We start from the raw sequence: 57,671 nt of genomic DNA, 5'->3' as shown, positions 1-57,671 counted from the left end.
ATTCCAAGAACCCGGAAGGACCCAGGCTCCTGTGCACCCCCGATGCCTGGAGATCCCTGGTGACCGAGGCGCGGAACGGCTCCTACGACCTGCCCTCTCACCTTCCAGAAACACCATCTCACCTGCCCAAACCGGCAGCAGCAGCCCTCGGGTTGGCCGCTGCCGAATGGCTGTCCACTCCCAACCCCGGCGATACCCACCTGTCGATCGCGTTCGTCAACGCCCACATAGCGATGCGTCTCACCTCCACGGAGGAGACGCTCGTGTTCACTCCAGGGGAGTGGAACGCGTGGTTGTCCGGAGCCAGAGACGGCGAATTCGACCATCTCTCCTGAGCTGCTCAAACTCCGTAGGCAAAGGCGAGTTCTCAGCTGAGATCCGCCGGTTATGTCCAGTGGCCGCTTGAAGTGAGGGGCCCCGTCGCGGTGGGACCCTCACCCGTCTGCGAGTGCTCACCACGAGCATCGCCGCGTGGTCCCTCCTACGCCTCCTTATTTTCATGGAGACCGGCGGGGTTTCCACCCAGATGTATAACCTCGAAAACCTCCGCGGCCCCTCTTCCCTGAGCGGATGCGCCGCGATATCGGGCAAGACCCTCGATCGCGGCGTCCCACGGTACGTGTCGCAGCTGCGACCGGTATGCGCGCATCGCATGCACCTTCGCGTCAAGTACGTCGGTGATGTCCTCCACATAGGAGTGACGTGCCATGGGGGTCCACACCTCATACCCAAGCACGAGGTCGGGTGGAGCGCATGGCGTCCCGGCCTCGGGAAAGAACCCGGAGCTCGCCATCCAGAGGGCGTCCATGGCCAGCTCGTGTACGAGCCGGTGTTCCCGGTCGGCCTCGCCGGCGTGCGGAAGGTAGACGATGTTGGGAGTGACCCGGCGGATCGCGGATGTCAGCGCCATCCGCCATCGCCGGGAGGGTGACAGGTCGCGTGAGGGTGCCCCCAGGTTGACGCACTCAAAGGCGCCCAGGCGTTCCCGCGCCACTTCGATCTCGGCCGCGTATTCCTCAGGCCCGATATCCGCGCCCAAGGTCGGCTCGCGTCCAACCACCTGAAGGAGCGAGACCTGACCTCCCGCTCCCGAGTGTTTGATGAGTGAGCCGCCGGCGCCTATCAACTCATCGTCGGGGTGTGGTGCGATGGCCAGGACCGTGGTCATCGGAGCAGCCCCGCCCAATGTGCCCACTCGGCTGTATGGGTCATGCCCTCGGCGAAACCGATGCGCGGGCGGAAGCCGAGGGAGGCGAGCCGGTCACAGTGAACCACCGCTTCGTCGGAATAAAGTCTCCTCTCCCAATCCGGCAATTCTCTGCCGTGATACCCCGTCGGCGGCGCCAAGTTCAGCATCTGCCGGTAGGCGTCGTAAAACTCACCCCACTTGACCGGCTCCGGCCCTGAAACGAGGAACCGCCGGCCGTCGACGTGCGGTGCCCGCGCGAGCGTCGTGACAGCCGCCGCCACGTCGTGAACGTGCACAGCGTTACAGAGTCCTGGCGTATCGCCGGTCGGCAGGTTCACCCGCCCCTCTACCAGCCGACGAATCGGACCGAGCGTCCAAGCCGGCGACCACGGCCCGTACACCACCGTCGGCTGGATCGAGACGACCTCCGGCTTCTTGGCGGCCGCCAGCACAAGCCGCTCGGCGGCGAGTTTCTGCTGGGCGTACTCGAGATCGTTGGCACGGGTGGGCAGCATCGGGGTGTCTTCGTTCAGGTCACGCACATCAGCTGTGTCGTAGGTCGCAACCGTACCGACATATACCAGTCGGCGGACTTTCGCGGCGGCCGCGGCGTCGAGCACGGCCTGGGTTCCCTCCACTGTCACGGACCATTGTTCCGTGGTGTCGCCGCTGCTGCCGTGCACCGTGTGGATCACTACGTCGCACCCCGTGAAAGCCTCGGTCAAGGCGGAGACATCCCGGATGTCCGTGCGTACGTGGGTCAGCTTGCGCGGATCAAGGTGGGAGAGCCGGGCCAGGCGAGCCAGATCACGGACGACGGCGACGCAGGACACGCCCTCGGCGACCAGCCGGTCCACCACATGCGCGCCGATGAAGCCGGTCGCACCCGTCACCGCTACGCGACCGGCGGGATCGGGATCGGGATCGGGTCTTTGGCCGGGGCGGGCCTCCCATGGCCGGGACAGTTTTTCCGGGGAGGTGGTGCGGCACTCGTGAAGGAGGTTCACGGTGGTGACGGCGTCCTCGAAGGTGGCGTACTCGGTCGCGTCACCCTTCACGGCCCGGTGAAACTCCTCGAACTGACCGTGAAACAGGCCCTCCCATGAGTCTTTCGTGCGCGGCGACGTTGGGACCGGTCCCTGGCCGACCGCATGACCGGCCGCGTCGAGGTGGACGAAGGACGCGGAAAGGCCGGTTCCCACGGTTAATGAGCCCGCCGTGCCATGAATGACACATTCGTTGGGCAGCTCTCGCAGCCGGCTGATCTCGATTTCGGCCGTCACGGAGCCGAACCTCACGGTGGCGCGTGCCTCGCTGTCCGCCCCGCCGGCGCTGTTGTCCTCGAAACGGATGAGTTGTACGGGGCCCCCGAACCAGTGATAGAGCATGTCGAAGACATGCGGCCCGGTATCCGCCAGTACCCCTCCACCCGCCGACGGCGCGTCGAACATGAATCCGGTCAGTAATGGCCAGTCGTACGGCCGTCCCTCCCGCCAGGTCACGCGAACGACGTCACCCAGCTTGCCGGTGTCGAGCAGGTCCAGGACCCATTGGGCGGCGGGGAACAGACGACGGACATATGCCGGCACCACGGTCGCCGAACCCTGCTGCGCGGCGTAACGGATTCGCGTGCACTCGTCCGGGGTCAGCGCGAGCGGTTTCTCCACCAGTACGTGTTTTCCGGCTCGCAGCAGTTGCTCGGCCACGTCGGCATGAGTGGCGTGGGGAGTGGCGACCACGGCGGCGTCGATATACGGCAGGGCCGCCTCGACGGAGGTGAGGACCGCAACGGGGTGATCGGCGTCTCTCAACTCGCGATGGTGTTCAGCCGCCGTGACAGCGTGCGAGAGGACACGATCCACCAGCGCGGTCAGCAGAAACGGGCCGTCGTGGGTCAACCCCTGCAGATGGCAGAGCCGGGCTGCCGCGCCACAGCCCACGATGCCTATTTTCATGGGTTCTGACGGTGAAGTCACTGCCCCTCCTGTAGCTCGTATTCGGGTCTGTTCTCGTCCCGCTGTGGCTCGATGCGCCGCCCTTGCCGAAGATGGGCGGCGCGAAGCGCCTGACGATGCACGGAGTTGAGTTTCGTCGTGTGTCCGGGGACGCCGTGGTGTACTTTGACGCGGGCCGCGGTCGCGGGATAGCGAGTCCGGACCCGGTACGGGTCGGCCAGGGTGTGATAAAGGGTGCCGAGGTGATACGCGGTCAGCCACGCCACTCGATAAACGGCGGGTCCGATGCCTCGCCTGCGCGCTTTCTCCAGCACGGACCCGGCATCGTTGGCCAGTCGCCACCGCAGGGCCGGGGTTATGAACAGGCCCAGTTCCTGACCAATGCCCTCGCCGAGGCCGTAGCGGAAGCCACTGCGCAGGTCGCTGAAGCCCTGCTGCGGTGCGTGCCGGACGATCGCGTCGGGCAGGTAGGCCACCTGGATGCCCGCGAGCTGAAGCCGGAAGTCGAACTCGCGGTCTTCTTCCCAGTGGATGAGATCGGAGTAGTGATATCCGCCGATCCGGTGCACGATCTCACGGTCGTATATCAGCGGCGGCGAATAGGCATTCACATGGTCGGCGATTTGGAAGGATCGAGATTTCTCGATCCAGCGGCTGAGCCGACTTCCGGTGGAGGTGAACTGCACGCGCCCTTTGACCACGGGGTCTGTGAGCGCGCGGGTGGCGAGGGCCCGAATGGTGCCCGGCGCGAACACACAGTCGGAGTCCATGAAGAGGAGATATCGGCCGGTGGCCGCGTCGATCGCCGCGTTGTAGGCCGCGCCGAGATTTGCGTCCGGGATCTCGGTCACGACCGCTTTTCCCGGGAGCGCGCTTACGCTGTGGCGCACCTCCGGACTGGCGTCGTTGAGACAGATGACGATCTCCACGTCCTCGTCGACGCTCTCCACGCATGCGACGATGCGCGGGTCGTCGCGAACGGGGATGATCACGCTGGTGGCCGTGAGAGCATTCCGGACGGAACGGGAGTCGGCCTGCGCGCTCATGTCGTCTCCTTCAGGAGTGCGTCGGAGATCCAGGCGGCGACCCCGAGAGCGGCCGCGTCGTCGCCGTGCCCGCCGATTGTCTGGAGCCCCACCGGCATCGGCGGTTCGTCGCCGCAGTCGATCAGGCCGGCGGGCACGGTCACACAGGGCAATCCGGCCCACGACCAGAAGATGGTCATCTCCACGTCGCCCGTGTGCGACAGTCCGCGTGGCGCCGGCCCCAGCGCGGACGGACATATCCAGGCGTCCACATCGGCCGCAGCCGAGGCGATCAGAGAACGAAGATCTTCGATACGGCGGCGGGCCGCTGCCACGCGAGCCGCCGGTATGGACTGCCCGGCCCGGATCGCCGATGCCGTACGAGGGCGATATCGGTCGGCGTGCGTGCTGAACCACCGCTCGTGCACCGAGGCGAGTTCGGAGAGCAGCACCGCGTCGAAGTCTTCCAGCCACGGTCGGGGATCACCCCACGGGACGTCCCGCTCCTGGATGACGGCTCCGGCCGATCGCAGGGCCGCCACCTGGACGGCGAAGGCCCGGCGAGCGGGTTCAAGGAGCGTTCCGAGGAAGGCGCCTGCCGGGATGGCCAGTCGTGGTGGGCCGACGGGACGAGAGGCGGTGACGTCGAACAAGGCCGCCGCGGCCCACACCATGTCAGGCATGTTCGCGGTGAACAGTCCGGCCGTATCGATGCTGGGTGCCATCGGGACTCCGTCGAAGGGGACCAGGCCAGGTGTCGGCTTGTACCCGGCCACACCGCAGTAGGCGGCCGGAACGATCACGGACCGCTGCGTTTGCGATCCCAGCGCGACCGGGCACACACCGGCGGCCACGGCGGCGGCGGACCCGGCGCTGGACCCGCCCGGTGTACGGGCTCGGTCGTGGGGATTTCGCGTCGGACCGGGCTCACAGCAGGCGAACTCGTCCATGTGCGTCTTACCGAGCACCACGCCCCCGGCCATCCGGATCCGGCGCACCAGAGCCGACTCCGCGCCTGTGAGCAACGCGGGATCGACGGAGCTGCCCGCGCGCGTCGGCAGGCCCGTCACGTGGAACACGTCCTTGACCGCCACGGGCACGCCCTGAAGCGGGGGCGGAGCACTCGCGCTTCGGCGGGCGACCGACGAACTCCGGCTCTCCGCGAGCACGCGGCTGCGGCGCCCAGGCTCCGGAACGAACGCGTGCAACTCGCCGTCCACCGCGTCCAGGCGGTCCAGGGCGGCGAGAACGGCGTCATGCTCGGCCCTCATAACCGAGGGCGTATCGTGACGCCGAAGCGCTGGGTGAGCGAGATCTTGCGGACGTCACCCTCGTTCAGTTCACGCGGACCACCCGCCCGTTGCAGTGCGTCCACCACTTCCTCGGAGTTGCCGATCAGCAGGGTGACCGGCTCTGACACCGCGATCGGGAAATCGTGCCAGGTCCCCAGATGGAGAAGCAGTGCGCTGGCGGCGGGGAAGCGCAGCGCGACGGTCTCGTTCAGGTCGGGCACCCCGTCGGGGTCCGCATCGTCGTTGGGCGGGGCGAGCACCATCACGTAAGGACCGCTTAGGCCGACGAAAAGCTGCGTCAGGTGCAGATGGCGCTCCAGCCAGTGCACCTCGGACGTCTGACCCGGGAGAACCTGGGCGGTGCGTAGCGCCGCTCGTCCGCGGTATCTGAACCCGATGTCACCGCCTTCGATGACACGGCCTCGGTAATACGGTATGTCGATGGCCTGCGTGACCGTGTCCGCCACCAGCTCGCCGAAGGGCGCCACGGTTCGCGCCGTGGCTTCGGTGACAGGCAGGTCGAGCAGAGTCTCGGGTGATGAGCCGGTCATACGACGTCCTCCTTCTTTATGAGCTCGCATATCTCCTCGCCCGTGACGAACCAGACCTCGTCAAGGGCGGCCAGGCGTTCCAGACAGGCACGCAGGAACCCGATGCGACTCGGCTGTCCGACCAGAAAGGGGTGCAGGCCGAGCGCCACCACGCGACCGCGGCTGGGTTCGCGGCACAATTGCCGAACGTGCTCCACCACCACATCGGCGTATTGCGCCGGTGTGTAATGCATGTTGAGGAACAGCGAGATGTCATTCGTCTCCAGGCTGTAGGGGATGGCCAGTAGCCGGTCTCCCGGTGTGTCCAGCCAGTAGGGCACGTCGTCGTCACAGAAATCCGCGGTGTATCCGAGGCCCAGTTCGGCGAGAATGCGATGGGTGTCGGCACTGACCGCGAAGCCGGGAGTGAGCCATCCGAGCACCTGTCGTCCCGTTTCCCGCCTCAGCGTGCTCAGCGCGTCGGCGATGTGCTCTTTCTCGGCCTCGGGCGTCAGGTCGTAATACCGGGTGCTGTTCTCCATGCCATGGCCGAGCACCTCCGCGCCGCGCACGACCACGGCTTCCACGACATCCGGATGGTGGCGGGACATCTCGGCGTTGAGCGCGGCGCTGAAGGGGATGCCCAGGTCGTCGAGGAGACCGAGGACCCGCCATATTCCCACTCGGTTGCCGTACTCCCGCCACCCGGAGTTCGCGATGTCGTGTCCATGCGCGAGGTGTGGCTGAATAGCCGGCCCGGGGCGGCCGGGGAGATAGTGTTCGATATTGACGACCGGCCATACCGCTACTTTCCCACGCCTATTCCAAGAGGCCGGCGGCTTCGACGCCGGAGAACCTGAGTATCCGTTCATATGGATTTCCGATCACATCGACAAGTGTTCTCAAAGGAAAGTCCATGCGCTCTTGTTCTGGAATAACCGATCGGTGGCAGCGGATCCGGTGCTTTCGGGAAAAGTTCTCGCCGGTTCGCCCGGAGATGCTCTCTTCAGACACGCGTCTGACTGTTGGAGAACCAGTCGATGGTCTTCCTTATGCCATCTTCGAGGCGTACCCGGGGTGCCCAACCCAATATTGAGCCGGCCAGGGTGAGATCCGGACATCGCACTTGCGGGTCATCTTGCATGCGCGGTATGAATTTGATGGGAGAGGAAGAGTTCGCGAATCTCTTGATGGTCTCCGCAGTCTCCAGGACATTCATTTCGCGCCGTCCGCCGATGTTGACGGGAGAAAGGACTCGCTCTGGATGATCCAGAAGTCTCATGATGCCCTCGACGGTGTCGCTCACGTAACAGAGCGTCCGGGTCTGTTTACCGTCGCCGGCCACAGTCATGGGTTGCTGCGTGATGGCTTGATTGATAAAAGTGGGAATCATCCGACCGTCGTCCCGGCGCATTCTCGGGCCGAAGGTGTTGAATATCCTCGCGATCCGGCAGTCTATTCCACGAGAATCCCGGTATGCGACTGTCAGTGCTTCGCTGAAGCGTTTCGACTCGTCATAGGACGATCGCGGTCCTATTGGGTTGACGTTGCCCCAGTACGTCTCCGGTTGTGGATGGACCAGTGGGTCTCCATAGACCTCGCTCGATGAGGTGAACAAAAATCTGGCCCCTTTCTCGTACGCGAGGTCAAGAGCCATCTGTGTGCCGACGGAACCCACGCGCAGGGTTTCCAGTGGCCATTTCATGTAGTCCATCGGGGACGCGGGGCACGCTAGGTGAAGAACGGCGTCCACTGGTTCTTCGACCCGCAACGGGGCTGTGATGTCCTTTTCTAACAGTGTGAATCCCTCGAAAGAGCGGGAGGGCTCGAGGTTGGCCGGGCTGCCGGTCAGCATGTTGTCCACGCAGATCACCTCGTCGCCTCTGCGGAGAAAGCTTTCACACAGATGCGACCCAAGAAACCCGCTGCCACCTGTGATCACGACACGACTACGTCCAGGCATTCCTCGATCCACCTCTCGATACAGGCGATTCGTGCCTCATTGCAGAATATGTGCGGTAGAAAACCGGCTGCGGGCTGTAAAACCTGCCGTTTCCGCCCAGAGGTTCGCGAGGCTTTATCGCGCGGGCTCTTCGAGGCCCTCTTCTTTCTGCCGTTCTTTCTGTCGTGTCGACCGTTTGTGCTTGGCCTCCTCCATCACGCCGTAAGCCGTGATCGCCAGAAGAAGGACTATCGTCACGTGCGTGACCACGCTCGTTGTGATCAATGGCAGGGTCTCAAGGGTGAGTGGGTCGTACCCCGGTTGATCGGGAAGGACCCATTCGTTGACCCGCAGGGCGATGACTGTTATCGGGATGACGGCGCAGGCCCAGAGCAGCGTGCTCTTTCTGCGCCGGGCGGCATCGACCAGCAGAATCGTCGCCGGAATGCTCCACACCCAGTAGTGATGCCACGCGACAACGGACAACAGCAGGGCCGTCATCGACACGACCACTATTCCGAGATTTTCCTCACCGATTTTGTAGGCCGCGCGAATCGCGGCCGAGGCGACGATCAGGGTGAGCAGGCAGCCGACGAGCCATACCGGTCTGGACGCCGCATCGGAATGTAAGGTCCTGGCCAGCATCCCGCGAAGCGACTCGTTGGGAACCCAGCCCGCGGGCATATATCTGGCGGTGTTGAACATCTGGTGCAACCAGTAATCCGCGGAATAGCCGGGGAAGACGACCCAGGTGAACGCGACCGTTCCCACTGCGGTGCCTATCGTTGTTCCCGTGGCCCGAATCCTGCCCGTCAGCAGGTAGAAGAGGGCGAACACGCCAGGGAAGATCTTGAAGCCGGCCGCCAGGCCGATCAGAACCCCTTTGAATCTGGACGAGTCCGGCAGACAGAGGTCCACCAGCACAAGTGCCATGAGGACCAGGCTCACCTGTCCCCACTGCAGGTTCTGGTCGACGGGATTCAGCAGGAGACAGGCGACCGTGATGGGGATCGCCAGCCGCCAGACGTTGGCGACCCCTACGCGCTTGAGGCAGAGATATACGCTGAGCTGCAGCGCGGCAATGCTGATGGCGGTCCATATCAGCCCGGCGACGTCCAGGCTCAGAATTCCGAACGGGAAGAGGAAGAAGAGCGCGAACGGTGGATAGTTGAAAAGCAGCAGATCGGCGCCTTCAACGATGTCCTTCGAACCGACGACGTACGGGCTGACACCATCGAGAACCGCGTTGACAGCGGAACGGTACACCTTCATGTCGAGCATCCACGACCCGGGATGGTGATAGTACTGCTGCGTCGCCCACATTACGACCGCCAGTGCCGCGGGGACGAGAATCCACACGGTCGCCATCGCGATCAGCCGCTTGCTCGTCGTTCTCTCTGTCGAGGTTTCCTGAAATGCAGCGTTCATCGTGTTCCTTTTCGGACGCGATCGGTTCCCGCCGCTCTTCATCTGCCAGGCGAAACCGGTTGTGTGTATAAGGTAGCAAACTTAATTGAAGGCGTCACTACCATGACGTGTTCAATTGTATTTGCGATAGCGCCGACCATGCTTGACTCTATTATTCGCTTTCTCCTGTTGAGTCGAGTGTTCAATCGATCAGCGATAATTGACCTCCTGTAGTTGGTACAGCTCCGCGTAGAGGCCTCTGGCGGCGATCAGTTCCTCATGGCTCCCCGCCTCGGTGATACGTCCTCGCTCCAGGACGATGATCAGGTCGGCCATGCGAACCGTGGAGAAGCGATGGGAAACCAGTACGGTGATCGTCCCGGCGTCCGCCGCCGAGCGCCGGGCGGCGCGTGTCCACTGTTCGAAGAGCGTGTGCTCGGTTTCGGCATCCAGGGCGGCGGTGGGTTCGTCCAATATCAACAGCAGTGGTCGGCGACGCATCATCGCCCGGCCGATGGCCAGCTTCTGCCATTCACCGCCGGACAGATCCACTCCGTTGGGCCAGTTGGTGCCGAGCTGTGTGTTCAACTTCGAGGGCAGCCTGGCCGGAAGGTCCGAGGCACCCGCCCGCTCAAGCGCGGCCCGTACCGCTTCCCGATCTCCCTTCAGACTCAGGTCGCCGATGCCCACGGCCTCGTGGAGCAGGAGTTCGAATCGCGCGTGATCCTGGAAGGCGGCCGCGATCTGGAGCCGCCAGTGCTCAAGTTCGAGCTGTGACAGTTCGGCGCCGTCGATGAGGATGCGACCGCCCGTCGGTCGGCACATTCCGGTGAGAAGTTTGACGAACGTGCTCTTCCCGGCGCCGTTGTCCCCGACGATCGCGACGGTCTTTCCCGCGGGAAGGAGAATGTCGAGATTGTGCAGGACATCACGATCGCCCTGCTCCGTATAGCGGTAGGAGACACCGTCGAGCCGGATCCCCGCGCGCAGCCGGTCCGGCACGGAGAGCGGGGCGGCCGGGGTTCGCCGGTCGTCCCGCGCCACGTCCAGGAGATAGACGTAACGACTCGCGGAAGTAAGCGTGCGAAGGGCCCATTGCACCACTTCGGTGGTGCCGACGACCAGGCCGAGGATCTGGCCGGCCAGAATCGCGGTCACCAGCACGTCGCCGACACTCGCCGTGCCGCTGACCGCACGTGTCGCCATCATCGCGATGGCGCCCGCGTAGCCGAGCACGAAGACCAAGCGCGCGGCAAGGCTGATCGCCTGGCCGTACATGAGATGCCTGAGTTCGATGACTCGCCTCTCGCGGTACGCGGAGCGGAAGCGTCCGACGAACTCGTCCTGTAGGCGGGATACCCGGATCTCCTTGGCGGGGCCCGGCTTCATCACCATTTCGTACAGGTCTCTCGACTGCCGGTTCAGATCGGCGGCGGCCTCCACGCCCCGTTCGTAGAGACGGTTGACGCGGCCGCCAAGCGCCAGACTCGGCACGCCGAACAGCGGCACGAGGAGCAGGATCGGGTCGACCGACGCCAGTAGCGCGGCCGTCATCGCGATGCGCATGCCGATGTTGACGATGTTGAGTATCGCCGGGATCGTCTCCCCGAACTCCCAGGACTCTGAATCCAGGAGCTCCAGCTGAGTGAGATGCTGCGGGTTCTCGTGGATCTCGAGCGTGGGTGATCTTCCAACGACATCGAGAAGGCGACACTCCATGACGTGGTGCGCCTTCTCGTTCAGAGTCTGCCGCGTCCGCGCACCGGAGTAGTCGAGGGCCGCACTGCCCACGATCGCCAACGCCAAGCCCAGGGCGGGCCATGTGGCGGCCCACCTTTCCCCTTCGCCGACACCGTCGATGACCAGCTTCAGCCACAGGGCGAACGATGACACCAGGAGTGCCTGCGTCACGCTCACGCCCAGGGCGGCGATGGTCCGTACACGGTCGGTTTCCCAGGCGACCCTGAGGATGACCTTCGTCGCACGCACCCGGTCGGGGCGGAACGGGCGGAAGTGCACCTTGTCAGCCACCGAAGGAACCTCCCGCGGGGGTGCCCTTGGACGTGTAGCGAGCGGCCTGCCGGGCGAAGAGGCGCGCGTAGGTGCCGTCGAGTCTCATGAGTTCGTCGTGGGTGCCGTCCTCGACGAGCCGTCCCGCCTGCAGCACGACGATGCGATCGGCACGGCGTACCGCCGAGAAACGGTGGCTGATGATAACCGTGGTCAGCCCGCGGGTGAGGTCGAGGAACCGGTTGTACAGATCCGCCTCGGCGCGGACGTCGAGGTGCGCCGTGGGCTCGTCCATGACGATCAACTGGGCGCCGTTGTCCACCGCCAGCATGGCGCGGGCGAGAGCCAGCCGTTGCCACTGTCCGCCGGAGATGTCGACGCCGTCGGTGTAGCGACGAGAAAGCAGGGTGTCGAGGCCGAAGGGCATGTCGTCGATGATCTCGTCTGCGCCGGCCAGGCGAGCGGCGGCGCGGACGCGAGAATCGAAATCGTCCGCTCCGAGGCTCCGTAGCCGCTCGATCGCGCCGAAACCGATGTTCTCGCGAACGGGCATCGGATAGTGAACGAAGTCCTGGAAGACCACCGCGATACGTTTACGCCACTCGGTCGGATCGACGTCGTTCAGGTCGGTATCGCTTACCCTGATGACGCCCTTCTGAGGCCGGGCGAGCCTGGTGAGCAGTTTTATCAGGGTGGTCTTCCCCGCACCGTTGAGTCCTACGATGGCCAATGACTGGCCGGCTGGGATAGTGAGGTCGAAACCTTCGAGAACAGAGTGCTGTTGTCCTGGGTACGCGAAGTGCACGTTCTCAAAGCGAATGTCTCCCGTCGCGGAGGGAAGAATCGCGCGACGGCTTTCCAACGCGTCTCTCTCGCGACCTGCTACTTCCCGCTCCAGGGTGAGGACGTCGGGGATGGGGACGGCGCCGTTCTCGATCCAGATGTCGCCGTGCTGGCTGGCGAGCGCGGCCATCCCGATCAATCCCTGCAGCACCACGACCATGGAGTCCGCGCCGATGCCGGGTACGCCCTCCGCTGCGGGGACCAGAGAGAACAGGATGACCACGTGGCTCGCCAGCAACACGAGCGCGAGGAGGGCCAGCCGAGGTTGCCCGATACGGCGTGCCTTCAGGAGCTCGGCCATGACGGAGGCCCACTCCTTGCCGAACCGATCCGCCAGCCAGCCGGACAGGCCGTAGATTCGCAGCTCTTTCGCCCACTCCGGCATGAGGGAGATGTTCTTGAAGTAGGCGGAGCGCCGCAGCGGATCGGTCCAGAAGGGATTGGCCCGGTAGTAGCTGGCCCTGATGCCCCATCCGGCGATGATCCACAGTACGGCGAGAAGCACGCCGGCGAGCGGCCAATACCAGGCGACCAGCAGCGCGGAGGTCAGACCGCCCGCCTGTTTCGTCCACTTCGCGCTGATGCCGCTGACCAGCTCTCCCGGTCCGAAGCGTGCCGCCCGTGCGGCACGGTCCCGTTGGGCGGCCATGAGCGGGTCGTCGAACAGGTCCAGCTGGGACAGTGAGGTCGAGGCGCGTATCACCCGGGCGAGGAGGTGCTCGTCGAAGCGGCGATAGAGATCGGCGACCAGGAGCTCCTGCGCGCCGGCACACACTTCCTGGAGCAGCAGGCAAACGCCCATCCAGATGACGACGACCGTCACACGGCCGGGATCTGCCGCGGCGCCGTCCGACAGCGTGCTCACGAGCCGCCCCACCAGAACCGCGAAGACGCCGGGCAGCGCGCCGGCGATCACCACCAGGCCGACCAGGGCGCCGAATCGCCCGGGGAAAGCCCTGGCGAGCACCACGAGGGAGGTGCGGCGTGCCGCCCCGTGCCGCGCCGCGCGGCGTACGAGGGACACGCACCGTCGAATCACCCCCCCTCCGAGATGAATTCGACGAGTGTTCTCGTCGTCGGCTCTCATGTCTTCCTTCCCCGTGGCGATCGTGGCCTCGCTGTTTTCGTCGGGGCGTGCGATCTCCATTGCGTGCGGTCCGGTGGTACCGGGATCGGATGCCGTCCGCCTGATGTCTCTTTCATCCAACGCCGTAGTGGCTTTCCCGGGTCCAATGAAATACGGTGCTCACTCCATTCGCTCGGTTATGGGGCCTCCGGGAGCGGACGAACGTATGCGGCTTCCTCTCACCCGCACAATCCGAATAGGGGCGATCCGGGCGATGACTCGCGCGCTGCGCATCATCGCCGGGTCATAGTCGTGCCCTCTGTACTTCCGGCTCAATCGGTCGATGTGGTTTCGTGCGGCCGGCTCATGGTCGAAACCGACGACCCGGCCGCGAATCTCCGCGAAGTGGTGGGGGTCGTCTCGGTCGATCAGGGTGACGGTCACTTTGGGATTTATCCTCATGTTGAGGTACTTCTGGCGATGTATCTCGCTGTTCACGAGCAAATGCCGGCCGTCGTAATCGATCCAGACCACGTGCGTCTGTGGCTGATCGTCGGGCATCAAGGTGGTGAGGACGGCGAGGTTCTCATCCGACAGCAGGGCTGTGATCTCCTCGTCGCCAAGGTCGTGAGACATCGGCTCGTCGCCCCCGCGGTCTGCCGCGGAAGTGAAGAGCCGGGCATAGCGATCGAATCGGTGCTCGCCGAGAAGGGCGATCGTGGTGTCCGCGTCGACGCCCACCGGCAGCCGGAACGGGGGGCGTGGTGCCGTGATCAACCGATGCACGGCATCGGCGGTCATCCGCGGAGAAGGGACGTAGTCCGGGGGTTCGAGGGCCGCGAGGGCATCACGCATGGTCAGGGCATGCGAGTCGTAGGGATCACCGCAGCGGTCCCAGTCGGCGGCGTCCCGCCCGTTGAGAGAGAGCCGGCTGGGGAAGCGGCCTGGCTCGACCAGGCTGACGGTCACCCTGAAGGGTGACATCTCCAGGTAAAGCGCTTCGGCAAGTCCCTCCAGCGCGAACTTGCTCGCGCAGTAGGCACCGAGCAGAGGTCGAGCGGCCCTGCCCACGATGGAGGAGACGATGATGACATGCCCTCGTCGACGCGTCCGCATCGCGGGCAGGGCGGCCCTGACGACGCGGTGGGTTCCCACCACGTTGGTCTCCAGCTGCCAGGCGAGCTCATCCGCGCTCACGGCCTCCAGCGGACCACGAAGCTCCACCCCGGCGTTGGCCACGACGACGTCCACACCGCCGGCGAGATCGTCGATGGCCGCGTAGGCGGCCGCCACGGAGGAGTCGCTGCCCATGTCGAGCGACAGCACATGAACGAGTTCGTCGTCGCAGAAGAGATCTCCGGCCGCGGACACGTCCCGCATCGCGGCGAAGACCGTCATCCCCTGGGCGGCGAGATACTCCGCCGTCGCCCGCCCGAGTCCACTTGAGCAGCCGGTCACCAGCACGCGCACGGGGGGTTGTCCCGCCTCGTGGTCGCGGGGCATCAGAAAACCTCGCCGTGGGGTGGGAGTCCCATGAGGACCCGGCCCGACAGCGCGTAGTTCGGCTCTTGCAGCAATGTGTGCTGAGCGATGGCCGTCAGGTCGCGAAGCCGCCGCTGCAGGGGGTGGTGATCGAAGATCACGCTTCCGCCGCACGCGTCGAAGAGGGCCTGTATGGCCGAGCGGCAGGTCACCCCCGTGTGTACGATCATCAATCGGAATCGCGCCCGGAGGTCCAGGTCTGGTGGTTCACCCCGGAGCAGCCCCTCCCACAGCTCGCCGATCACGGCCTCCGCGTAGGACCGGGCAGCGGCCACCGCGGCTTCCGCCTTACCCAGTGCCAGCTGCACGTGCGTCGACTCCTTGCGCGCCGCGCCGGTGAGCGGGTCCCGGCGGTCGGCGATCCACTCCATGAATTCCCCCAGGGCCCCACGTGCCGCGCCCAGCGCGGCACCTGGCACGTTCGCCCGGTACATCAACGGGAACCGGTACAGCGGCTCGTCGCGTCGCGCCCCGGCGAGAAAACTGAAGGTGGTCTCGCTGGTCACGTAGTGGTCCCGGGTGCTGTAGTCGAAGCTTCCACTGGCGCGGAGGCCGATCGTGTGCCACGTGTCGTGAAGTTCGCAGGCGATCCGGGGGAGCATCGCCACGATCCACCGGCCGTCGGCCGGGTCGTCGCCGTTGTCGCTCTGCACACGGCAACCGCTGGCGATCCAGGTACTGTGATATGACGCGCTGCCGAAAGGCCAGCGGCCGGAGACAAGGTAACCGCCCTCGACAGGCCGGGCGACACCTGCGGGCTCGACGAAACCGGCGGTCACGACATTCGGATCCGCTCCGTACAGTCGTTTCGCCACCGAGGGATCCAGAAAAGAACAGTAGAAGCCGCCGTCGGAGCCGACCATGGCGTACCACCCCACGGACGCGTCCACTTCGGCGAGCCTTTCCACGGCACGTAACTGCAGCAGCGGGTCGGCTTCCCAGCCGCCCAGGTCCGCGGGTACGGCCATGCGAAAGACACCACTGCGCCGCAGACATTCCACGGCCGCGTCGGAAAGACAGCGCTGATCCCCCTCCTCTGCCATCAGGCGCTTCAAGGCGGGAATCTCACGATCGATGGCCGCGAGCAGGGGGTGAGACATCTCTCGCATCAGGTCGGCTCCTCGGGACAGGCCTTCAGGAATACCTGCCGGCATCGCGTCCTCGCCGGGGACGAACGGAAGTACTCCGCAGGACGATCTTTCCGTCCTGTCGCGATGATCCGGCGATGGCGAAGTGCCGGACGCGGGGTACGTATCGACATGCATGGCACGGGCACTACTCCGACCACATCGGTCGCAGCGTCACCGAAAGACGCCTTAGGTGATCGTCCGCCCATTTTTGAATGGTGTGGCGGTGATGGAGCGCTCGTGAATACGTCCACTCCATGACGAGACGGCGATTCACCAGCCGCGCCTGCACCTCGATGAGGTGGGGACGTTGCCAGGTGTCGTGGACATACGGGCCGAGGGGGGCGTCCAGCTCGCCGACCATCAGTTCTCCCGGGTAGAACAGGCCGGCGTCACCGCCGTAGTCGAAGGACACGTCGGCAGGCGGCAGGTCCAGCGGTGACGAGTGGGCGGGTGCTCCCAGGTAACGCAGCGCTCCGTAGGAGATCGCCCTGGCCTGCGTCCATCGGTTCGCGCGGACCGTGGCGGCCAACCGCTCCCGTGCCGTCCCGTTCGGGGGGAGGGGGACCGCGAGCGGTGTGACCGTGGTGAACCATCCTGTCGTACGCGACAGATCCACCTGGGAGGAGACGGACTCCGCACGTCCGTGTCCCAGTACGTCCAGCCGTACCGGGGCGGTCTCGGAGACGTCCGCCAGCACCTCCACCAGGGCGTGGAGAACCAGCTCGTCAGGTCGGTACGTGAGCTCGCGCGGCGCGCGGCGCAGCAGGACATCGGTCGCCTCCCGCCCGAGCTCCGCGTGTACGGTCGCCGCGGTCGCCGCAGTATTGGCGGCGGGGGGGTCGGCTACGGGGTGGTCGAGGGGAATCCGGGTGATCGCGTTCGCGTGTTCGCGCCAGCGGGACAGATCACCGATGGTGGCCGGATCGGCCGCATGACGGCGCAGTGCCTCCGTCCAAGAGAGATACGACGTCGTTTCTCCCAGCCGCGGAGCCCGGCCGGTCTCCCGCAGGCTCCGGTAGCAGTATTGAAGATCGTCCGTCAGAACGGGCCAGGACATCATGTCGATGGCCATCTGATGAGCCATCAGCAGCAAATGGCCGGCCGCGCCATCGGCACCGGGTACGTGAACGGCGCTCACCAGACGACCGGCCTCAAGATCGAGCGCGGCGTGCGCCGTCCGAAGCGCCCACGGCAACCATGCCAGAGGCGCACCGTCCGCCGTCCGTTCGGGGGCGGCCGACCACAACGGGGCAGGTGGGTCCGCCAGGACTTTCTGGCGCGGCCCCGACGGCGTCGGGACGACGGCGGTCCGAAGCGATGGATGCGCGTGGATGACAGCGGTCAAGGCGGCGCGCAAGGCTCCCACATCCACATCACCGGTGGTCTGGAAGCATCCGGCCTGGTACCAGTGGTTCCGGTCGTCGGTGGCCAGCCGCCACGCATACGCCTGACTCGGGGACAGCGGCCCGTCGTCGGGCTCACCTGAAGCGATCACGGTTCGGCCGGAGCCGTCCTCCGCGAGCCCGGCCATCCGCGCGGGGGTACGGAGGGTGAGCACATCGCCTGCTCGCAGAAAGATGCCATGCCGTCTGCAGAGGAGTGCCAGCGACATCGCCCGCAGGGAGTCGCCGCCCGCATCGTGGAAGTCGTCGTCCACCGACGGGAAGGTGCTGAGCACCGCGGCCCAGGCCCGTCGTATGACCTCCAGCGGAGAGCCGCCCGCGTCGTCGGGCGGAGCGGAGTGCTTCGCGGGACGCGGTGCCTCCCCTGCGGCGCTCGCCGACAACCGGGCGAAGTCGACCTTGCCGTTGGAGGTGAGGGGGAGCTTCTCCACCATGAAGATCCGAGCCGGGATCATGAAGGGTGGAAGGCGATGGGCCAACTCCCGCCGAAGGCTCGCCGCGGTTGTTTCCGGTGCGACGACGAACGCCGACAGCGCCTTGCCGTTCTCGGCGTCCACCGCGGCGACGGCGGCTTCTCGAACGTGCGTCAGAAGGGTGAGCTCGTGCTCCACCTCCGCCGGCTCGACGCGCTGGCCCCGGATCTTGACCTGGCCGTCCATCCGCCCGAGAAACTGAAGGTTCGCGTCAGCGTTCCATCGCACCAGGTCACCGGTCCGATAGAAACGGTTCTCAGGCCCCGGTAACGGGCCCTGGACGAATCTCCGCTCCGTGGTGTCCGGATCGCCCAGATAGCCGTGAGCCAGGCCGGCCCCCCCGATGTAGAGCTCTCCCGTTTCCCCGACGGCCACCGGCCGCCGCGTGTCGTCAAGCACAAGTAGCCTGGTGGCGCCACAGGGCCTTCCGACAGGCGGAAGGTCGTCCGCCTGGGACGGCCTGGCGGCGTACGCCGTCACCAGCTGTGTTTCGGTGGGGCCATAGTGGTTCTGCAGGATCGCGCCGGGAATTCTCCCGAACCAGTCACGGAGGGCGGGCGTGAGAACGAGCTGCTCGCCTCCGCTGGTCACATCGAGTAACCCGGATGGGACGAGCCCTCTGCGCAGGCTTCGCTCGGCGATCCGGGTGAGGGTATGCGGTGGGAGGATCACCCGCTGGACGTCCTGGTCACACAACGCCTTCAAGAGGACGTCCGGATCGTGGCGCGCCGCCGTGGAGGCGACGACCACCGTCCCGCCCGAGCACAGCACGGGGAATATCTCGGCCGTCGAAGTGTCCCATGCCAGGTCGGAGAAGTGCAGGCAGCGTCCTCGCAGAAACGCCTCCGAGTCGTTGAGATACCACCACACATGGTGGTTCAGCGAACGGCGGGGCATCGCGACGGCTTTCGCGGGCCCGGTGGAGCCCGAGGTGAACAGCACATAGGCCAGGGCTTCAGGAGGGACGACGTCCGGCAGGGTCCCGGTAGCGGTTTCGTCGATGTCGCGCCCGATCGTCGCCACGGAAATGCCGTCCGCCGAGAAGACGTCACGATTCGCCTCACCTGTGATCGCCATTCTGGCGCCCGAGACGGCGAGGTACCGACGGCGTCGCTCAGCCGGCACGTCCGGGCCGACGGGCAGATAGGCGGCACCTGCCCGCAGCACGGCGAGCAGCGCCACGATCGAGGTGAGTCCCCGGTCGGGCAGGCCGAGGGCGACCACGTCGCCAGGGCCCACTCCCGACGCGATCAGCCGAAGCGCCAAATGGCGCGTCCGCGTCTCAAGGGTCGCGTAGTCCAGTTCGCCGTCATCGGCCCGCACCGCGATCGAGTCGGGTACGGCGTCGACCTGGCCGAGAAAGAGGTCGCAGATGTCCGGCCAGTCTCGCGATGAGCCGGACCCCGTCCAGGGGGATGAAAGGAGGAGACGTGTTTCCCGGGCTCCGGGCGGCGGCCGGCCGTCACCGCCTTCGACCATGTCGAGAAGCCTCGCCGTGGCGAGTGCGGTATCAGGCACGATCCCGCCATCGGATCGCGCGATCAACGCACTCCGCCCGCACGTGCTGTCGGTCTCAAGCCGGCAGCGGGAAAGCACTGTGCGCGGTACCGGTCGCGAGCCGGTCCGGCCGGGGGAGTCCAGCTCGGCGGTCCAGCGGCCGTCGATCGCGGGGGTTCCTCCGGCCCATTGCACGGCGCGGCCGGTCCCGGTGCGCGCGGTCGCGACGCGTACGGTGCCGCTCCGGGACAACCGCACATCGATCTCCGGGACGCCCATCTCCCACAGGCACACCGCCGCATAAGCATCGAGTACGTCCGCCGGCGGCAAGGAGCCGGGCAGCCGGCCCTTGGACAGAGGGTGATCCGACAGCGGTGATGTGCTCATGTCTCTCTCGTCATCGAAAGTCAGGACAGATCGCGCCCCTGCGGCCGGTTCGCGGAATCCGGCGGCGGTGTACGGGACGGCGCTCGACACCCGCGGGCCTCCTGCCCGCGGAGAAGCCGCGTGTGCACGGAGGTGTTCCTGTCCGGATCTGCGGTGCCTTTCGCCCTCGCCAATGAGAGGCGGGCGAACTCTCCTCCGTCATGTCCGTTTCCGTATGACGAAAGGGCCCAGGACCAGGGCATCGAGGCCAAGTCTGGTGAACGTTCTCATCGCGTCGGCCGGTGTCCACACAATGGGCTCCTGCGGCCCGTTGAACGAGGTGTTGAGCACTGCCGCGAGGCCGGTTTCCCTCTCCACGTCCAGCAGCAACCGGTGATAAAGCGGTTCGTCCGCGCTGTTGACCGTCTGCGCCCGGGTGGTGCCGTCCACGTGGTTCACGGCCAGGAGCAGTTCCGTCTTCTCGGGGCGGAGTGGAGTGGTCACTATCATGTACGGCAGGGCCGAGGGCGAATCGATGATCTCGGCGTGGTGTTCAAGGCTGATGCTCGGAGCCAGTGGACGCCACCACTCCCGCTGTTTGATCCTCAGGTTGATCCGGTCGCGCGTCGCGACGTCGGCCGGGCAGGCGAGGATGCTGCGGTGCCCGAGGGCGCGCGGCCCCACCTCGCCGGCTCCCTGGAACCAACCGATCACCTCGTCGTTCGCGATGAACTCGGCGGCGGCGCCGGTCACGTCCGGCGGCTCCGCGTATCGGACGCCCGCGTCGTCGAGAAGCCTGCGGATCGTCTGCGCGGAGAACTCCGGACCCCACCCCAGCGAATCGGTCATGGGACGAATCACGTCACCGTGCTCAGCGGCGACATGGAGCGCGGCGCCCAGCGCCACCCCCGCGTCTCCGGCCAACGGTTGGACGAACAGGCGGTCGAGGTCGTGCCGCTTGATCAGGACTCCGTTGAGAGTGGCATTGAAACCCACGCCCCCCGCGACGTGCAGTGTCCGCGAATCCGTGATGGCGAACAGGCGGTCCACCAGTTTCGACACCGCCTGCTCCAGCAGAAACTGTGCCGTGGCCGCCAGGTCCCGGTAGTCGAACGGATCGCGTTCGGTAAGAGACAGGAATCGAGCGGTTTCAGGGTCGTATACGCGCCGCTGCCTGTTGGGTGGTTGAGGCCAAGTGGACTCCAAATAGGACAGCCAGGCCTCGGTTGATTCTTTGCTTTCGTCTATGTTCTCGGTAGAGCGCAGGCCGGGGCTGATGTGATCAACATGGTAACCGGAATCGTCCAGCCGAAAAGTGTTGAGGACGCCTTCGCGGACAGTGCCGTACGCGGCCAGTCCCATCAGCTTGCCGGCCTGGTCGGGCCCTAATCCGATATACCGTCCGACTGCGTCATAGAAATATCCGAGAGACCACGAGATCGGGAGCGTCTCCAGGAGTGTTATCTTTCCGGACCGGGCGAGTCCTAGGCTTGTGCTCTCGTTCTCTCCTTGGCCGTCGATCACCAGTAGCGCGGCATCCGCGTCGCCACTGGCGTGGTACGCGCTGGCCGCGTGCGACAGGTGGTGGGGGACGAACACGAGTTCAGGATCACGCCGCCGAGGAAAGAGGGTCGAGGGGAGCAGGCTCTCCAGTGCCTCGGCCGGGCTGAACGTCCAGCGGACATCGCGGTCACGGTGCAGCGTCGGAACGTCCCAGCCGAACGCCACGACGTCGATGTCGTCGAGTGTGATCTTCTCCCTGGCCAGAACGAACGCGGCCGCGTGAAGCGGAGCGAGGCCATAGGCATGTTTCCTGCGCACGAAACGCTCTTCCTCGGCGAACGCGGCGATCCGGCCGTCGGACACAACGCATGCCGCACCGTCGTGACCACGCCCCGGCCACCCGTTCAGGCCCAGTACTTTCACGCTGCTCCCTTCGACAAGTCGCCCATTTTCGCCGGACCCGAACAGAGGACAAAATGAGAATTCAGGCATCGTCAATGCCTGCCGATGTCAAGCGATCCCCGCGCGACTTCCGCACTGTGAGCATACGCATGCGTGCGGGGAATTAGCGAGCCCACGGCAGGCGTGCGTTTGTATGAGAAGTCGGTGGGCCGAATGAGGTTTTTCGTGCGACTTGGGGACTCGTCAAGATCAGTCATAACTCTGTATGGTTCGGATGTCAACCCGTGATCGGCATCGCCGATCCTCTGCGGGAATGGGTTTTGTGTGGCGGGACGTGGGGGTATTCGGTTCACAAGAATGCGGCGCAAGAGGTTAAATTGACGGGGCCGAATAAGATGGTTTCGGTCGCCTTCAAGGTGATATCGATTGTCCTGGTTTAATCCCCGCGTGGCCGGAGACAAAGGGGCGTAACGGTCTCCTTTTGATCGCTCGGGGGATACTCGCGACGGCTTGACCGCCTGCCCGGAGGCCGCCGTGGTCCTCTGTTCCTCGCCGTCCGGCGGGACGATCACCTGCAGGGCGGGGCCGGCCGTGCCGTGAACCGTCGCGACGTCCGTGAGAGAGCCGAAGTCGGCTTTCGCCGTGCCCGCACGGCGTATTGGCACGAAGGCCGCGACCGCCCTCACGGTCACGGCCGGCTCGCCGGACAGTTATCGGACGGGACGGAAGACGCAGACCACTCGGGAGCACTTTGATGAGTGACACGAAGAAGGTCGCCGTCATCGGCGCGGGACCGGCGGGCGCGACCGCCGCATACGTGCTGGCGAAGAACGGGGTAGAGGTCGATCTCTATGAGGCCTCGGCGCACATGGGGGGGATGGCCCGATCCATGGAGCTGTGGGGTCAGGTCGTGGACATCGGTCCGCACCGTTTCTTCAGCACGGATCCACGCGTGAACGCTCTGTGGCTCGAGGTCGTCGGCGACGACTACGTCATGGTCGACAGATTGACCCGCATCCTCTTCCGGAACAAGTTCTTTCGCTACCCCATCAAAGCAGATGACGCTTTGCGGAATCTCGGTGTCACGGAGGGAGCGCTTTGTCTGGGTAGTTACCTGTGGCACCGGCTGCCGGCCCGCGGCGGCGACGGCGACGGCGAGACATTCGAGTCATGGGTCGTGTCCCGTTTCGGGGGGCGGCTGTACCGCCATTTCTTCAAAACGTACACGGAGAAGTTGTGGGGCATCGCCGCAGCCGACCTTGATTCCGAGTTCGCGGCTCAGCGCATAAGAGGGCTGTCTCTCTGGGAAGTCGCGAAAGGAGCGCTTTCCGGCGGTTCCCGGCAGCGGCACAGAACCCTTGTCGACCAGTTCGCGTATCCGAACGAGGGAACCGGTCAGGTATACCAGCTGATGAGGTCTCGTATCGAGGATGAGGGTGGCAAGGTACACCTCAACTCTCCGGTGCACTCGGTGACCGTGTCGGGCGATGTCGTAACGGGCCTGCGACTGGCGGAGCAGGATGTGGCGTACGACCATGTGGTGAGCTCGATGCCGCTCACGACACTAATGAACAGGCTGAGCGGTGTGCCGGAGGATGTGGCGGCGGCTGTGAGGTCATTGAGATTCCGCAACACCGTGATCGTTTACCTGCTCGTCAACGCGGATGACGTGTTCCCCGACAACTGGATCTACGTGCACAGTGACGAACTGCGTATGGGCCGCATCACGAACTTTCGGAACTGGACTCCCACACTGACGCGCGGAAGGAAGGAGACCATCCTCGCGCTGGAGTACTGGTGCTTCGACGACGACGATTTCTGGAACTGGGAGGAGACGCTGCAGACGGAGCTGGCCGGAAAAGAGATCGTCATGACAGGGCTGGTAAGCCCGGAGCAGATCGTCGACGCGAAGGTCGTCCGAATCCCGAAATGCTATCCGGTCTACCGGAGAGGATACCGGGATGATCTGCAGAAGGTCGTGGACTTCTTATGTCGATACAGAGGCCTGCAGGTGATCGGGCGGTATGGGGCGTTCAAGTACAACAATCAGGATCACAGTATTCTTATGGGGATGCTGGCTGCCGAGAACATCATGGAAGGATTCGACAAGAATGACCTGTGGAGTATCAACAGCGACTACGAGTATCAGGAGTCGTCGCTCATAACGGAGACGGGACTCGTCTTGAAGTCAGACTGAATCATTTTCCGCTGATGACGTCGACCGTGAACGACGTGTACTGAAAAAGGCCGAACGCGCGCGAATGGGAGGTCCAGGCATGTCGGGCGGCAGAGGGAAGAGAGTGCTCGTCACGGGCGGCGCCGGGTATGTAGGGTCGGTCACAAGCGCGATCCTCCTGGAGCGGGGGTACCGGGTCACCGTGCTCGACGACCTTTCCACCGGCTTCGGCGCCGCCGTTCCCGAGGGCGTGACATTCGTCAAGGCGTCCCTGCTCGACAGCGGCAAGGTGCTCGACCCCTCCTACGAGGCCGTTCTGCACTTCGCCGCCAGCGCCGAAGTCGGGGAATCGTCCAGGGTTCCCGAGAAATACTGGCGGAACAATGTGATCGAAACTTTCGCCCTCCTTGAGGCGATGCGCGCAACGGGTGTCCGGCGTCTGATCTTCTCCTCGACGTGCGCCGTCTATGGGGAGGCCGCGCAGATTCCCATAGCCGAGGATTGTCACGTCAGGCCTATCAACGCCTACGGTGCTTCCAAGCTGGCGGTGGATCACATGATCAGGAGCGAATGTGAGGCGCACGGCCTGGCAGCCGTCTCCCTGCGGTACTTCAACGTCGCGGGTGCGTACACACGGTTCGGGGAGCGCCACGATCCAGAGTCCCACCTCATTCCTTTGGCACTGCAGGTCGCACAGGGCCGACGAAAAGCGCTGTCCGTACACGGAACCGATTACGCCACTCCTGACGGCACCTGTGTCCGTGATTACGTTCATGTCGCGGACCTGGCCGAAGCCCACCTCCTGGCGATGGGCAAGGCCATGCCGGGGGTGCACCAGGTCGTCAACCTGGGTGGCGGCAGGGGGCATTCCGTTCTGGACGTGATCGGGGCGGTTGAACAGGTCACCGGCAGATCGGTACCCGTCGTCCACGGCGAGCGACGCGGTGGTGATCCGGCCGTCCTCGTCGCCTCCAACGCCAGAGCCGCTGAGGAGTTGGGATGGCGTCCACGACGCACCTCGCTCCTGGAGATGATCTCAGACGCCTGGATGTTCACGGGCCGACTGTCCGCGCGTACTCCCCAGAGAGAGCTGTGACCGGAAAGGTTCGGCGGGTTGCTGCTCGTGGGGGGGCCGGGCCGGTTGGAGGTGATCAGTCAGATCCGGTCCGGCGCGTGGTGGCGTGGCGGCAGAAACCTGTCAGGGGCCGAAGGCTCACCGACCAAGAAGGGCAGAGGCTCCAGCAGATCGTGCGCCGGGGCAGTACCAACTCGGTGCGTTACCGGCGAGCGATGACGCTGCCTGCCTCGGCGTGGCCGGGCTGCCGCCGGAGTTCGAGGCGGATCTCGCGGCGGCGTGCTTCGCGGGCCGACTCGTCCTGGGCGGTGACCTGGCTCCCCTGTTGGCACGGTACGACCTCGCCGCGTCCGAGCTGCGCGACACGTGGACCGTCTGCTATCCGCGGCTGGTCTCGGACGGCACGCTCTTCGACGCGATGCGGGTCGCCACCGCACTCGGCACGGGCCCGGAAAGCCTTAGAGCTCTCCCCATGTGCCTATCGGACGGTGTTCCCGCCCAGGTAGGTCCGCAGGTGCCGGGCGGTGAGGGAGTCTCCTGTCGAGACGAGGTCGGCGGGGGTGCCGGTGAAGACGATCCGGCCGCCGTCGTGTCCGGCTCCGGGGCCGAGGTCGATGATCCAGTCGGCGTGGGCCATCACGGCCTGGTGGTGCTCGATGACGACGACCGTGTTGCCGTCGTCGACGAGCCGGTCCAGCAGGGCGAGGAGCTGGTCCACGTCCGCCAGGTGCAGGCCGGTGGTCGGCTCGTCCAGCACGTACGTGGTGGCCTTCTCCGCCATCCGGATGGCGAGCTTGAGCCGCTGTCGTTCGCCGCCGGACAGGGTGGTGAGCGGCTGGCCCAGGCCGAGGTAGCCCAGGCCCACGTCGGAGAGCCGGTCGAGGACGGCCCGCGCCGCGCCGAAGCTCGCCTTCGAGGCCGCAGGGGAAGAGGCTGCGGCGGAGGAGGTCGTGCCGGGAGCGAAGAAGTCGCGGGCCTCGGCCACCGACATGGCGAGCACCTCGCTGATGTCCTTGCCGCGCAGCTTGTGGGTGAGCACCTCGGGGGTGAACCGCTTGCCCTCGCACTGCTCGCACACCGACGCCACCCCGGCCATCATCGCCAGGTCGGTGTAGACCAGGCCGATGCCCTTGCAGTTGGGGCAGGCTCCCTCGGAGTTCGCGCTGAACAGGGCGGCCTTGACGCCGTTCGCCTTGGCGAAGGCGGTGCGGATCGCGTCGAGCAGCCCGCTGTAGGTGGCCGGGTTGCTGCGGCGTGAGCCTCGGATCGGGGTCTGGTCGACCACCGCGACGTCGTCCCTGCGGGGGAGCGAGCCGTGAATCAGCGAGCTCTTGCCCGAGCCGGCGACGCCGGTGACCACGGTGAGCACGCCCAGCGGGATGTCGACGTTCACATCTTTGAGGTTGTGCAGGCGGGCGCCGGTGATCGACAGTTGCCCGCTGGGCTGCCGTACCTTCTCGCGCAGGCGGGCCCGGTGGTCCAGGTGGCGGCCGGTGAGGGAGTCCGACGCGCGCAGCCCGGCCACGTCGCCGGTGAAGCAGATCCGCCCGCCGGAGGAGCCGGCCCCGGGGCCGAGGTCGACCACGTGGTCGGCGATCTCGATCGTCTCCGGCTTGTGCTCGACGACCAGGACCGTGTTGCCCTTGTCACGCAGGCGCAGCAGCAGGTTGTTCATCCGCTCGATGTCGTGCGGGTGCAGCCCGACCGTGGGCTCGTCGAAGACGTAGGTGACGTCGGTCAGGCTGGAGCCGAGGTGGCGGACCATCTTCACCCGCTGGGCCTCGCCCCCGGACAGGGTGGACGACTCGCGGTCCAGGCTCAGGTAGCCCAGGCCGATCTCGACGAGTGACTCCAGCGTGTTGCGCAGGGTGGCGACGAGCGGCCCCACCGACGGGTCCTCGATGCCCCGGACGAAGTCGGCCAGGTCGCTGATCTGCATCGCCGCGCAGTCGGCGATGTTGCGGCCGTCGATCTTCGAGGCGAGCGCGGCGGAGTTGAGCCTGCTGCCGCCGCACGCGCGGCAGCTCGTGAACGTCACGGCCCGGTCCACGAACGCCCGGATGTGGGGCTGCATCGACTCCCGGTCCTTGGCGAGATAGAGCCGCCGTACCTTGACCAGGAGCCCTTCGTAGGTGGTGTTCATCGTGCCGATTTTGATTTTGGTGGCGGGTTTGTGCAGGAAGTCCTCCCACTGGGCCGGGGTGTAGTCCCTCAGCTTGACGTCGGGGTCGAAGAACCCCGAGTGGGCCAGGCCCTGCCAGTACCACGAGTCCACGGTGAAGTTGGGGGCGGTGATCGCCCCCTCGTTGAGCGAGCGGTCGACGTCGACGAGCTGGGAGACGTCGACGTCGGAGACCCGGCCGAGTCCTTCGCACTCGGGGCACATGCCCTCGGCGCTGTTGAAGCTGAACGCGCTCGAGGTGCCGACGTGAGGGGTGCCGATCCGGCTGAAGACGATCCGCAGCATCGTCTGCGCGTCGGTCGCGGTGCCGACCGTGGAGCGGGAGTTGGCGCCCATCCGCTCCTGGTCGACGACGATCGCCGCGCTCAGGTTGCGCAGGCCGTCGACGTCGGGACGGCCGAGGCTCGGCATGAACGACTGGACGAAGGCCGTGTAGGTCTCGTTGATCAGGCGCTGCGACTCCGCCGCGATGGTGCCGAAGACGAGGGAGGACTTCCCGGAGCCGGAGACCCCGGTGAAGACGGTGAGCCGCCGCTTGGGAATGTCCAGCGAGACGTCGGCCAGGTTGTTCTCCCTGGCGCCGCGAACCTCGATCACGTCGTGGCTGTCCGCGGTGGCCGGGCGGCGCCGCGGGCCGACTGAGCCGACCGGTGTGGCGGGTGGGAACACGAACCTTCTCACGCGATATCCTTAGGGTGTAAAGAGTTAGCCCGGCAAAGTTAGTTTATGCCGTAAGGAGTTGCAAGTGGTCGTCTTCGCCGGACAGGGCGACGCGCGCCGTTCGATGGCGCTGCTGTGGCGTACCACCAGGTCGGACCAGGCGCGTCCCGGGCCCAAGCCCGCGCTGAGCGTGGACCTCATCGTGGACACGGCCGTCGCCGTCGCCGACTCCGAGGGGATGGCCGCGCTCTCCATGCGCGCGGTGGGCGAGCGGCTCGGACGCACGGCGATGGCCCTCTACACCTACGTCCCCAGCAAGAGCGAACTGGTCGACCTGATGTACGACCGGGCCCTCGCCGAACTGTCCACCCACCACGACCTGGAGGCGGGCTGGCGGGCGGCTGTGACCTCCTGGGCGCGGGAGGCGTGGGAGTTCTACATACGGCATCCGTGGATGCTGCAGGTGTCGCAGGCGCGTCCCGTGCTGGGCCCCAACGAGTACGTCATGATCGAGGGGGTGATGCGGATCCTCCGGGAGACCGGGCTGGACGCCGGGACGCTGCGGCGCGTCGCGGGGACGCTCTCCTGCTTCGTACGCGGGGCGGCGCAGACGGTCGCGGAGGCGCGTCAGGCCCCGGCGGCGACCGGGCTGTCCGACGAGGAGTGGTGGTACGCCCGCTCGGCCCTGCTGACGGAGGTCGCCCCCGATTTCGCCGAGCGGTTCCCCACGCTGACCTGGCTGGACGGCGAGGGCGCCTACCAGGCTCAGGACGAGACCGTCCCCTACCTGGAACAGGAGGGGAGAGACACCTTCGCCGCCGGGCTCGTCATCCTCCTGGACGGGATCGAGGCGGCCATGGGCGAAGCCGGAGGCTGAAGGCCCTGGCGGCAAGCCGCCGTCACGAGCTCGTAAGAAATCGCGGGGACCTCCGCTCCTACGCTGGACGCATGATCAAAATGCGAGCGGCGGTTGCCGTGGTCTCGGTGGCCTTGCTGGCCTGCGCGTGCGGCACCGAGGGGGGCGTGACCGCCGATCCAGCGCCGCCGGCCGCCGTGCCGTCCGGTCCGGCGTCCACCTCGGCATCCGCATCACCGGCGCCGACGGCCTCGCCCGACGCCGACGCCGACGCCGGCACCGACGCCCCGGCGGCGACGCCGGCCGCGCTGGCCTTCTCCGCCAAGACGCTGGACGGCGAGCCGTTCCAGGGCGCCAATCTGGCCGGCAAGCCGGTGGTCTTCTGGTTCTGGGCACCCTGGTGCCCCAAGTGCCGTTCCGAGGCGCCCGCCGTCAAGGCGGCCGCCGCCGCGTTCGGCGACGTCGAGTTCGTCGGTGTGGCGGGCCTGGACACCGAGGCGGCGATGAAGGAGTTCGTCCAGGGGACCGGCACCGGCGACATCGTGCAGCTCGCGGACACCAAGGGCGCGGTGTGGACCAAACTGGGCGTCAGCCAGCAGTCGACGTTCGTGTTCATGAAACCGGACGGCTCCACCACGAAGGCCTCGGGCCCGCTCGACAAGGACACGCTGGACGGCCACGTCCGGCGACTGCTCGGCCGGTAGCCGTCCCTCGTAGCCCTCGACAACCTGGAGAGACGAGCGTGAACGTCGCCGAGGTGCCGCTCGCCCTGGCGCTGGCCGCGGGCACGGTGGCCGCCTTCAACCCGTGCGGCTTCGCGATGCTGCCCGCCTACCTCACCCTGCTGATCGCCGACGGCGGGCCGGGCCGCGGTGGGCCGGTCGCCAGGGCGCTGATGCTGTCGGTCGCGATGACCGCGGGTTTCGTCACGGTCTTCGGCCTGTTCGGGGTGGCCGTCACCGCCCTGGCCGTCTCGGTCGGCCGCTACCTTCCGTGGGTGACGATCGTCATCGGCGTGCTGCTCGCGGGGCTCGGCGTGTGGCTGCTGACGGGTCGCGAGCTGCTGCTCCGGCTTCCCGGGCCGGCCGCGGGCCGTCCCGCCACCTCGGCGCTCTCGCTGTACGGCTACGGGGTGTCGTATGCGGTTGCCTCGCTGTCGTGCACGGTGGGACCGTTCCTCGCCGTCACCTCGGCCTCGCTGTCCGGCGCGGGCCTGCTCGGCGGCGCGGCGGCGTTCGTCGCCTACGCGCTCGGCATGGGCCTGGTCGTCGCCGTACTGTCCACGGCGGTGGTGCTCGCCCGGGGCGCCGCGGTGGCCAGACTGCGGCGGCTGTTGCCGTATGTTTCCAGAACCAGCGGTGCGTTGCTCCTGCCGGCCGGGCTGTATGTCATGTACTACGGCTGGTACGAGCTGCGGGTCTTCTCCGGAGGAACCGCCGACGACCCGATCGTGGGCGCCGCGACGGCCGTGCAGGGCGTTCTGGCGGGGTGGCTGGAGTCTCTCGGCGCGGGCTGGGTCGCCCTCGCGCTCGCCCTGCTCGTCCTCGGCGCGCTCGCGCTGCGTGTGGTCCGGCGGCGGCACGCTCGCTGAGGATCTTTCGCAGGGCGACGTTCCCGCACCGGACGTCGGGAAGGCCCTTACCCGAAGCCGGATGCGCCGCGCTCGTCTAATCGGGCCGCTGGGGGGCAGGGGACCCCTATGAAAAAGTTCTTCAAGGTCGTAGTGGCACGAAGGTTGTCTCGTACACCGATAGGTCTGGCGATCCTGGGGGCGGGCTGGTTCCTGGGACGGCGGCGCAGGCAGCGTGAGCAGGAGCAGGCGGGGCGAGGGCGGGAGTACGCGACGCGGGGTGGCGGGCGTCCGGCCCGCTCCGGCCGCCGCTGAAAACCTCCGACGCCGACGCCGACGCCCCGGCCCTCGCCCACGAGTACTGGCCGTCCCGGCAGGCGCCGGTCGGACGGGGCTCGGCAGGGCGTCGACCGGCTGCCGCGCCTTCCCGTCAAGACACCGGCAAGAAACCGTCAAGACATCGGCAGGACCGAGCGGACGCTCGATGCGGCGAGCGGCGAGAGGACAGCGGGGCGAGAGGACAGCGGGGAACGACGAGACGGCCCGGTCGATCATCGACCGGGCCGTCTCGTCGTTCCCGTGTTCCCCGTGCCGCTTCCGGATCTCCCAGGTGTCCCGGAGCCGCCGGAGCCGGGAGGCTCTAGTTGAACATCGCCTCCATGGTCTCGTGCGACTTCTCCTTCTTGGCGTCGGACTCGCTGCCCCAGCAGGTGTTGAGGATGATCCGGGTGCGGTCCTCCGAGAGCGGGACCGTGCGGTGCAGCGTCGTGTCGGAGCGCAGGAAGTAGATGTCGCCGGTCTCGTGGGCGTAGGTGCTGATCTGCTGCTTGATGAGGTGGTCGTGGACCCGGGGGTCCTCCTTCACCCAGTTGGTGTGGGGGACGCACTGGAGCATGCCGCCGTACTCGCTGCTCGGCGCCTCCATGATCCAGATGAGGGTGAAGCTGAAGTCACCCCAGTGCCAGCCGTGGGTGTCGCCCTGCTTCTCCTGGCGGATGATGACGTACTTCTCCTCGTCCCAGGGGCAGCCGACGACCGGCTCGTTGGCCAGCCGGCCGAGGAAGTCCTTGAGGGTGGCGGAGTCGTAGAGCTCCGGGATCAGGGTGCTGTCCTGTGCGATGGACTGCTGGCTGACCGTGCTCATCTTCCTCGGCGAGTTGCTGGTCTCCTTGAGGTTGATGTCGATCCGGCGCGCGTGCAGGTCGAGCAGCCGGTCCACCTCGTCCGAGACAAGGTCCTTGATCTCGCCGGAGACCACGTTCCGTAGCTTCACATAGCCGTTCCTGCGGAAATCATGGGAAAGTTTGCGGATTTCCCAGGGGTCCTGAAAGGTCTTTTCGAGATGCTCCGCGATCCGATCGTCGAGTGAGAGCTTCCGGTGGCCGGTCTCGTAGTTGGGAGTCGGCATGCGTTTTCTCCTCCGTGGTTATCGAGTCCGTGGTCATCGAGGTTTTCAGAACCGTAACACGCGATTGGCGGACGCAAATGGTGCGCGTTGTTCGTCCACTCCCGCTGTGAAACCATAAGCGGATTCCAGCCGATCGGCTTCAGCGATTACTCAGACTACGCAGGGACGAGCGTCATGAACACCAAAGTCACATTCGTCGAGCTGTCTGCATTCGAGGCCATCCTGCCCCTCGCCTCCGGTTACATGCAGGCCTACGCACAGCATGACCCCGAGGTGGGGCCGCGATGTGAGTTCGAGATCTTCTCCGCACCCGTGTCCGCGAACCGGGAGGAAGTGATCGACGAACTCCTTGGCAGGCGCAGCGACGTGTACGCCATCAGCTGTTACATCTGGAACATCGGATTCGCGCGTGCCGTGCTGGCCGCGCTGCACGAGCGGCTCCCGAAGGCCCAGTTCATCCTCGGCGGCCCGCAGGTCATGCAGCACGCCCACGAGTACGTCCCCCCGGAGCAGGAGAACGTCGTCGTCTGCAACGGCGAGGGCGAGAAGACGATGGTGCAGTACCTACGGCAGGTCCTCAGCGAAGAACCCGACTTCGCCGCCGTCCACGGGATCAGCTTCTGGCGGTCGGGGGAGCTCGTCACCACCGAGGCCGCCGAGCGGGTGCGCGACCTCATGGAGGTGCCCTCGCCCTTCACCTCCGGCGTCTTCGAGGAGGGCAAGTACACCACCGCCATTCTGGAGACCAACCGCGGATGCCCGTTCAGCTGCGGTTTCTGCTTCTGGGGCGCGGCGACCAACGACAAGGTGCACAAGTTCGAGGACCAGCGGGTCCGCGACGACATCACCTGGATCAGCAAGAACAACTTCGTGTCGATCTTCATCGCCGACGCCAACTGGGGCATGGCCCCGCGCGACGTGGAGCTCACCCGCCACCTGGTGGAGTGCAGCGAGGAGAACGGCTACCCGGTGATGGTCTCGATGGCCGCGGCCAAGAACAAGCCGGACCGCATGGCCGAGATCACCGAGATCCTCGTGCAGGGCGGCCTGCTGACCAGTCAGCCCATCTCCCTGCAGTCGATGAGCTCCAAGACCCTCGAACTGGTCGACCGCTCGAACATCAAGCCCGCGACCTACACCGAGCTGCAGAGGACGCTCAGGGAGAAGCGCATCAGCTCCTACATCGAGCTGATCTGGCCGCTTCCCGGGGAAACCCTCGGCTCCTACAAGGAAGGGGTCGCGGAATTGTGCCGGCTGCGTGCCGACACTTTGATCGTCTATCCGCAGCTCCTTCTTCACAACACCTCGATCCACGCGAAGCGCGACCTTCTCGGAGTGCAGGTCGAACGCGTTCCCAGTGATGTCACGGAAGCCGATGTCGTGGTCGGCACCAACTGGGTCAGCCGCGAGGAGTGCGAGCGCGGCACGTGGTTCTACTACGCGGTCCACTCGCTCTACAACCTGCGTGGCCTGTATTATCTCGCCAATTATCTGGAGAGGTCGGGAACGAGAAGGTTCGAGGACTTCTTCACCGACGCCGCGACATATTTCGAGAGCCGTACGGACACCGAGGTCGCGACTTTCTTCCGCGATTCCGTGGAGAAACTCTGGAACTACGACTTCCACAATTTCGGGATGGTCGCGCATCTCGTCCTGCATTCGCACCGCGAGGAGTTCGACGCACTGCTCGTCGACTTCGCCCGCGGTCAGTCCTGGTGGCGGGACGCCGGGGCGCGGGCGGCGTTCGAGCTCGACCTGCTGGCTCGGCCCTACATCTACCTGGCCAAGCCGAAGCCGCCCCGCTACGACTTCACCGAGCTGGGCGTCGAGTCGCGCGCCGGGGCGCGTGGGAAGACGACCTCGGTCGTGGACATGCCCGCCGACCTGGCCGCCCTGCTCATCGACCTCGACGTGACCGGCCTGGAGGCGGGCCAGGAGCTTCTGACCCGCTTCGAGCTCGACCACCCGCGCGGGCGCAAGCTGCCGTTCATGCCGGAACGCAGCCTGGAGCACAACGCCTCCTACTGCCAGGGCATGGTGCTGCGGCTGCGGGAGTATCTCCCCACCTGGCGGCCCGAGTCCGAGACCGCCGCGCTTCCCGGCCGGCGCTGAGCACCTCCCGTCGCGTCGCCCGGCAGGGGCGCTGAACCGCCTGCCGGGCCGCCCGCGAGGGCACGGGGTCGCCGGGGCCGCCAAGGTCGCCGGGGTCACCGGACCGTACGCGATGAGGGGCGTGGCCGCGGGTGACGAAGAACCGAGGCCGCGCATGACGAGGGCCCGTGAGGATGATCCTCACGGGCCCTCGTCATGCGCGGGTCAGGGGGCCGGGCATCCCGCCGGGCGGGATGTCCCGCCGCCCGAGGCCCGGGCTCGGAGCCCGGGCCTCACGGCTCAGACCTTCGCCCCCGCCTTGGCTTCGGCCTTGGCGAGAGCGCCGTCCACCGCCTCGGCGAAGTCGGCGAGCACCGGGTTCTCGAACAGCACCCGGATCGGCACGTTCACCGCGAACCTCTCCCGCACCTGGGTGATCACCTGCGCGGCCACCAGGGAGTGACCGCCGATCTCCAGGAAGTCGTCCTCGCGGGCGATCCGCCTGAGCTTCAGCACCTCGGCCCAGATCTCGGCGATCGTCTGCTCCGTCGCGGTCTGCGGCGCGTCGAAGTCGTCGTCACCGCAGTCACCGCCGTCGCCGCCGGGCTCTGGCAGCGCCTGGCGGTCCACCTTGCCCGAGGAGGTCAGCGGCATCGCGTCCAGCGTCACGTACGAGGAGGGCAGCATGTACGCGGGCAGCGAGCCCTGCAGGAACCGGTGCAGCTCGCCGGTGAGGCCGCTGCGGTCGGCGATGATCCTGGAGGCGTCGTCGAGCACGACGTAGCCGACGAGCCGGTCGTCGCGCACGCTGACCACGGCCTCGCGCACCCCCGGATAACGGGTGATCGCGGCCTCGATCTCGGCGGGCTCCACCCGGAAACCACGGATTTTCACCTGGTGGTCCACCCGGCCCACGTACTGCAGCCGGCCGTCGGGCAGGTAGCGGACCAGATCGCCGGTCCGGTAGAGCCGGGCACCGGGAGGGCCGTACGGGTCGGGCATGAACGACTGCGCGGTCAGGCCGGGCTTGCCCCGGTAGCCGTGCGCCAGGCCGGTGCCGCCGACGTACAGCTCGCCGGGCACGCCCGCGGGGAGCGGATTGAGCCAGCGGTCCATCACGTAGGCCCTGAAGTTGGCGAGCGGCCGGCCGATCGGCGGTGCGTACGCGGCGGCGGGGTCGCACGTCCCCATCGTGGCGCACACGGTCGTCTCCGTCGGCCCGTAGGCGTTGACGAAGACACGGCCGGGGGCCCAGGTCCGCACCAGCCCGGTCGGGCAGTGCTCGCCCGCGACGACCATGAGCCGCACCGTGTCCAGCTCGTCGCCCTTGAGCGTGCTGAGGAACGTCGGCGGGAACGTGGCCGCGGTCACCCCCTGCTCGCAGATGGCCTTCGCCGTCTCCTGCGGGGTCATGGCCGACGGGTCCAGCACGCACAGTGCCGACCCGTTCAGCAGCGCCATCGTGATCTCCCAGATCGAGGCGTCGAAGCTGAGCGAGGCGAACAGCGCCACCCGGTCGTCGGACGTCAGGGAGAACTCCCGGGACAGGGCCGAGGCGAGGTTGCCGACGCCGCGGTGCGGCACCTCCACGCCCTTGGGCCGTCCGGTCGAGCCCGAGGTGTAGATGAGGTAGGCGGGGGCGTCGGGCGCGGGCGTCAGGCCGGGGCTCATGCCCGGCTCCTCCGCCTCGATCGTGCGCCACTCGGCGTCCAGTTCGATCGTGCGCACCCGGTCGTCGCGCACCCGGCCCGCGTGCTCGGCGCCGGTGAGGACGAGCCGTGCCCCGCTGTCGTCGAGGATGTAGCCCAGCCTGTCGGGCGGCAGCGCCGGATCCAGCGGCAGGTAGACCCCGCCGGACTTGACGATGCCGAGGAAGGCGACGAGCGCCTCGGCCGAGCGGCCGGTCATCGAGCCGACGATGTGGCCTGGCCGCACCCCGTCGCGGATCAGCCGGTGGGCGACCCGGTTGGCGCGCTCGTCCAGCTCCCCGTAGGTCAGCCGCCGCTCACCGGCGAGCACCGCGAGCGCGTCGGGGGCGGCGGCGGCGCGCGCCTCGAACAGGGCGCCGATGCCGGCCTCCTCGTCGAAGGGGGTCTCGGTGCGGTTCCACTCCTCGACCACCAGCCGCAGCTGCTCGGCGTCCAGCAGCGAGAGCGAGGAGATGGGCCGCGCGGGGTCGCGCACGGCGTCGGACAGCAGGGTGACGTACTGCTCGGCCCTGGTTCGGGCGCCCGGCGCGTCGAACAGGTCGAGCCCGTAGCGCATCTCCCCGTCGAGCGAGCCGGGCACCAGGACCAGCGCGAGGTCCGAGGCGAGCGGGAAACGGCCCGCCACCAGGGGCGAGACCTGGACACCGGGCAGCCGCAGCGTGCTCCAGGCAGGGGGTGCCTGGTCGAACTCCGCCTGGTAGAGCGGCTGCACGCCACTGGAGGCGTCCAGCTCCAGCTCCTCGGCCAGCCGGTGCGCGGGGTAGGAGCCGTGCGCGGCCGCCTCGTCCAATGCGTCGCGCACCTGGGCGACGACGGCGGTGAACGAGGGGTCGCCCCCGCAGCCGATCCGGATCGGGAACACCGGGGCGCGCCCTCCGGCGGGCACGGGTACGCCGACCACGACCTCGTCCTGGCCCGACCAGCGGCACAGCGCGACCGCCCACGCGGCCAGCGTGACGGCCCGGGTGTCGGTACCGCCGGCCGGGAGGGTCTCCGCCTGCCCCGACCAGCGGGACAGCGTCATCGCCCGCGCGGCCCGGGTGGCGCTCTCCGTATCGGCCTCGCGCGCCATGGTCTCGACCAGCGCGGCCGTCTCCGGCGGGACGGTGAAGGTCACCCTGGCACCCGTGAAACCGGGTACGGCGGGACGGCTCCTGTCGGAGGGCAGGTCCAGGGCGGGGGGCGTTCCGTCGAGCCGCTCACGCCAGTAGGCGAGGTCTGCGGCCTCCCGGCCGGCGCCGTCGACGGAGGGGTGGCCGTCGGCCGGGTCGGCGGGGGACGCGGCGGCGGTGAACGGGTCGGCGGGGGAGCGGCGGTCACCGGGGACGTGCCCGCCTGCGGACGCGTGGCCGGCGGGGGAGCCGTTCGAGGAGCCGCCGGGGGAGGCGTGGCCGGCGGGAGAACCGTTGGAGGAGGCGTCGAAGGCGGCGGAGCCGTTGGAGGAGCCATGGAGCGTGGCGCCCGAGGCGTCCTCGTACGCCAGGGAGATCTCCCGCGCGAGGTCCGCCAGAACGCGTTCGTCGGCCACGAGCCGGTGCGCCGTCACGACGAGCGCGTGGTCGTCGTCGGCCATCCGTGCCAGGGCGATCCGCACCGGCGGGCCGTTCTCCAGGTCGAGGCCCCGGTTGGCCTGCTCGGAGACGAGCCGCGCGAGCGCCTCCTCGCGGCGGCTCGCGTCGTGCCTGCCCAGTTCCACCGGCGAAGGGACGGTGACGCGCCGGGGCGCGGCCCCGGAGTCGCCGGGCAACGCCGGCCGCAGGTCCTCGCGCGCCTCCAGCACGTGTTCCAGCGCGGTGATGAGGGCCTTCTCGTCCACGGGGCCGCGCAACCGCGCCGCGAGCGTGACCTGGTCGGTGTGGTCACCTGAGGGTTTGGCCCGGTAGGACCTCCACCCGCTCTCCTGGATCGGCGACAGCGAAGTCTTACTGTCCGGCATGGGGTGCTCCAATCAGTGCCCGGCGTGGTCGAGTTCGAGATGGACGGGGACGCGGTCGACGCCCCACATGAGGTTCGAGCGCAGTCGCTTCACCGGCCCGGTGAGCTCCATGCGGGCCACCCGGCGGGTCAGCTCCTCCAGCAGCACGCGCAGTTCGAACCTGGCGAGCGCCGCGCCGATGCACAGGTGCTTGCCGAGGCCGAACGTGAGGTGCCTGTTGGGGGTGCGCCCGACGTCGAAGCGGCGCGCGTCGGGGAAGGCGTCCTCGTCGCGGTTGACGGCCGGGTGCCACACGCTGACCCGCTCACCGGCCCGGATGGTCTGATCTCCGATCTTCGTGTCGCGCAGTGCGGTGCGCATGACGTTGAGGCTGGGGGCGGTCCAGCGCAGCACCTCCTCCACGGCGGTCGGGATGAGCGAGGGGTCCTCGCGCAGCCGCCGCCACTCGTCGGGGTTCTCCACCAGGGCGATGACGGCCCCCGCCGAGGCGTGCCTGGTCGTCTCGTTGCCTCCGGTGATGAGGCCGTTGATGTTGAGCAGGATCTCTTCGTCGGTGAGGGGAGTCCCGTCGATCCGGCCGCGGATCAGCACGCTGATCACGTCGTCGCCGAGGTCGTCGCGCCGTTCGGCCAGCAGGTCGGCGTAGTAGGCGAAGATGTTGGCGTTGGCCTCGGCCTTCTCGGCGTCGGAGATGACGTCGTCGGAGGAGGCGGAGCCGAACGCGGTGCGCGTCCACTGGATCATCAGGTCCCAGTCGGCGCGGGGCACGCCCAGCAGCTCGCAGATGACCGAGAGCGGGAGCCTGCCCGCCACCGTGTCGACGAAGTCGAAGGAGTCCTTCTGGGCGTTCTCCTGGAGCATCCCGCCCACCGTCTCGCGCATCGCGCCCTCCAGGCGGCGTACCACCCGGGGGGTGAGCGCGGGGTTCATCACGTCGCGCAGCTGGCTGTGGCGGCCGTCGGTGACGATGAGCATCTTGCCGGCGGCGGCGCGGGCGGCGGACTCGGTCTGCCCCACCTGCATGCCCCGCTCGGAGGTGAAATTCGTCTTGTCGAGATAGACGGCGACGCCGTCCGCGTATTTGGTGAAAGCCCAGAAACTCGGCCCGTCCGACCTTGAGTTCCAGAACATCGGCCGGTGCTCCTGCAGGTAGTGCAGGACGCCGAGGCCGGAGTCGGGGGCCGTGTAGATGTCCGGATCCGCCAGATCCAGATTGTTCAGATTAACGGTCGTGTCCACTGTCATAGGGAATTCCTCCGTGCGTACACGTCGAAGATGTCCGTGTCCTTCAGCAGGGGATCCTGGCCGATGTCGACCTGGAATCCACGACCGGTGAGATCGTCGCGCACGGACGCGAGCCTGCCGTCGATGTCGTGGACCTGCATGACGATTTGGTCGACCGCCTCCCAGTCACCGGGAGCGATTCCGTCCAGGACATCGCATTCGGCTTTCTCGACGTTGATTTTCAACAGTCCTATGCGGTCCACGCCCTCGGTGGCCATCACCTCGGAGATCGTCCGCACCTGGCACTCCTGCTTCTCCGTGATGTGCCTGCCCTCGGCCATGTCGGTCACGTCCTCGGGGGCGAAACCGCTGTTGGCGAGGAATGTCCTGGTCACCTCGGCGTCGTGGTCGACGTCGGTGTACATCCCCGACATCGCGGTGGTCTCCGGGTAGACGGTGATGACCGCCGTTCCCGGGGCGCGGGAGAGCGCGCAGTCGAACGCCTTGGCGTTCAGGCCGTGGGCGGACAGATTCGCGCACAACGCGTCGTAAAGCGGCCTGGCGGGCTCGAACGCGAGAATCCGAGTGCCCGGACATTCCCAATGAAACGCCAGTGCGGCGATTCCGATGTTGGCTCCCACGTCGAACACCGTCATTCCAGGCTCAAGACGAACATCATGCCTGAAGTAGCTTCTGTCGCCCACGATACTGCGATACTGCAGGCTGGTCTCGGCGGGATTGAGCTGGAATACCACATGACCGTCGGGGAGTGTCATCTGGCGTACTCGCTGATTGTTTTCCAGTGTGCCTCTCCGGTGATTTCGCATATCATCACCATTAACAAAAACCTTATTACAGTCAACCAGAGGTGAAACCCGACAAGGACGGAACGATCTCATGGACACTCAGGGAACAGAAGTCAGGGCGCCGGAGGAAAAGCCGCCCTCTCTCTGGCGAAACCCCGACTTCAACCGGCTCTGGGCCGGCCAGTCGGTCTCGGTCCTCGGCTCCGAGTTGACCACCCTGGCACTTCCGCTGACCGCGATCCTCATGCTCCAGGCCACCTCCTTCGAGGTCGGGCTGCTCAACACCATGCGCACGATCGCCGCGCTCCTGCTGACGCTGGTCGCCGGCGTGCTCATCGACCGCTACCGCCGCAGGCCGCTGATGGTCGCCTCCAACCTCGGGCGGGCCGGCATCGTGATGCTGATCCCGATCGCGGCCTTCGTCGGCTTCCTCGACATGTGGGTGCTCTACGTGGTCGCGGTCGTGGTCGGCGGCCTGTCGGTGGTCTTCGGGATCGCCTACGCCGCCTACATGCCGACCCTGCTGAGCGAGGAGCACCTGGTCGCCGGCAACAGCCGGATGGCCGCGACCGAGTCGGTGGGCGCCATCGCGGGATCCAGCGCCGGCGGCGTGCTCATCGACCTGTTCCGGCCCGCGTACGTGATGCTGGGCGACGCGATCGCCTTTCTCATCTCCGCCTTCGCCCTGTCGCGCATCCGTCACGTCGAGCCGCCCGTCGTGCGCCAGGACAGCGGCGGGCGCGGCGCCGTCGCGGCGATGCTCCACGACATCAAGCACGGCCTGAAGGTCACCTACCGCAACGACTACGCCCGGCCGCTCATCATCAACTCCGCCGGGGCGAACTTCGGGTCGATGATGATCCTGACCCTGTTCCTGCTGTACGCGGCGAGGGAACTGCAGCTGTCGGGCACCTGGATCGGCTTCATCTACGCGATGGGCAGCATCGGCGGCGTCGTCGGCGCCGTCTTCGCGAGCAAGCTGTTCGAGAAGCTCGGCTACGGCCGAGGCATCATGGCCGCCCTGATCGCGTTCCGGGTGCTGTGCTTCACGCCGTTCGTGGCCGGCCCGCAGTGGCTGCAGATCACCCTGTTCTCGGTGATCTGGTTCGTCACCGTGTTCGGCGTGGTGGCCGGCAACATCGGCCAGCTCACGCTCTTCCAGTACGTGATCCCCAACCACCTGCGGGGCCGGGTCATCGGCGCGAGCCGCGCGGTCTACCTCGGCATCCTGCCGCTGTCCGCGATGCTGGCCGGCGTGCTGGGCGAGCTGATCGGCATCAAGCCCGCCATCTACGCCGGGGCCGCGTTCCTGCTGCCCTGGATCATCCTGCTGTTCCGCTCCCCGGTGCCGCACCTGCGCAGGCTTGAGGACGCCGAGCTCCTGCAGGACGACAAGGAGCCCGCCGAGGCCGAAGGACCCGGCGGGCGCGAGGACGGCAAGGGCGTCTGAGGTCAACGGCTCGGCTCGTTCAGCCGGGGACACGCGCGGACATGCTCCGCGAGATCTCGTCCAGCAGGGCGGCGGGCGCCTGGAGGTAACTCCAGTGCCCGCCGTCCAGCACCGTGTACCGGGCCTCGCCGTAGGACTCCCAGCCGGCCATCTGCTCCGGGGGGATCTGCGTGTCGCCCGACCAGCCGATCGCGGTGATCGGGCACGGCAGCTGCACCGGGTCGGTCTTGTCGAAGCGGCCGTAGGCGGCCACGTCGGCGCGCATGACGCCCGCGGCCATCTCCACCAGCTCGGGCATCGGCTCGGCGCCACGCGCCCGCATGAGGTCCGACACCAGCGCGCCGACCTGCTCCTCGTCGAGTTTGAGGATGCTCGGCCACGACGCCCGGTGCGGCGGGACCATCGAGGAGGCGAACAGGTGGCCGGGCAGCGGGCCGCCGCGCTCCATGAGCAGCAACGTCGCCTCATAGCCGATGAAGACCGTGCCGCAGTGGCTGATGAAGCCGAACGGCCGGTCCAGGTAGGGCTCCAGGCCTTCCAGCATCTCGGCGGCGACGGCCGCGTAGCTCTCGAACAACGGCTCGCGCAGCCGGTTCTCCCTGCCGGGCAGCTGGACGGGGCACAGCTCGATCCCGTCCACCTCGGCGGGCCAGCCGTGGTACATCGACGCCCCCGCCCCCGGATAGGGCAGGCACCACAGCCTCGCCCTCGCCTCGGGGTCGGGGGTGCGCAACAGCCACGTGGGGCGGCTCCTCCTCCGCTTCCTCTCGGTCATCTCGTCCTTCCTTCCGCCTTGATGTTCCTGATGAGGGTCTCGGGGGTCGGCGCCCGCAGAAAGTCGCGCAGCCGGATCCGCACGCCGTAGCGCGTCCCGATCCGGTCGACGAGACGGGTGGCCGAGAGGGAGTCGCCGCCTGAGCGGATGAAGTGGTCACCCAGCGCGCCGCGCGCCCCGAGCTCCTGCTCCCACAGCTCCAGCACCCCCGCCGTCACGGGGTCGGTGTCCCTGCCGCGCCCGCCGTCTCCGGGGGGAGCGGCTCCCCTCGGGGCGCCTGCTTCCGAAGGGCCACCGGCTCCCGGGTGATCGGTCGCGCGGGAATCGCCCCAGGAGGGCGCGGGCAGCGCGCGCCGGTCCACCTTGTTGCCGGAGTTCAGCGGCAGCCGCTCCATCGCGGTCCAGGCGACCGGCACCATCGGTGCGGGCAGACGCGCCGAGGTAAAGGCGCGCAGCTCCCCGGCCCAGGTCTCGCGCACGGCGCCGTCCCGGACGACGTAGGCGCACAGTCTCAGGTCACCCCCGGGACCGGGCACGCCCGTCACGACGCACTCGCGCACCGCGGGGTGTTCGAGCAGTACGGCCTCCACCTCCGCGGGCTCCACCCGATGGCCACGGATCTTGACCTGCTGGTCGACGCGGCCGTGGTGCTCAAGCCGCCCGTCCGGCCGCTCCCGCACGAGGTCACCGGTCCGGTAGACGCGGCCTCCGCCGCCCGACGGGTCGGGCAGGAAGCGTTCCGCGGTGCGGGCGGGCTCGCCCAGGTAGCCCCGGGCGAGCTCGGGCCCGGACACGAACAGCTCACCGACCTCGCCGGCCGCGACCGGAGTCAGGCCGGAGGTGAGGACGGGCACGCCGACATCGGGCCAGGCACGCCCGATGGGGGGCCGGGCGCGCCTGGCGGCCTCGTCGGCCGTGATCGAGGTGCAGCGGTCCTCCAGTGGGACCAGACAGCTCGTCACGCCGTTGGCCTCGGCGGAGCCGTACTCCACCGCGACCTCGAACGGCAGGTCGGGCGAGGGCCACACGCGCACCGCGTCACTGCCGACCGTCATGAGCCGCAGCGCCGTCCGCTCGGGCCACGGCAGGCGGTACAGCAGCTCGGCGAGCGGCATGTTCACGTACGCGCGGGTGATGCCCGAGGCGACCATCCAGTCGCGCAGTTCCGGTGGCGAGCCCGCGGTCGCCGCGTCGGCGACGTGCACGCTCGCGCCGGAGCACAGGTAGGGCCACAACTCCACCACCGAGACCGACGAGGCCGGGGGAGCCAGCCAGCTGGAGCGGTCGGCGGGGGTGATGCGGTACGCCTCGGCGTGGGTGGCGACCCGGTGGGCGATCGCCCGGTGGGTCACCCCGACGAGCTTGGGCCGCCCCGTCGACCCGGAGGTGTGCACCGCGTACGCGAGCTGATCCGCGTGCACGGGGACGCCGGGACCCTCGCCGGAGGGTTCGGCGTCGAGGGGGCCGTCGATCACCACGGGGCAGTCGTCGAGGATCGCGGCGACGCGGTCCTCGGGCCAGCCGGGGTCGAGCAGCACCGCCGCGCCGCCCGCCTTGCAGACGGCGAGCAGCGCGACGAGCAGGTCGGGGGAGCGGTCAAGCCGCAGGGGGACCAGGGTCTCGGGGCCGACGCCGCGTCGCAGGAGCGACCTGGCGAGGCCGTTGGCACGGGCGTCGAGGTCTCGATACGTGAACAGGACGGCCCCGGAGACCAGGGCCGTCCTGTTCGGTGCCTCGGACGCCTTCTTCTCGAACAGCGTGTGGACGGCGTCCACCTGTCCTCCGTTCCTCACCCGGCCTTGGCGTCGCGGATCCCGCGCGCCGGGATCTCGCGAGCGGGGATCTCGCCGGTGGCGACCTGGTTGAGGATGAGCCTCGCCCACTCCTCCACGCTGCGGTTCATCCGGCGGGCCGCGTCACGCCACGACTGCTCCTGGTCGACCGGTACGTCGATATGGATGACGGCCTTCTCCTTGGCGGCCTGCGCGGCCCGGTCCGACGCGGAAAGGGCCGCGGTGCGGTGGGCCTTGATCTGGCTGCGGAGACGATTTCTGGACCAGTTGAAGCGTTCTGCGCGATCCAGCCAGAGCATCTGCTCGTGATCGGGGAGCGCGGCCACTTCCGCGTGGTGCTGAAGGCTGAGCTTGTCTCGCCGGCGGGATACCGGGAATCGCCGTGCGACCCAGGCGTAATTACGCAGGGTCTGGATATCCAGGGAGCTCTCCTCGACCGCTCTCTTGTAACGGTCGGTGTATTCGGTTTCGCCGTAGACCAGCCAGTCGCCGAGCCACCAGGCGGAGGAGTCGGCGATGAGGGAGATCTGGTGACCGATTCGCCGCCAGGTGTCGAAGGGGAGGCTCGACGGGAGCTGTAACCCGGTCCTCCGGGGCTTGGCGGACGCGTCCAGGGCCAGTTTGGAGCCCTGTGGGGTACTGCGGCGCGGTGCCGGGACGGGAGGCCTCTCATCAGAGGATGGGGGGACTTGGCGGTTCGCCTCTCGGTTGGGGGAGAGCACCTGCATGCGACTGTTCCTCCGGATTTCTGTGCACTTGGAGTGAGTCAGGTCTGTCCCTTACCCGCCGTTCCGGAAAGCGCACTTTCGATCATGAGTAATTTCGATACGGCCCTCCCGAGGTACAACGGAAATACGAAAACATGCCGTTGACCAGCTGAGTCTCCAATCAGCTTGGCAATTTTTTTTGCTCTGTGATATACGCGCCGGTTCAGAGTTCAACCTCTCGGAAATGGAATCGATCATGCCGTATCCAAGGTTTCGGTCCGTGAATACGCGCACTTTGCGTCGTTCCCTGGTCGCGTACGGTCTCGCGATCGTGCTGCCGTCCGTGCTGGCGCTGCTGATGCTGAGGCTCGACCCGGGGACGGCCACCGGTCCCGTCCCCGTGCCCTCGGTGGAGCCGGGGCGGGAGCAGGAGGTGCCCGCCACACCGCTGCTGCTGCTGTCCATCACGGTGGTCGTCGCGCTGGCCCACTTCGGCGGGGCCGTCTTCCGCGGGCTGGGCCAGCCCCGGGTGATCGGGGAGATGGCCGCGGGCATCGTGCTCGGCCCCTCCCTGCTCGGTGCCGTGTGGCCCGAGGCCTACCGCGCGCTGTTCCCCAGCGCCGTGATGCCGTATCTGAACCTGCTGGCCCAGTTCGGGCTGGCCTTCTTCATGTTCCTGGTCGGGCTGGAGCTGCGCGGCGACCTGTTGCGCGGCCGGGGCCGTGTCGCGGCGCTCTGCGGCCAGGCGAGCGTGGCGATCCCCTTCGCGCTCGGGGTCGCGCTCGCCCTGCTGATCTACACGCCGCTGGCGACCGCCTCCGTCGACTTCCCGGTCTTCGCACTGTTCATCGGGGCCGCGCTGAGTGTCACCGCGTTTCCCGTACTGGCGAGGATCCTGCTGGAACGCGGGCTCTTCCACACCCCGACCGGGGCACTGACCGTCACCTGCGCCGCCATCGCCGACGTCACCGCGTGGCTGCTGCTGGCCGTGGCGGTCACGATGGCGAAGGGCTCCTCACCCGCCGAGGCGCTGCGCACGCTCGGCCTCACCGTCGCCTTCGCCGCCGTCATGGCCGGGGTGGTACGGCCACTGCTGACCAGGCTGCTGCGCCGGGGACTCTCCCAGGAGGCGACGCTGCCCGTCGTCATCGTGGGCCTGCTCGTCTCGGGGCTGCTGACCGAGCTGATCGGCATCCACCTGATCTTCGGAGCCTTCCTGTTCGGCGTCCTGTTCCCGCGCGACGGCGACGTACGGCTGCGGCGGGTCCGCGAGCGCACCCAGGACTTCACCACCTCCTTCCTGCTGCCGCCCTTCTTCGCCTTCGTCGGGCTCAACACCCAGATCGGGCTGCTCAGCCAGGACCTGGCCATGTGGGGATGGTGCCTGCTGATCCTCGCCGTCGCCGTGGTGGGCAAGGTCGGCGGCGTGGTGGTCATCGCCAGGCCGATGGGTGTGCCGGGGCGAGAGGCCGTGCGGCTCGGGGTGCTGATGAACTGCCGGGGGGTGACCGAGCTGGTGATCCTGAGCATCGGCCTTGGCCTCGGCATCATCACCCAGGTGCTGTTCACGATGCTGGTGATCGTCGCGCTGGTCTCCACGGCCGCGACCGCGCCCCTGCTCGGGCTGCTCGACCGGTGGGACGCGCGGCGCGACGGGAGGACGTCGGATGGAGGGGCAGGGGGGCCGGAGAAGGCGGGAGCGGTACCCCGATCCGCCTGAACCGAGATCCGGGCATCGGGGAGACGGGGGATCGGGAAGCCGGCGAGGCGAGAGCAGGAGAGGCGGAGGGCCATAAGCCGGGGAGGCGGGGCGGGGAGGTGAAGGAGCGGGGGAGCAGGGGGCGGGGTCAGGAGGCGCGGGGCAGTACCCGGGGCTCCGTGCCCAGCTCGCGCAGCTTGGCGCGGACCTCCTGCGGGCTCTCCCCGGCGACGGTGAGCCGGGAGGTGGCGAACACCTCGCCGTCGGCATCGGCGATCGGGTCGCCGTTGTAGGGGATCTCGCCGCTGAAGCGGGCGGCGTACAAATGGTCGCGCAGCTCGGGCCGGGCGTGCAGGGAAAAGATCGGCAGCCGGGTCGCCATCGCGGCCAGCCGCATGGTGCCCGACACCCGGGGGTTGATCTCCAGCAGGTGCACCTCCCCGGTCCTGGTCAGCAGGAACTCCACCTCCAGGTAGCCGTGCGCCTCGGCCAGGTCGGCCAGCCGCTTGCCGACGGCCCGCAGCTTGCGCTCCCAGGTGCCGCCGAGCATCGGGCCGGGGCACAGCCGCAGCCGCTGCCACGGCGGGACCAGGTCCGGCGAGGTCGCCCCCTTCCACACCGGCGGGAACGTCGCCGTGCCGTGCTCGTCGCGGTAGACCAGCACCGAGTACTCGATCCCGTCGACATACAACTCGCCCAGCTCGTTGGGGGCGAGGTGGCACTCGTCCGCCCGGGCCAGCCGGGTGCCGACACTCTGCGTGCCGTGCCGGTCCTTGATCACCACGGGGGTGTCGGGGCCCGCCTCGGGCAGCGGCTCACCGGCCCGCGCCCACGGCGGGGAGACCAGGCGGTAGCGGTCGAAGAACTCCTTCATCAGGATCTTGTCGCTGCCCAGCGAGGCGCACAGCCGCGACTGGCACTCGGCCCTGTGGCCGAGCTCGCGGAGCCGGAAGGCGAGCAGCTGGTCGCGGCCGAGTGTCGTGTGGCTGGAGTGGAAGACCACCGTCGCCCGTGGCGTCTCGCCGATCGCGTCGAGCAGCGGGGCCACGTCGACGCGGTGGTCCTCGCCGGTGAAGACGGTCCGGTCCCGCGGACCGAGGTCGACGAAGTGGCCGAACCAGCTCTCCAGGCTGGTGGGGGCGACGGCATGGATGACGGGAGACATTTGTCGGCTCATGTGGATTACTCCGGAATCGACGCTGGAAACAGGAATGACGTTACGCGGTACGCGCCATCGAGAATGCGTCGTCGAACGCTTCGAGATACGCACCGACCAGCGGTGAGTTGGGTTCCCAGAGAAAGTTCACCGGCAATTTCATCCACCTGGCGAACAATTCCGTGGAACGCGGGAACGGCCGGTCGTTCACCGCCGCGGCGGCCCGCACGGCGGCGGCGACCGCCGGTGACCAGTCGGGCGCGGTGCCCTGGAAGAGCGGGAAGACGTGCAGCGGCCGGGTGGCCGGGGCGCGCACCTTCAGGCCGCGCTCCTGACCGGCCCTCACCAGCTCGTCCCGGCTGAACGGGCACTCCGGCGTCACCTCGACGACCCCGTCGTACCACGCTCCCATCGTGACGCCCTCGGCGACGGGGGAAGGGCGCACGCCCGGCAGCGCGCCGAGCCCCGCGGACAGGGCGGACATGTTGGCCCCCCTGCGTTCCACCAGCTCGTCCAGGCGGTCGAGGTGGCTCTGGGCGAGCACGGCCCCCGGCGTGGAGATGCGGAAGTTGCCGCCGAGCCCGGTGAGCAGGAACGGCTGGTAGCGGGCGGCGTCGATGGTGAGGTCGGTGCGGTGCCGGAAGTTGGTCAGCAGGCAGGCGCGGGCGAAGACGTCCTCGGAGTCGGTGAGGAGCATGCCGCCCATGCCCCCCGAGATCAGCTTCCTACCGCCCACGCTGAAGACCGAGACGTCGCCCATGGAGCCCACGGGCCGGGAGCGGAAGGTGGAGCCGTGGGCGTGCGAGCAGTCCTCGACCAGCGCGAGCCCGCGCCGGTCGGCCACCGCGCGCAGGGCGTCCATGTCGCAGCTGTGGCCCCACAGATGGGTGACGACGATCGCGACCGTACGGGGCGTGACCAGCGCCTCCACATCCGCCGCGGCCACGTTCCCGTCGGCGTCGCCCGCGTCGCAGAGCACCGGCACCGCGCCCAGCAGGAACAGCGGCGAGGCGGTGCTGAAGAACGTGAGGTTCGGGACGATCACCTCGTCGCCGGGGCCGATGCCCAGCGCGAAGTAGGCGGCGAGCAGTCCCGCCGTGCCGGAGGTGAGCGCGAGGGCGTGGGCACGGCCGTGCCGCTCGGCGAACGACCGCTCCAGCTCGGCCAGTTCGGGGCCGTAGTCGTAGTCGAACGTGCGCCCCAGCGTCACCAGCTCGGCGACCCTGGCCGCCACGCCGTCGTCGTAGACCGGCCACTCGAGCGGGTGCGGCGGGCTCACGCGACCGCCCCCTTGCGGACCACGAGCCTGGTCACCGCGTGGGTGTGCGGTTCCTCGTGGCCCTTGTGCGTGTGCGTGGAGTCGGTGTCGGTGGCGCTCAGCACGGTCCACCCGGCGTACCTGGCGAGGTACCAGTCGTGGGGCAGCAGGACCGGCATGCGCATCTCGCCGGCGGGAGGTACGTAGGCGTGGCCGCGGTTGAACATCAACAGGGCGTTGACCCCTCCCGGCCTGGTCGCGGCCTGGAGCCTGGCGACGACGTCGGCGACCTGTTCCTCGTCCTCCAGCCAGTGCAGGACGCTGCACGCCAGCACCCCGTCGAACGCGGCGGCCTCCAGATCGGCGGTGCGCGCGTCCCCCCGCCGCCACTCGATCCCCCCGGCGTCACCCCACGCCCGCGCGCCGTTCTCCAGCGCGGCGGCCGACACGTCCATCGCGAGCACCTGAGCGCCCCGCTGGGCGAGCCGCACCGCGTTGCGCCCCTCACCGCACCCCACGTCGAGGACGACGGGCGCGCCCGCGCCGGGTGGCGAGGCGGGCGGGCCGATCTCCTCGGGGGCGCCTGGCAGGGAGAGCGCGTCTCCCAGGACGTCGGAGATCCGGTCAGGCCTGCGTCCCCACAGGCAGGCGGTCCTGGTGTACCGGGCGTCGCATCCACCGTCGTCGTCGTACCCGGTCGGCCGTGTGTGCTGTGTGTTAGGTCCCATTTGGCGGAGGCTAGGCGCGGCCTTGATCACCGTCAACGGGGGTGGACGGCCGCCGGAGGCGCCGCGTGCCGCGGGGCCTGTGCGGGTACGAGCTTCAACTTGTCGCGTCCCGGACTCACCGGGGTGGGGTACTCGCCGGTGATGCAGCCCTCGCACAATCCCTCGCCCGACGCGCTGCCGACCGTGTGACGCATGCCCGCCACCGACAGGTACGCCAGGCTCGTCGCGCCGATGATCCGGCACACCTCCCCGGTCTCGCGGCCGGTCGCGACCAGCTCGCCGGTGTCGACGATGTCCACCCCGTAGTGGCAGGGCGCGATCAGCGCCGGAGCGGCGATCCGCACGTGCACCTCGCTCGCCCCCGACTCGCGCAGCAGCGTGACGATGCGCCGCATGGTGGACCCGCGCACGATCGAGTCGTCGACCACCACGACCCTGGCCCCGTCCACCGGCGAGCCGATGGAGAACTTGCGCCGCAGCTTGCGCTCGCGCCGCCGCTGGTCGGGCTCGATGAACGTCCTGCCCACCTGCTCGTCGCGGACCAGCGCCCCGGCCAGCGGGAGCCCGGCCGCCCGCGCGTACCCCCTGGCGGCGGGCACACCGGAGGCGGGAACGGCCACGACGAGGTCGGCGTCCGCCGGGGACTCCAGCGCCAGCCGCTCACCGAACGCCATCCGCGTCGCGCCGGTCCTGGCGCCGCCGATCCTGGAGTCCTGCCTGGTCAGATAGAGGTGTTCGAACACGCAGAAGCTGCGCGGGGCGGGGGCCGCCACGTGGTACGTCCCGATCGGGCGGCCGTCGCGCAGGACGAGCAGTTCGCCCGGCTCCACCTCCCGCTGCCCGGAGCAGCCGAGCGCGTCGAGCGTGCAGGTCTCCGAGGCGACGACCGCCCTGCCCTCGGCGAACCCGGCGACCAGAGGGCGTATGCCGTGCGGGTCCCTGAATGCCACGAGCCGGTCGCCGACGGCGCACACCACCGAGTACGCGCCGCGCAGCACCCGCATGGCCCGCGCGACCGCCGCCACGATCGGGTCGGAGTCGGGGCAGTCACTTTCCTGAGGGGCCGGGCCATCGATGGCGTCCAGGCCGTTCGGACGATCCTGAGCGGCCGCGCCGTGCAGGCCGTTCGAACCGTCTGGCCTGTTCAGGCCGTCGGCGAGGAGGGCGAGGATGACCTCGGAGTCGCTGGTCGAGCGGAACCCGTAGCCCTCGCGGCCGAGCCGGGCGCGCAGCTCGGCGGCGTTGGTGAGATCCCCGTTGTGCGCCAGCGCGATGCGCCGCGCCTCGTGCACGAAGGGCTGGGAGTTCTCCAGCAGCGTGGCGCCCGTGGTGGAGTAACGGGTGTGGGCGACCGCGAGCCTCCCGGCGGGCCAGTCGTCGCGGGCGGAGTCACCGCAGTCCGAGCGCGAGGCGAATCCCAGCGACCGCCGGACCTGCACGCCCCCCGGCCCGGCCACCGCGATGCCCCACGACTCCTGGCCACGGTGCTGCAGGGTGACGAGCCCGTCGAAGGCCGACCGCCCGGCGGCCCCTTCGAGAACGGATACACCGGCTATTCCACACATAGCTCCCCTTCAAAACCCTAACATTTCGCGGAAAGTGCGTTAAATCGCTTCTGCTTGACCATGGCATTGTTTGATTGCAACGTCGTGTCGAATGGCGAATGAGGCAAAGGAGACCCGAATGGCAGAGTCAGTGGATACGACCGAGTACACGGTGGTGCGCAATCACGAGGAGCAGTACTCCATATGGTGGGCCGACCGTGACATTCCCGAGGGCTGGCGCAGCGTCGGCCACAACGGCACCCGTGAGCAGTGCCTGGCCCACATCGAGGAGGTCTGGACGGACATGCGTCCGTTGAGCCTGCGCCGCTGGATGGACGGCGAGCGCCCCTGACCCGCGCGCCCGCCGCCGACGCGCCCGCCGACGAACGGTCCCCCGAGGACGGTCCCCTAAGGAGGAGCCGATGGACACGATCCAGGAGCACGACGCGCGCCTGGTCGTCGAGGAATGGAACCGCACCGAGCTGGCCGACGAGCCGGCGACCGTCATCGAACGGTTCGCCGCCCAGGTCGCCAGGTCGCCCGACGCCACGGCGCTGACGGACGAGGAGGGCACGACCCTCACCTACGACGAGGTACGCCGCGCCGCCAACCGCCTCGCCGGACACCTGCTCGCCCTCGGCCTGCGCCCCGAGGACCGCTGCGCCGTCTACCAGCGCCGCTCGGCCGCCATGGTCGTGTCCATGTTCGGGACACTGGCCGCCGGTGGCGCGTACGTGCCGATCGACGAGGGCAACCCGCCCGAGCGGGTCGAGGCGATCCTGCGCGACGCCGGCACCGCCGTGGTGCTGGCCGACTCCACCACCGAGGCCGAGGTGCCGCCCGGCCCGTGGTGCGTGGTCAACGTCGACGACCACCCCGGCAACGACGAGAGCGACCCCGAGGTTCGGCCGCACCCGGCCAACCTCGCCTACGTCATGTACACCTCGGGCAGCACGGGGACCCCCAAGGGCGTCCTCATCGAGCACCGCGCGGTCACCGCGTTCGTCAGGGGCGCCCAGCACCTGTACGGGCTCTCTCCCCAGGACCGCTTCGTGCAGTTCTCCTCGATCGCCTTCGACGTCTCCACCTTCGACGCCTTCGGAGCACTGCTGTCGGGCGCGGCCCTGCACGTCGCCTCCACCGAGACCCGCACCTCCTCGACACGCTTGCGCGACCTGCTGCGCGAGCGCCGCATCTCCGTCTACATGGGCACCCCCGGAGTGCTGAGACTGCTGGAGCCCGGCGACTTCCCCGACCTGCGGGTCATCGCCGTCGGAGGCGAGAGCTACTCGGGCGAGTTCACCACCCGCTGGGCGGCCGGACGCAGGTTCGTCAACAGCTACGGCCCCACCGAGACCACCGTCGGCGTCATCACCCAGGAGTGCGAGGGACACTGGGACGCCTCGCCGCCCATCGGACGCGCCATGCCCAACCACCGGGCCTACGCCCTGGACGAGTCGATGCGCCCCGTCCCGATCGGCACGGTCGGCGAGCTGTACGTCGGAGGCCCCGGCCTCGGACGCGGCTACCTGGGCCGCCCCGGCACGAGCGCGGCCTCCTTCGTCCCCGACCCGTTCGCCACCACGCCCGGCGAGAGGCTCTACCGCACCGGCGACCTGGTGCGCTGGACGCCCGAGGGCGAGCTGGTCTTCGCCGGGCGGGCCGACCGCCAGGTCAAGGTCCGCGGCGTCCGCGTCGAGCTGGAGGAGATCGAGGCGACCCTGTGCAGGCACCCCGACATCGCGCACGCCGTGGTCGAGGCGGAGGCGAGTGACGACGGCGACGCCCGCCTGATCGCCTACGTCGTCTCCACCGCCCCCGAACCCCCCGGCGTAACCGAGCTGCGCGAGACCGCGGCCAGGTGGCTGACGGCCCCGCTGGTGCCCAACGAGTTCGTCCACGTGCCCGAGATCCCGCTCACCCCGGCCGGCAAGGTCGACCGCGACGCCCTGGCCGAGGCGAGGGGGCGGCGCGCGGCCGCCGTGGAGACCGGCGGCGACACCAAGAACGCCGAGGACGCCGAGTGGACGCCGACCCGGCGCAGGGTGGCGGAGGAGATAGTGAAACCGCTGCTCGGCGTCGACTCCCTCGGCCCGCACGACCACTTCTTCGAGCTGGGCGGCACCAGCATCCAGGTCATCCAGCTCCTCGGCAAGGTACGCACGATCTTCGGCATCGAGGTGCCGGTCGTCGAGTTCTTCGACCGGCCGACCATCGCCGGGGTCGCCGACGCCGTCGACTCCGAGGTCCGCTCCGACATCAAGGACATCGTCCGCGAGGGCTGGGACGACATCGCCGACCGCTACGCCGCCTTCCAGTCGGAGTTCTCCGACGGCCCCCGCATGACCTGGACCGGCCACCTGCTCGGCATGCTGCCCGACGAGGACGCGGCCGTGCTGGAGCTGGGCGTCGGCGGCGGCCACGAGTCGTCGCGCCGCCTGGCCGAGGCACACGACCTCACCGCCGTGGACATCTCCGCCGAACAGCTCAGGCTCGCCGCCAAGACCCTGCCCGGCGCGACGCTCGTCCAGGCCGACATGGCCGAGGCGGAGTTCCCCGACGCCTCCTTCGACGCGGTGGTGTCCATCTACACCCTCACCCACCTGCCGAGGGAGGAGCTTCCCAGCCTGCTGAAGGGCATCGCCCGCTGGCTCAAGCCGGGCGGCCTGCTGCTGGCCACGCTCATGACCGAGGACATCCCCGGCGCGGTGGAGGAGTGGTTCGGCTCGACCATGTTCTTCTCCGGCTTCCCCACCGAGGAGAACCTGCGCCTGCTGCGCGAGGCGGGCCTGGCCCCCGAGCGCGACGAGGTCGTGGCGCAACGGACACCGCTCGGGGAGTCGCGCTTCCTCTGGGTGATCGCGAGAAAGACGGAGGGGCCCTCGTGACCGGCCTGCCCGTCCGCACCGCCCCGCTGTCCTACCTTCAGGAGCAGCTCTGGTTCGTCGAGCAGGACGATCCGGGCAACGGCTCGTACAACGAGCTGAAGGTGCTCGTCCTGGACGGCACGCTGGAGGCCGCCAGGCTCGGGCGGGCGCTGGAGCAGGTGGTCGCGCGGCACGACGTGCTGCGCACCACCTTCGTCTACCAGGGCGCGGAACCGGTGCAGGCGGTCTGGGACCGGGGTCCCGTGCTGCGCGAGGCGAACGTCGGTGGCGAGCAGGCGCTCATGGAGTACGCCCGCGAGGTCGCCGAGGCCCCCTACGACCTCGCCTCGGGACCGCTGCTGCGCGCCTCGCTCGTCACGCTCGGCGCGGACCGGCAGGCGCTGGTGCTCGGGGTCCACCACATCATCAGCGACGGGTTCTCGATGAACCTGCTGCTCGACGAGCTGGACGCCGCCTACCGGGGAGAACTCCCCGGTGGATCCCGGAGCGGATCACACGATGATCCGCCCGGCGAATCGCGGAACGGGCCGCCCGGTGAGTCGCGGAACGGTTCGCGGGACGAGCCGCCCGGCGGGTCATCGGACGGGACGCGAGGCAGGTCACCGGATGAGCCGCCCGCCCAGTACGGCGACTTCGCCCGCTGGCAGCGCGAGCAGTTCGCCGGGGGTCGCCTCGCCGCCGACGTCGACCACTGGCGGCGGGAACTCGACGGAGCGCCCACCGTGCTCGAACTGCCCGCCGACCGGCCCCGGCCGCGCCGCCGTGCCGGCGCGGGCAGGCGCGAGCGCTTCCGGCTCGACCCCGCCCTGACGGGCCCGCTCGGCGAGGTCGCCGAACGGGTCGGCGGCACCGTCTTCACCGTGCTGCTCGCCGCCTTCGCCGCCACCGTCTACCGCTACACGGGACGCGGCGACATGGTGCTGGGCACCGGCGCCCCCGGCCGCCCCGGGCGCGAGTTCGACGGCGCGCTCGGCTTCTTCGCCAACATCGTGCCCGTACGGCTGCGCCCGGCGGGCGAGATGCCCTTCACCGAGCTGGCCGACGCGGTCAGCGAGGCCGCCTTCGACGCCTTCGACCACCAGTACGTGCCCTTCGAGAAGCTCGTGGAGTTCCTGCAGCCCGAGCGAGACGCCGGGCACACCCCGCTCGTGCAGGTCGTCTTCACCATGTGGGACGCCGGGGCGACCGAGCGTTCCATCGGCGGCGTGCCGGCGGCGGAGGTCGAGGTGACACGCGGCCGGTCCCGCTTCGACGTCGCGGTCGAGGCGGTGCGCCGGGGCGACCGGGTCGACCTCTTCGTCGAGTACGACGACACCCTCTTCGACGAGGCCACGATCGCCCGGGTGATGCGCCACTACGACCGGGTGCTGCGGGCCGTCGCCGAGGACCCCGCCCAGACCCTGGCCGACATCCCGATGATCGGCCCGGAGGAGCTGGTAACCCTCATCCAGGGCGACGTGACCGTGCTCGACCACGACGGCAACGTGCTGCCCGCCGGGGCCGTCGGCCGGCTGGTCCACCGCTCAGGCGGCGAGGGTGTGGCCGATCCCAGCGGACGCCTCGCCATCCGCAGGCCCGACGGGCGGGTGGTCGAACGCGGGCGCGAGGACCGCCTGGTCGGCATCGGCCCCTTCCAGGTGCAGCTGGAGGACGTCGAGGAGGCACTGCGCGCGCATCCCGCCGTACGCGACGCCGCCGTCGTGGCGGTCGAGGGCGGCGCGGGTCGCGAACTGGTCGCCTACGCCGTCGCCGAGCCGCCGCCCGACGAGCTGCGCGCCACCCTCGTCGAGCGGCTGCCGCAGTACATGGTGCCCGCCGTCATCGTGCCGGTGGACCACATCCCGCGCACCGAGGACGGCCGCGTCGAGACCGGCAGCCTGCCCGACGCCGGCGAGCGCGCGGAGCGGACCGAGCTGCCCGCCCTGGAGGCCGCGCTCTGCGTCATCTGGGCGCGCGTCATGAACCTCGACGAGGTGGAGCCCGACGACGACTTCTTCGCCCTGGGCGGCCACTCCATGCTCGCGGCCCGCCTGGTGCGTGAGATCGCCTCCGTGCTCGCCGTGCGCGTACCGCTCATGGCCCTCTTCGAGAACTGCACCCCCGCCGACCTGGCCGACTACATGGCGGCGAGGCATCCCACGCTGGAACACACCCTCGGCGACGCGGGCCGCGCGAGCCGTACGACCCCCGCGGGGAAGGCCGGGGAGATCGAGCGGGACGGCGAGGAGCCCGACACCAGCGCGCTGTCCACCGCGCAGCTGCAGATCTGGATCAACGAGCAGCTCGCGGGCGGCGACGCCCGCGACTTCATCGCCGCCGTCACCTACCGGGTGCGCGGCCCGCTCGACGTGGACGCCCTGCGCGGCGCGTTCGACGCGCTGGTCGCACGGCACGAGAACCTGCGCGCCCGCGTGGCGCTCGTCGGCGACGTGCCGGTGCTGCGCTTCGATCCCCGCGTACGCGTCGAGTTGCCCGTCGAGGACCTCACCGGCCTGCCGGAGCAGGAACGCGCGCGGGAGGCGGCCCGCCGCACCGCGAGCGACGCCGACCGCGGCTTCGACCTGTCCACCGCGCCCCTGGTGAGGGCCACCCTCTACCGGCTCGGCGAGAACGACCACGTCCTCGCGCTCGTCCAGCACCACCTGGTCACCGACGGCGTGTCCATCGGGCTGCTCGTGGGCGAGCTGGGCCGCCTGTACTCCGAGCGGGACGCCACCCCCGCCGCCCCGCACCTGCGCTTCGCCGACTACGTCGCCTGGGAACAGGCCTGGCTCGGCGGCCCCGAGGCCGCGGCCTCGGAACGCTTCTGGCGCGAGCGGCTGCGCGAGGCGCCGGAACTGGTCCTGCCCAGGACCCGCGGCGGGCGGCGCGAGAGCCGCGACACCGAGATGATCGCCCACCGCCTGCCGCACGCGGAGTCACGGCGGCTGCTCGCGCTGGCCAGACAGAGCAGGGCCACCCCCTACATGCTGGTCACGGCGGCGTTCGCGGCGATGCTCGCCCAGTGGAGCGGCCAGGACGACGTGGTGATCGGCACCACCGCCGACAACCGGCCGCTGCCCGGCCTGGAGGGCGTGGTCGGCTGCTTCGTCAACATGGTGGCGCTACGCGTCGACTGCGGCGGCGACCCCACCTTCACCGAGCTGGCCGGACGGGTGCGCAGGACCGTGCTGGAGGCGTACGCCCACCAGAGCACCCCGTTCAACGAGGTGGTGCGGGCCTTGAAGATCCACCCCGACCCACGCAGGATGCCACTGTTCCAGGTGACGTCCGACTGGGCCGGCGACGGGCCGGCGATCCCGGAGCTGGCCGGGTGTGAGGTGGGGTTCGACTACGTACACACCAGGGCGAACCGCTACGAGTTGGAGATGTACGCCGGGATGGCGGGAGAGCAGGTGGTGCTCGACCTGGAGTACGCCGTCGAGCTGTGGGACCGCAAGGAGGTCGAGGAGCGCCTGTCGCGGGTGGCGGCGCTGCTGTCCCGCGCCGTCGCGGAACCGGACACCAGGCTCTTGGAGCTGCTCAGCTGACCGACCCCCTTGGTGAGGCGACCTTCCTTCGCGGGGGTCGCCTCATCGGGTCGTGTTTCCCGCCGTTGGGTTGTCGGGAAACGCGCCGCCGCGAGCCGCGCGTCGTCGGTGGTCACCGTGACACCGAGACCACTTTGGGGTTGGGGTCAGCTTCGGGAGCGGAGAGCTGCAAGGGACAATCCGGGCGAGGGCCTCGCCCGCCTGCAGGCCTTCCGAGCGGGCCCGACCGGCGCCGCCTCGCCCCCTGGCCCGTGACACGTGGCACGGCGCGCATGTCGTAGAGGAAGCGCTCGTCCTGGAGGAAGGCGATCAGTGGGTGCGGCCCCTCGTCCGGCTCGACGCCGACGAAGCGGTTGTCGCCGACGTGGACGTAGCGGGCGGTCGTGCCACCCTCCCCGAACTGCGTCACGAGGTCGTGCGGGGTGTCGGTGATCTCCAGTCCGGTGGTTATGTCAACAGGCAGGGTGTCGCAGACACAAAGCTGTCGCACCACGGCTTGCTGCACAGGGTCAGACCAGTCCCACCTTCGGCGACGCAGTCGGATTTCGACAAGCGTCAGAACTGGCAGAGCCGCGCTCTCATCGCTCTCGCACGCATCCTGAAACTTCACAGGCGTAGCCGGCATCAGCCGGGTGACCACCCCGGACCGCATCTTCGCCGCCGTACCACTAACCGGATCCTTCGCTCGCGGCATGCGACCTCGTGTCGCACCTTGTCATAGCGGGCGGCGCAGCCCGTCCAGCACGAGGGTGATGACCCCGTCGGCCTCGGCCCGCCAACCGGGGCGGTCGTGGGCCGCGCCGATGCCGTGCAGCGCCATCATGACGGCGCCGGCATTCACGTCGTCGCGGACGGCGCCGTCCCGCGCGGCGGCG

The 57,671-nt window shown here is 68.4% G+C and carries 41 protein-coding genes (1 of these 41 running past the window's edge); 13 read left to right on the top strand and 28 right to left on the bottom strand.

What is annotated here, in order from left to right; genetic code table 11:
- A protein-coding gene (locus tag ABZ664_RS36140; protein WP_362520805.1) for a DUF397 domain-containing protein crosses the window boundary here: on the top strand, window positions 1-335 show its 3' portion. Its footprint begins 97 nt before the window's first position; only the last 335 of its 432 coding nucleotides appear in the window; the start codon falls outside the window, past its left edge; its stop codon occupies window positions 333-335.
- Window positions 336-481: 146 nt separating this feature from the next.
- Here the strand turns inward: ABZ664_RS36140 and ABZ664_RS36135 are convergent, their stop codons facing one another.
- The 14 genes from ABZ664_RS36135 to ABZ664_RS36070 all read right to left on the bottom strand — a co-directional run bounded on the left by ABZ664_RS36135 (window position 482) and on the right by ABZ664_RS36070 (window position 21,596).
- On the bottom strand, window positions 482-1,168 hold the full coding sequence (locus tag ABZ664_RS36135) for a PIG-L deacetylase family protein (protein WP_362520802.1): 687 nt from the start codon (window positions 1,166-1,168) through the stop codon (window positions 482-484).
- Window positions 1,165-3,144: an NAD-dependent epimerase/dehydratase family protein gene (locus ABZ664_RS36130; RefSeq protein ID WP_362520799.1), complete on the bottom strand. Its 1,980-nt coding sequence runs from the start codon at window positions 3,142-3,144 to the stop codon at window positions 1,165-1,167. The genes ABZ664_RS36135 and ABZ664_RS36130 overlap by 4 nt, the downstream gene beginning before the upstream one ends.
- Before the next feature lie 17 nt (window positions 3,145-3,161).
- A complete protein-coding gene (locus ABZ664_RS36125) occupies window positions 3,162-4,190 on the bottom strand; it encodes a glycosyltransferase (protein ID WP_362520797.1) in 1,029 nt (342 codons plus the stop codon).
- Window positions 4,187-5,440 (bottom strand): amidase, encoded by a 1,254-nt coding sequence (locus ABZ664_RS36120; RefSeq protein WP_362520794.1) that lies wholly within the window; start codon window positions 5,438-5,440, stop codon window positions 4,187-4,189. The genes ABZ664_RS36125 and ABZ664_RS36120 overlap by 4 nt, the downstream gene beginning before the upstream one ends.
- On the bottom strand, window positions 5,437-6,012 hold the full coding sequence (locus ABZ664_RS36115; protein ID WP_362520791.1) for an ureidoglycolate lyase: 576 nt from the start codon (window positions 6,010-6,012) through the stop codon (window positions 5,437-5,439). The genes ABZ664_RS36120 and ABZ664_RS36115 overlap by 4 nt, the downstream gene beginning before the upstream one ends.
- On the bottom strand, window positions 6,009-6,863 hold the full coding sequence (locus ABZ664_RS36110) for a polysaccharide deacetylase family protein (RefSeq protein ID WP_362520788.1): 855 nt from the start codon (window positions 6,861-6,863) through the stop codon (window positions 6,009-6,011). Before ABZ664_RS36110 ends, ABZ664_RS36115 begins: the two co-directional genes overlap by 4 nt.
- Before the next feature lie 134 nt (window positions 6,864-6,997).
- The gene (locus tag ABZ664_RS36105; protein WP_362520785.1) at window positions 6,998-7,954 is read right to left on the bottom strand and encodes a UDP-glucuronic acid decarboxylase family protein; all 957 of its coding nucleotides are present in this window, start codon (window positions 7,952-7,954) and stop codon (window positions 6,998-7,000) included.
- Window positions 7,955-8,068: 114 nt separating this feature from the next.
- The gene (locus tag ABZ664_RS36100; RefSeq protein WP_362520782.1) at window positions 8,069-9,361 is read right to left on the bottom strand and encodes a glycosyltransferase 87 family protein; all 1,293 of its coding nucleotides are present in this window, start codon (window positions 9,359-9,361) and stop codon (window positions 8,069-8,071) included.
- A gap of 189 nt (window positions 9,362-9,550) precedes the next feature.
- The gene (locus ABZ664_RS36095; RefSeq protein ID WP_362520779.1) at window positions 9,551-11,371 is read right to left on the bottom strand and encodes an ABC transporter ATP-binding protein; all 1,821 of its coding nucleotides are present in this window, start codon (window positions 11,369-11,371) and stop codon (window positions 9,551-9,553) included.
- Window positions 11,364-13,217, bottom strand: coding sequence for an ABC transporter ATP-binding protein (locus ABZ664_RS36090; protein ID WP_362520775.1), 1,854 nt, complete (start codon window positions 13,215-13,217; stop codon window positions 11,364-11,366). Before ABZ664_RS36090 ends, ABZ664_RS36095 begins: the two co-directional genes overlap by 8 nt.
- A gap of 222 nt (window positions 13,218-13,439) precedes the next feature.
- Window positions 13,440-14,762: an SDR family NAD(P)-dependent oxidoreductase gene (locus tag ABZ664_RS36085; protein WP_362520770.1), complete on the bottom strand. Its 1,323-nt coding sequence runs from the start codon at window positions 14,760-14,762 to the stop codon at window positions 13,440-13,442.
- The gene (locus ABZ664_RS36080) at window positions 14,762-15,910 is read right to left on the bottom strand and encodes an acyl-CoA dehydrogenase family protein (protein ID WP_362520765.1); all 1,149 of its coding nucleotides are present in this window, start codon (window positions 15,908-15,910) and stop codon (window positions 14,762-14,764) included. Before ABZ664_RS36080 ends, ABZ664_RS36085 begins: the two co-directional genes overlap by 1 nt.
- A 166-nt stretch (window positions 15,911-16,076) precedes the next feature.
- On the bottom strand, window positions 16,077-19,691 hold the full coding sequence (locus tag ABZ664_RS36075; protein WP_362520760.1) for an amino acid adenylation domain-containing protein: 3,615 nt from the start codon (window positions 19,689-19,691) through the stop codon (window positions 16,077-16,079).
- Window positions 19,692-19,889: 198 nt separating this feature from the next.
- A complete protein-coding gene (locus tag ABZ664_RS36070) occupies window positions 19,890-21,596 on the bottom strand; it encodes a carbamoyltransferase C-terminal domain-containing protein (RefSeq protein ID WP_362520755.1) in 1,707 nt (568 codons plus the stop codon).
- 733 nt (window positions 21,597-22,329) lie between these two features.
- On the opposite strand from ABZ664_RS36070, the gene ABZ664_RS36065 reads away from it, so the two are divergent.
- Together ABZ664_RS36065 and galE are read left to right on the top strand one after the other, a co-directional pair.
- The gene (locus ABZ664_RS36065) at window positions 22,330-23,772 is read left to right on the top strand and encodes an FAD-dependent oxidoreductase (RefSeq protein WP_362520750.1); all 1,443 of its coding nucleotides are present in this window, start codon (window positions 22,330-22,332) and stop codon (window positions 23,770-23,772) included.
- Between the two features lie 79 nt (window positions 23,773-23,851).
- On the top strand, window positions 23,852-24,847 hold the full coding sequence (gene galE, locus ABZ664_RS36060) for a UDP-glucose 4-epimerase GalE (protein ID WP_362520745.1): 996 nt from the start codon (window positions 23,852-23,854) through the stop codon (window positions 24,845-24,847).
- Between the two features lie 457 nt (window positions 24,848-25,304).
- On the opposite strand, the gene ABZ664_RS36055 is transcribed toward galE, so the two are convergent.
- Entirely contained in the window at window positions 25,305-27,677 is a 2,373-nt protein-coding gene (locus tag ABZ664_RS36055; RefSeq protein WP_362520895.1) for an excinuclease ABC subunit UvrA, read from the bottom strand.
- Window positions 27,678-27,753: 76 nt separating this feature from the next.
- On the opposite strand from ABZ664_RS36055, the gene ABZ664_RS36050 reads away from it, so the two are divergent.
- The 4 genes from ABZ664_RS36050 to ABZ664_RS36035 all read left to right on the top strand — a co-directional run bounded on the left by ABZ664_RS36050 (window position 27,754) and on the right by ABZ664_RS36035 (window position 30,409).
- A complete protein-coding gene (locus ABZ664_RS36050; RefSeq protein WP_362520741.1) occupies window positions 27,754-28,545 on the top strand; it encodes a TetR/AcrR family transcriptional regulator in 792 nt (263 codons plus the stop codon).
- A gap of 71 nt (window positions 28,546-28,616) precedes the next feature.
- Complete coding sequence (locus tag ABZ664_RS36045; RefSeq protein ID WP_362520735.1) at window positions 28,617-29,228, top strand: redoxin domain-containing protein; 612 nt, start codon at window positions 28,617-28,619, stop codon at window positions 29,226-29,228.
- A gap of 38 nt (window positions 29,229-29,266) precedes the next feature.
- Entirely contained in the window at window positions 29,267-30,115 is an 849-nt protein-coding gene (locus tag ABZ664_RS36040) for a cytochrome c biogenesis CcdA family protein (RefSeq protein WP_362520732.1), read from the top strand.
- Window positions 30,116-30,223: 108 nt separating this feature from the next.
- Window positions 30,224-30,409 (top strand): DUF6203 family protein, encoded by a 186-nt coding sequence (locus tag ABZ664_RS36035; RefSeq protein WP_362520729.1) that lies wholly within the window; start codon window positions 30,224-30,226, stop codon window positions 30,407-30,409.
- A 325-nt stretch (window positions 30,410-30,734) separates the two neighbouring features.
- Here ABZ664_RS36035 and ABZ664_RS36030 read toward each other — a convergent pair whose 3' ends face one another.
- Window positions 30,735-31,502: a hypothetical protein gene (locus ABZ664_RS36030; protein ID WP_362520726.1), complete on the bottom strand. Its 768-nt coding sequence runs from the start codon at window positions 31,500-31,502 to the stop codon at window positions 30,735-30,737.
- A 174-nt stretch (window positions 31,503-31,676) separates the two neighbouring features.
- On the opposite strand from ABZ664_RS36030, the gene ABZ664_RS36025 reads away from it, so the two are divergent.
- Window positions 31,677-33,614, top strand: coding sequence for a cobalamin-dependent protein (locus ABZ664_RS36025; protein ID WP_362520723.1), 1,938 nt, complete (start codon window positions 31,677-31,679; stop codon window positions 33,612-33,614).
- A 279-nt stretch (window positions 33,615-33,893) separates the two neighbouring features.
- On the opposite strand, the gene ABZ664_RS36020 is transcribed toward ABZ664_RS36025, so the two are convergent.
- From ABZ664_RS36020 to ABZ664_RS36010, 3 genes are read right to left on the bottom strand one after another with little or no spacing between them, the layout of a single operon-like run.
- Window positions 33,894-37,238 carry an amino acid adenylation domain-containing protein gene (locus ABZ664_RS36020; protein WP_362520720.1) on the bottom strand — a complete coding sequence of 1,115 codons (3,345 nt, stop codon included), beginning with the start codon at window positions 37,236-37,238 and terminating at the stop codon, window positions 33,894-33,896.
- A gap of 12 nt (window positions 37,239-37,250) precedes the next feature.
- A complete protein-coding gene (locus ABZ664_RS36015; RefSeq protein ID WP_362520717.1) occupies window positions 37,251-38,483 on the bottom strand; it encodes a cytochrome P450 in 1,233 nt (410 codons plus the stop codon).
- Window positions 38,480-39,238, bottom strand: coding sequence for an FkbM family methyltransferase (locus ABZ664_RS36010; RefSeq protein ID WP_362520714.1), 759 nt, complete (start codon window positions 39,236-39,238; stop codon window positions 38,480-38,482). The genes ABZ664_RS36015 and ABZ664_RS36010 overlap by 4 nt, the downstream gene beginning before the upstream one ends.
- Window positions 39,239-39,359: 121 nt before the next feature.
- Between ABZ664_RS36010 and ABZ664_RS36005 the strand changes: the two genes are divergently transcribed.
- Complete coding sequence (locus ABZ664_RS36005) at window positions 39,360-40,718, top strand: MFS transporter (RefSeq protein WP_362520711.1); 1,359 nt, start codon at window positions 39,360-39,362, stop codon at window positions 40,716-40,718.
- A gap of 19 nt (window positions 40,719-40,737) precedes the next feature.
- On the opposite strand, the gene ABZ664_RS36000 is transcribed toward ABZ664_RS36005, so the two are convergent.
- From ABZ664_RS36000 to ABZ664_RS35990, 3 genes are read right to left on the bottom strand one after another with little or no spacing between them, the layout of a single operon-like run.
- Entirely contained in the window at window positions 40,738-41,493 is a 756-nt protein-coding gene (locus ABZ664_RS36000) for a thioesterase domain-containing protein (RefSeq protein WP_362520708.1), read from the bottom strand.
- Window positions 41,490-43,268 carry a non-ribosomal peptide synthetase gene (locus ABZ664_RS35995; RefSeq protein WP_362520705.1) on the bottom strand — a complete coding sequence of 593 codons (1,779 nt, stop codon included), beginning with the start codon at window positions 43,266-43,268 and terminating at the stop codon, window positions 41,490-41,492. Before ABZ664_RS35995 ends, ABZ664_RS36000 begins: the two co-directional genes overlap by 4 nt.
- A 14-nt stretch (window positions 43,269-43,282) precedes the next feature.
- The gene (locus ABZ664_RS35990; RefSeq protein ID WP_362520703.1) at window positions 43,283-44,014 is read right to left on the bottom strand and encodes an LmbU family transcriptional regulator; all 732 of its coding nucleotides are present in this window, start codon (window positions 44,012-44,014) and stop codon (window positions 43,283-43,285) included.
- A gap of 259 nt (window positions 44,015-44,273) precedes the next feature.
- On the opposite strand from ABZ664_RS35990, the gene ABZ664_RS35985 reads away from it, so the two are divergent.
- Window positions 44,274-45,713, top strand: a complete 1,440-nt coding sequence (locus ABZ664_RS35985) for a cation:proton antiporter (protein ID WP_362520700.1) — start codon at window positions 44,274-44,276, stop codon at window positions 45,711-45,713.
- Window positions 45,714-45,840: 127 nt separating this feature from the next.
- Here ABZ664_RS35985 and ABZ664_RS35980 read toward each other — a convergent pair whose 3' ends face one another.
- From ABZ664_RS35980 to purF, 4 genes are read right to left on the bottom strand one after another with little or no spacing between them, the layout of a single operon-like run.
- Window positions 45,841-46,857 (bottom strand): hypothetical protein, encoded by a 1,017-nt coding sequence (locus tag ABZ664_RS35980; RefSeq protein ID WP_362520697.1) that lies wholly within the window; start codon window positions 46,855-46,857, stop codon window positions 45,841-45,843.
- Between the two features lie 52 nt (window positions 46,858-46,909).
- Window positions 46,910-48,127 (bottom strand): DegT/DnrJ/EryC1/StrS family aminotransferase, encoded by a 1,218-nt coding sequence (locus ABZ664_RS35975; RefSeq protein ID WP_362520694.1) that lies wholly within the window; start codon window positions 48,125-48,127, stop codon window positions 46,910-46,912.
- The gene (locus ABZ664_RS35970) at window positions 48,124-48,834 is read right to left on the bottom strand and encodes a class I SAM-dependent methyltransferase (protein ID WP_362520691.1); all 711 of its coding nucleotides are present in this window, start codon (window positions 48,832-48,834) and stop codon (window positions 48,124-48,126) included. The genes ABZ664_RS35975 and ABZ664_RS35970 overlap by 4 nt, the downstream gene beginning before the upstream one ends.
- Before the next feature lie 32 nt (window positions 48,835-48,866).
- Window positions 48,867-50,399 carry an amidophosphoribosyltransferase gene (gene purF, locus ABZ664_RS35965; protein ID WP_362520688.1) on the bottom strand — a complete coding sequence of 511 codons (1,533 nt, stop codon included), beginning with the start codon at window positions 50,397-50,399 and terminating at the stop codon, window positions 48,867-48,869.
- A 118-nt stretch (window positions 50,400-50,517) separates the two neighbouring features.
- Between purF and ABZ664_RS35960 the strand changes: the two genes are divergently transcribed.
- The 3 genes from ABZ664_RS35960 to ABZ664_RS35950 all read left to right on the top strand — a co-directional run bounded on the left by ABZ664_RS35960 (window position 50,518) and on the right by ABZ664_RS35950 (window position 56,796).
- Complete coding sequence (locus ABZ664_RS35960) at window positions 50,518-50,730, top strand: MbtH family NRPS accessory protein (RefSeq protein WP_362520685.1); 213 nt, start codon at window positions 50,518-50,520, stop codon at window positions 50,728-50,730.
- 70 nt (window positions 50,731-50,800) lie between these two features.
- Complete coding sequence (locus tag ABZ664_RS35955) at window positions 50,801-53,266, top strand: amino acid adenylation domain-containing protein (RefSeq protein ID WP_362520682.1); 2,466 nt, start codon at window positions 50,801-50,803, stop codon at window positions 53,264-53,266.
- A complete protein-coding gene (locus ABZ664_RS35950) occupies window positions 53,263-56,796 on the top strand; it encodes a condensation domain-containing protein (protein ID WP_362520679.1) in 3,534 nt (1,177 codons plus the stop codon). The genes ABZ664_RS35955 and ABZ664_RS35950 overlap by 4 nt, the downstream gene beginning before the upstream one ends.
- 112 nt (window positions 56,797-56,908) lie before the next feature.
- Here ABZ664_RS35950 and ABZ664_RS35945 read toward each other — a convergent pair whose 3' ends face one another.
- Both ABZ664_RS35945 and ABZ664_RS35940 read right to left on the bottom strand, forming a co-directional pair.
- Entirely contained in the window at window positions 56,909-57,289 is a 381-nt protein-coding gene (locus ABZ664_RS35945) for a hypothetical protein (RefSeq protein WP_362520676.1), read from the bottom strand.
- Window positions 57,290-57,511: 222 nt separating this feature from the next.
- The coding region (locus ABZ664_RS35940; RefSeq protein WP_362520892.1) for a hypothetical protein at window positions 57,512-57,671 on the bottom strand (160 nt) is incomplete at its 5' end.

The organism is Streptosporangium sp. NPDC006930 (assembly GCF_040635605.1).
Classification (GTDB): Bacteria; Actinomycetota; Actinomycetes; order Streptosporangiales; family Streptosporangiaceae; genus Streptosporangium.
This window is presented reverse-complemented; position numbering and strand designations above follow the sequence as displayed.

What these genes read in the sequence shown, in the direction of transcription:
- ABZ664_RS36135 (WP_362520802.1), bottom strand. Translation starts at nt 1,168, where the DNA reads ATGACCACGGTCCTGGCCATCGCACCACACCCCGACGATGAGTTGATA.
- ABZ664_RS36130 (WP_362520799.1), bottom strand. Translation starts at nt 3,144, where the DNA reads ATGAAAATAGGCATCGTGGGCTGTGGCGCGGCAGCCCGGCTCTGCCAT.
- ABZ664_RS36125 (WP_362520797.1), bottom strand. Translation starts at nt 4,190, where the DNA reads ATGAGCGCGCAGGCCGACTCCCGTTCCGTCCGGAATGCTCTCACGGCC.
- ABZ664_RS36120 (WP_362520794.1), bottom strand. Translation starts at nt 5,440, where the DNA reads ATGAGGGCCGAGCATGACGCCGTTCTCGCCGCCCTGGACCGCCTGGAC.
- ABZ664_RS36115 (WP_362520791.1), bottom strand. Translation starts at nt 6,012, where the DNA reads ATGACCGGCTCATCACCCGAGACTCTGCTCGACCTGCCTGTCACCGAA.
- ABZ664_RS36110 (WP_362520788.1), bottom strand. Translation starts at nt 6,863, where the DNA reads ATGAACGGATACTCAGGTTCTCCGGCGTCGAAGCCGCCGGCCTCTTGG.
- ABZ664_RS36105 (WP_362520785.1), bottom strand. Translation starts at nt 7,954, where the DNA reads ATGCCTGGACGTAGTCGTGTCGTGATCACAGGTGGCAGCGGGTTTCTT.
- ABZ664_RS36100 (WP_362520782.1), bottom strand. Translation starts at nt 9,361, where the DNA reads ATGAACGCTGCATTTCAGGAAACCTCGACAGAGAGAACGACGAGCAAG.
- ABZ664_RS36085 (WP_362520770.1), bottom strand. Translation starts at nt 14,762, where the DNA reads ATGCCCCGCGACCACGAGGCGGGACAACCCCCCGTGCGCGTGCTGGTG.
- ABZ664_RS36080 (WP_362520765.1), bottom strand. Translation starts at nt 15,910, where the DNA reads ATGCGAGAGATGTCTCACCCCCTGCTCGCGGCCATCGATCGTGAGATT.
- ABZ664_RS36075 (WP_362520760.1), bottom strand. Translation starts at nt 19,691, where the DNA reads ATGAGCACATCACCGCTGTCGGATCACCCTCTGTCCAAGGGCCGGCTG.
- ABZ664_RS36065 (WP_362520750.1), top strand. Translation starts at nt 22,330, where the DNA reads ATGAGTGACACGAAGAAGGTCGCCGTCATCGGCGCGGGACCGGCGGGC.
- galE (WP_362520745.1), top strand. Translation starts at nt 23,852, where the DNA reads ATGTCGGGCGGCAGAGGGAAGAGAGTGCTCGTCACGGGCGGCGCCGGG.
- ABZ664_RS36045 (WP_362520735.1), top strand. Translation starts at nt 28,617, where the DNA reads ATGATCAAAATGCGAGCGGCGGTTGCCGTGGTCTCGGTGGCCTTGCTG.
- ABZ664_RS36035 (WP_362520729.1), top strand. Translation starts at nt 30,224, where the DNA reads ATGAAAAAGTTCTTCAAGGTCGTAGTGGCACGAAGGTTGTCTCGTACA.
- ABZ664_RS36030 (WP_362520726.1), bottom strand. Translation starts at nt 31,502, where the DNA reads ATGCCGACTCCCAACTACGAGACCGGCCACCGGAAGCTCTCACTCGAC.
- ABZ664_RS36025 (WP_362520723.1), top strand. Translation starts at nt 31,677, where the DNA reads ATGAACACCAAAGTCACATTCGTCGAGCTGTCTGCATTCGAGGCCATC.
- ABZ664_RS36020 (WP_362520720.1), bottom strand. Translation starts at nt 37,238, where the DNA reads ATGCCGGACAGTAAGACTTCGCTGTCGCCGATCCAGGAGAGCGGGTGG.
- ABZ664_RS36015 (WP_362520717.1), bottom strand. Translation starts at nt 38,483, where the DNA reads ATGACAGTGGACACGACCGTTAATCTGAACAATCTGGATCTGGCGGAT.
- ABZ664_RS36010 (WP_362520714.1), bottom strand. Translation starts at nt 39,238, where the DNA reads ATGACACTCCCCGACGGTCATGTGGTATTCCAGCTCAATCCCGCCGAG.
- ABZ664_RS36005 (WP_362520711.1), top strand. Translation starts at nt 39,360, where the DNA reads ATGGACACTCAGGGAACAGAAGTCAGGGCGCCGGAGGAAAAGCCGCCC.
- ABZ664_RS36000 (WP_362520708.1), bottom strand. Translation starts at nt 41,493, where the DNA reads ATGACCGAGAGGAAGCGGAGGAGGAGCCGCCCCACGTGGCTGTTGCGC.
- ABZ664_RS35990 (WP_362520703.1), bottom strand. Translation starts at nt 44,014, where the DNA reads ATGCAGGTGCTCTCCCCCAACCGAGAGGCGAACCGCCAAGTCCCCCCA.
- ABZ664_RS35980 (WP_362520697.1), bottom strand. Translation starts at nt 46,857, where the DNA reads ATGTCTCCCGTCATCCATGCCGTCGCCCCCACCAGCCTGGAGAGCTGG.
- ABZ664_RS35970 (WP_362520691.1), bottom strand. Translation starts at nt 48,834, where the DNA reads ATGGGACCTAACACACAGCACACACGGCCGACCGGGTACGACGACGAC.
- purF (WP_362520688.1), bottom strand. Translation starts at nt 50,399, where the DNA reads ATGTGTGGAATAGCCGGTGTATCCGTTCTCGAAGGGGCCGCCGGGCGG.
- ABZ664_RS35960 (WP_362520685.1), top strand. Translation starts at nt 50,518, where the DNA reads ATGGCAGAGTCAGTGGATACGACCGAGTACACGGTGGTGCGCAATCAC.
- ABZ664_RS35955 (WP_362520682.1), top strand. Translation starts at nt 50,801, where the DNA reads ATGGACACGATCCAGGAGCACGACGCGCGCCTGGTCGTCGAGGAATGG.